The organism is Rhizobium sp. BK316 (genome assembly GCF_014193695.1).
Lineage (GTDB): Bacteria > Pseudomonadota > Alphaproteobacteria > Rhizobiales > Rhizobiaceae > Rhizobium.
On record NZ_JACHZR010000004.1, the window covers coordinates 447,665 to 503,273 of the forward strand.

Here is a 55,609-nt window from a genome sequence, read left to right on the forward strand (position 1 = left end):
AGGAGCCGCCGGGCGAACTCGGCCAGCTCAAGCTGTTGATGAAGCGTGTAGACGAAAAGCGGGAAGAGCTGCGCCAGAAGCGCAAGGACATCGACGAAACGATCACCGAGCTCGACAATATCGAGGAGGCCTGCCTCGGCCGCCTCGCCGAGATCGGCGTTACCACCTGATCATTACATGATCACTGATCATTGCTGCGGCGCCGGTTCGATCTGGGCGCTGCATTGGCCGGCAAGCGCCATAATCCGCTCATCATCCGCTTTGACCTCGCCTGCCTGGAATGGCGTGAAGAGCTGCTGTGCCTGCAGTTGATCGAGCGTGCACTGGCAGAAACTGCGGCAAAGCGCTTCGCCTTGTTCGACCGTGCAGGACGTATTGCACTGGCGCAGATAGGTCGCGACGGAATCAGGCTTCGGCGGCGCGACGATGAAGGTCAGGCCATAGGCGATGGCGATCAGCACCGGCTGGTGGATCAGATAGAAGGCAAGGCTATGGCGGCCGAGGCGCGCAAGCCATGTTCCGCCAGTGCCAAGAGCTGTAAGTCGCTGCGGCAGGTTTGTCCGGAAGGCGAGGCGCGCAAGGCTCATTCCCAGGAAGAAGGGCGTCGCCCAGGGGAAGAGCGGTACATAGTCGTTCGACCGGTCGGGCGTGGCCGCAAAGCCGAGCCAGGCAAGATATCTCGGGTCGAATAGGTGCGAACTCAACACACCGGGCATGACGAAAGTGTCGGTGATCCAGGCGACGAACAGTGCCAGCGTGACGAGCAGCGTCACCGGCAACGGCAGGCGCAGGAAGACCACGCCTATGAGGCTCAGGACCGCGATGGAATGCAAGATGCCGAAATAGATCCACCCGCCGGGCACCAGATACAGCGTGGCCGCTGAGATCACCGCGGCGGCAGCGGCAATCATCCCGAAACGCTTCCAGAAGGACGGCCAGCGGATCTCCGGCCGGCTTGATAGTACAAGGCTGACGCCGACGATGAAGAGGAACGTTGTGGCGATCGCCCGCGCATAGATCTTCAGCCAGCCGGTTTCGGCCGTTCCGGGCGTAAGATAGCCCATGAACTCCAGATCCCAGCTGAAGTGGTAGGAGGCCATGGCAAGCAGTGCTGCACCACGCGCCGTATCCACGAGGCCGATACGCGGTGGTTTTGCGTGAGCCGCCGCTTCCGTTGCCGACACTATCATTCACAATCCCCCGGACAGCTCATCACCGTCACTCGCTGACGGCCTGTCGCGCTGAACAGCAGAAAGGTGGAGATTTGGTGGCGGGTTCGCGTCCATGATGGCGAGGCGCGCTTCCGAGAAGAACTGCCGACGGGTCAGAACGAAGACGACGATCGCCGTCGTACCCATAAAAACATAGGGATTGATGAACCAGCCGAGATAACCGATCGACAGGAAGATCGCCCTGAGCCCCTCGTTGAAATGGCCGCCGGCGATGACGTTCATGCGGATGACCCGCTCTGCCGCTCGCTCGGCGGCGATCATGTCCTTCTCCGAGTCATGCACCATCGGAATGCCGCCGAAGAGAATGGTGCAATAGTTGAAGAGGCGATAAGCCCAGCCGAACTTGAAGAAGGCGTAGCCGAACAAAGCAGCAAGGCCGCCGACCTTCATCTCAAAGACCGCATGCCCGCTATGGAAGACAAAGGGCAGGTCGGCGAAAACCGCATCCACCTTTTCCGTCGCCCCGAGCAGCGCAAAACAACTGCCGACCGCGAAGATGGACGTCGAGGCGAAAAAGGCCGTGCCATTCTGCAGCCCGGCCATGATCTGGGTATCGATCATCTTCAAGTCGCGGCGCAGGGAATTATATATCCATTCACGCCGCCGCTCCACCATGGCATGGGTCAGGCTCGTGCGCCCGAAGAAGGTCTGGCCGCGCAGCAGCCAGGAATAGCCCATCCAGATAAAGATAAAGAAGGCAAGCGCGATGTAGTCCGCCGTCGTCATCATCAGCGAGTCAGTTCCCGTAGAAATGCGGCCACTCTACAGATGCATTCGAATGCTGCAATGACCGGCAAGATGAGAATCACTGGCAAGACGGGCAGCTTCGAATTAGTGTCCAGCCGGATGTCGCACCGGTTCAAGGCGATGTCGGTCCGCCACGCGGATTCCGAACCGAGTTCGCATAGTCTGCATCGTCAAGTTTAAAAGGCGCCTCCATGTTTCTTTCGGTGTTCGATGTGTTCAAGATCGGTGTCGGGCCGTCGAGCTCGCATACGATGGGGCCGATGACGGCTGCCAACCGGTTCCTTGAGCTCATCCTGTCCAACGAATGGCCGCGCCCTTCCACCGGCGCGCAGGTGGCCGCCATCAAGGTCAGCCTGCACGGGTCGCTCGCCCATACGGGTATCGGCCACGGAACGGGCAGGGCGGTCATCCTCGGCCTGATGGGCGAAGCGCCCGACAAGGTCGATCCCGATCGCATGGATGCCATCATCGACGAGGTCGAGAAGAGCGGACGGATCAAGCCTGAGGGACATCCGGCCTATCAGTTCCAGCCGAAGACAGACCTGATCTTCGACAAGAAGCAGCCACTGCCGGGCCACGCCAACGGCATGACCTTCTCCGCCTATGACAAGGACGGCCGGCTTCTCGTCAAGCGCATCTATTATTCCGTCGGCGGCGGCTTCGTCGTCACCGATACGGAGCTGGAGCAGATGCGGGCGCGCAAGAAGGCGTCGCAAGGCACTTACAAGGTGCCTTATCCTTTCGCCAGCGCCAAGCAGATGCTGGAAATGGCCGAACGTTCCGGCCTGTCGATCGCGCAGATGAAGCGCGCCAACGAGGAAAGCCAGCGCAGCCGCGAGGAACTTGATTCCGGTCTCGACCGCATCTGGGAAGCGATGCGCTCCTGTATCGAGCGCGGGCTGAAGGTCGAGGGCATCATGCCCGGCGGCCTCAACGTCAGGCGCCGCGCCAAGCATATTCACGACAAGCTGCAGGAGGAGTGGCGCAGCAACCGCGCCAACCCGCTGCTCGCCAATGACTGGCTGAGCGTCTACGCAATGGCGGTCAACGAGGAGAACGCCGCGGGCGGGCGCATCGTAACCGCGCCGACCAATGGCGCGGCGGGCGTCATTCCCGCGACGATCCGCTACTACGAGCATTTCCACGAGGACTGGGACCGGAAAGGCATCCACGATTATCTGCTGACAGCAGCGGCAATCGGCGGCATCATCAAGCACAATGCGTCGATCTCTGGCGCGGAAGTCGGCTGTCAGGGCGAGGTCGGCTCGGCTGCCGCGATGGCAGCCGCCGGCCTCGCAGCGGTTATGGGCGCCACGCCGGCCCAGATCGAGAATGCCGCGGAAATCGCCCTCGAACATCATCTCGGTATGACCTGCGATCCGATCGCCGGCCTGGTGCAGGTTCCCTGCATCGAGCGCAATGCGCTTGGTGCCGTGAAGGCGGTCACGGCCGCATCCCTCGCAGTGAAGGGCGATGGCCAGCATTTCGTGCCGCTCGATGCCTGTATTGAGACGATGCGCCAGACCGGCTACGACATGAGCGAGAAATACAAGGAAACCTCGACCGGCGGCCTTGCCGTCAACGTCGTCGAATGCTGAGTTTGTGGACGTTTCCCGCTTGTTACTTGACGCTGCCGGTCAAAAGGATTTCAACGGCAGCATGGCACTGAATCTCATCAAACTCTGCGTCGGCTGCGACTCGATCGAAGATCTGCGTGAATGGGTGGCCGAGCGCTCGCTGCGCGCCATTGCCGCCGGTCAAGAGCCACATTCTGTCCATACGACCCGCATGGTGCCCAAACGCGTGGAAGAGCTGCTCGACGGCGGTTCTCTCTATTGGGTGATCAAGGGGCAGGTGCAGGCCCGGCAGAAGATTCTCGACATCCAGACGTTTACGGACGGAGAGGGGATCGGGCGCTGCCACCTGATGCTCGGCCCCGAGGTAATCGAAACCTCGGTGCAGCCGAAGCGCGCCTTCCAGGGCTGGCGTTATTATCCTCATGAGGATGTGCCGCGCGATCTTGACAGCCTCGGCACCGGCATTGCGGAACTGCCCGCGGATCTCCGCCGCGAGCTTTCGGAACTCGGCCTACTCTAACGCACTTCAGCGCAGGCGCAGCACGACGGGCGAGGTGCCATCAGGCGAAGTGATGTGCAGATGGATATGCGCTTCCGGCTGCGAATAGCGCCAGGCGCGCGCGCCGTGGCAAAGCAACAGGTTGATGAGATCACGCGTCTTCGCCGATTTCGCCTTCGGGCGCTGCAGGCCGATTTCGGCGAGGCGGAGCGCTGCCTCGTGCAGCGGATGCAGGCCTGAGCGCCCCTTGTTGACCGCCCGGCGCCCTGCAGGCGCATTTGGAACATTCTCGTTGATCGACATCATCTTCCTCGTACGCAATACAAACCGAACTAGGATCGACTGCCGGCAGCGCGAACACCGCAGCCGGCAGGCAGGGGCGCCGCCAAATCAGTCATAGGCAGCGCCAGATATCTCATTGGGCAGCCGCCCAGCACTTGACGCCAGCCTTCTTGAGAGCCTTGCAGGCGTTGACCGCATCACGCTGGCCGTCGAAGCCGCCGAAGCGGGCGCGATAGACCTGATCGCCGTCATTGGCATAGGCGACAGCGAAGGGCTTTGCAGAACTCAGCGCCTTGCCGCCCTTGGCCTTTGCGCTCTGCAGAAGATCCATCGCCGATTCACGGCTTGCGGAAACACCGATCTGGACAACCCAGCCCGATGGCTGCGGCACTTCCCTGGCGGCAACCTCCTTGGCAGGAGCAGGCTTTGTCGAGGCCGTCGTCAGTTCATCGACCGACGTATCACCCTGTTCCGGCGGCATATAGGCAGGCGCAGGTGTCGGCACGGCAACGGAAGCCTGTTCCTGCTGCTTGATCGCGACGGTCTTGACCTTGGTCGGAGACGGCATCTGCTGCGTTACCAGCGGATTGTCGGTCTTGCGTGTCGAGGTCTCTGCGTAGGCGACCTCTGTGCTTGCCGCCTGATAACGTGCGTCCGGCAGCGGACCCTTGTGCGGCAGGCCGAGATCGGCGACGGCTGCCGTGACCGGCTGCTGATCTGCGGTAATCGTCTTCTTTTTCGCGACCTGGGCAACCTTGGCAGGAGAAACCGGAGCAGGCGTTTCAATCATCTCAGGCATCGGCTTCGACTGGGCGACGAGCGTGCCGCCGCTGGTGGAAGCCTTCGGCATGTAGGTGGCGAGTAGCCTGCGCATCTGCGCGTCGCGGGCAGGAGTGGACGCCCCGCCGAGAACCACACCGACAATCGACTTGCCGTCGACCTGCAGCGAACTGACCAGATTGAAGCCGGCAGCGCGGGTGTAACCGGTCTTGATGCCATCGACGCCGCGGACGGAGCCGACGAGGCGGTTATGGCTGCGGATCACGCGGTTGCCGAACTTGAAGGCGCGCGTATTGAAATAACCGTAATATTGCGGGAAATGCTGACGAAGGGCGATGCCGAGGCGGGCCTGATCGCGGGCCGTCGTCATCTGCGCGGTATTCGGCAGACCATTGGCGTTGCGATAGGTCGTGCGCGTCATGCCGAGCGCATGGGCCTTGGCTGTCATCATCTGGGCGAAACGATCTTCCGAACCGCCGAGCATTTCGCCGAGGGCGGTCGCAGCATCATTGGCAGACAACGTCACGAGGCCGAGGATACCCTGTTCGACAGTGATCGTGCCGCCGGCGCGTACACCAAGCTTGGTCGGCGCCTGGGCGGCAGCGTGAGCAGAGAAGGGGACGGGCGTATCAAGGCGAATGCGACCCTGCTCGAGGGCCTCGAATGTCATGTAGAGCGTCATCATCTTCGTGAGCGACGCCGGATATTGCAGACGGTCGGCATTCTCGCTGTAGAGAACATTTCCCGTCCGGGCATCGACGACGATACCGGCATATTTCGGATTTGCAGCTTCCGCTTCGGCATTGACCGAGTCGACCGCGACGATCGCGATAGCCATCGAAAGGATCGTCAGCACCTTTGCGAGGAAACCGGCAGACCGCGGCGATGATACGGAGGAAATTGACCTTGACACTATTCGACTCTTCGCTTGCATTTCTGATGTTCGGCGGGCCACGCACCCCCTGTTGCGCAACCGGCTGTCTTTGAAAACTACCGGTTCAGCGTTACCAATCCGTTTATGATGAATCGTTTCTTCAGACATCGGTGGGGATTTTAGCGAACTGTTGCAGACTGGCTCACCAGCCGGGTTTGCACAAAAGTCCTGATCGCGGCATCAATATGGCCCCAGTCGGCCAAATGACGGCTTGAGAACCGGTAGAGCACACTCAAGTCCTTGCCGACCTTGATATCGCGCTGGCAATCTCCGCTGGTCGCCGTTTCCACAGACGGGGGCAGAACGCAGCGCACGACATAATCGTCGGCACCTGCGCGCGGCGCAGCCAGCAGAACCTCGCCGCTGTAGCCGGCATCGGCACGCAAGCGGTGCAACGTCAGGCCATGCGCAAAGGCTTCCGGCGCACCGTCCATGAGATGCGAATAGATCGGCTCCAGCCGGCCCGACATGTCCCGCGACATCGTGCCTTGGGTGATTTGCAGGAAAATCAGGCCCGACGATTGGGCGGTATCGTCGAAACGCTGACGTGTGTCCTTGCTGTAACCCTGCATTTCCGGCCAAGTGAGGTAGAGATCGACCCGTTCAGCCGCCCCGTCATGACGTTCACTCGGGAAGCGAATCGTGTTGGCGGGCAGGCCGACCGTATCGCGGCCGATGGTGAGCGTGATCGTGGTGGTGCTTTCCGTATTGCCGGCAAGAGAAATGTGACGGCCGAACCATCGACCGGCAACGCTGATCGCAACCGTCAGCAGCGCCAGGACCGCAATCGTTGCAGTGACACGAACCAGGAAGCGGGTCGAAAGAAGGGGCTGCTCGGCAAGATGGCCCGCGGCGGAATGGCTCATCGTCGTCCTCGGATATCGGGCCGCCGCAGGAAAAACGCGAGTCGTCGGTGCCGGTGTAGAATCTCTGTTGAGGATGATGAGATGGCGGAGTTAATGGGCCGTTAACTCTGTTTTGTGGGAGCGCTACAAAAGAAGCGAGCCGTTCCCGGGACAGCGGGAACGGCTCTGGGCGCCGGTCGGGACGGGGATGCGGGGACTGACCGGGGCCGGTATGCCTGTTACTTCACGCTACCGACAGCGACGGCGCGACCGTCCTGCAGCTTCGTCCAGCGAGCCGGATCGTCAGCGGACTGGCGCTTGAGGTAGGTGTATTCGGTATCCGACCACAGCAGCACCTTGTTGCGCATGTTGTCGAGAACGAAGTCGCCATGGTCGGTGCGGACCGTCAGCACGGCGTGGCCTTCGCCGTTCGGCTGCAGCACGACAGTCATCAGGGTGTCTGAGGGAGAAAAGCCAGCATCGATCAGCATCTTGCGCTTCAGCAACGCGAAATCCTCGCAGTCGCCGACGGTGCGCGGATAGGCCCAGCGCTCCTCGACACCGTAGATCTCTTTGTCCGTCATCGGCTGGATGGTGGAGTTGACCGTGTAGTTGACCTTGAGAATTTCCTTCCAGCGATCCTCGGTCAGGATCGCCGGGCCGGCATCGCCACCGGCATAGGCACATTCGCTCGGATTGGCCTGACAGAATTCATAATGTCCGATCGGCGGGCTCGCATTGCCTGCAAGCGTCATGCTGGCGGGTGATGCCTGTCCTGCGCCCGCCATTGCCGCTGTCATTGCAGCGGTCAGAAGGCCGCCTTTCAGAAGATTTCCAATTGCCATTATCGTCTCCCCGTTATGAGGATGACAATGACACGGACGTTTTTATCTCACGCAAAATTACGCAATAAAATTAAGAGCTTACTTTATTCAAACACGCAACGAACTTGATTCAAATCCATATCGAATACGCCTAAAATTAAGAGCGTATTCGTGTCGAATTCGATTAAAATTGAAGGATTGGGGAAAAGGTTTCCGAGCCGGAAATGGCAGGAAACCGGACAGGCCGTTAACGAATTTCGATATGCCGGGTAAATTTCTGCAATGGGCCTCGGCGGGGACGGCAGCCGGCGGATGCCTGATCGAAGCCCACAAACAGGCGGAATCGCCGCTCCAAAAGCCGATTTCGCCTCACGTCTTAAATTCCAGCCAAAAAATAATTTCGTCAGAAATCGCGAAATCTGTTCGTCGCAGCGACAATCGCGGCGGCGATATCGGCATTTGCTGTAGAATGCGCCGCCTTCGGCAGCACGATGAGTTCAGCGCCGGGCCATGCGCGGGCAAGTTCCCAGGCGGTGACAAGCGGCGCTTCGATATCGAAACGTCCGTGGATGAGGATTCCGGGAATGCCCGCGAGGCGACCGGCATTCTCCAAGAGGATGCCGTCTTCCAGCCATGCACCCTCGCGGAAATAATGGGTGATGATGCGGGCGCGCGTCAGAAGATAACGCGGATCGGACCAGCGGCGCGGCAGGCCGGCGGGATCGGCGAGAAGAATGGTGGCCGCTTCCCATTCATGCCAATCGCGCGCCGCCTTCAGCCGCACCTGCTCTTCGGGATCGTGGAGCAGTCGATGATAGGCGCTCACCCGGTCGAGGTCGCGGAGTTCGGGCGGCAGCGCCTCACCGAAACGGTGCCATTCCTCGGGAAAGAGCGGCGCTATGCCGCGATAGAGCCAGTCGATCTCGGAACGCCGTGTCGTGGTGACGCCAGCAATCACGATGCCGCTGACATGGTCCGGATGGGATTGCGCATAGGCGAGCGCCAGCGTCGAGCCCCAGGAATTGCCGAAGATCGCCCACTTTTTCACGCCAAAGAGGGCGCGCAGCCTCTCCATATCCTCGATGAGATGCACGGTCGTGTTACGGGAGAGGTCGGTTGCGGCGTCTGCGGCATTCGGCAGGCTGCGCCCGCAATTGCGCTGATCGAAGAGGATGATGCGATAGGTGGACGGATCGAAATAGCGCCGCGCCGCCGTGGAGCAACCCGACCCCGGCCCGCCATGCAGCACGAGTGCCGGCTTGCCGACGGGATTGCCGCAGGTTTCCCAATAGACGAGGTTGCCATCGCCTGTATCGAGCAGGCCGTGTTGATTGGGTTCGATTTCGGGAAACAGGACTGACATGACCGCGCCATTCGTTCAGGCGCGCTGTATCCTTCAAGTCTGTGACGGATAAATGACGGAAGCGGATTCTGTGGCGTTTGCCGCATAGGCCCGAAAACCGAACGCAGAACGGCGGCGCACCTTTGCCAGAATTAGAGGAATTCGCGCAGCGTCTCGCGCGACTGGACCGACAGGAACTCGATCGCAACACCTTCCGAGAAGTGGCGAACGACACGGCCGCGCATGTTGCCAAGACGAACAGGCGTGCCGAGCGGCGGACGCACTTCGCAATCGACGGCGGCGCCCGAGAGCGAAAGGTCCATGATGCGGCAGATATAGCGTGTGCCGTCCTCGAGGGTGAGTTCGGTCTTAGTCTCGCGCGGGGTCAGACGATCATGACGACGATCTTCCGGCAGGCCGAGCTCGTGTTTGTTGGCAAGCCAGGTGAGCTGGGCCGCGAGCTTCTCGCGCTTGCGATCGGTGGCGTTGATCGACATGGTGAAACCGCGCATATCAACCGTCTGCACATGGCCTTCGACGCGGCCGAGATGGTCGATGTAAGCGACAACACGTTCATTGGCGCGCGGGCGGCCGGCGCAGGTGACATACATGTCGCCGGGCGACATATCGATCACCACGCACTCGAATTCCTCGTAATTCGCAAGCATCAGGCGGCCCTGCATATTGATGGGCACGCGCTGGAATACTCCCTGTTCAGGGCGCGGCGCAGGTCTGTGCGTCTGAGCGGACTGGAACGAGTGCATCAAAGGGCTTCTTCATGAAATTGCTAGGCCCAATCCTTACCCCCAATCCATTAACAGAAGGTTGTGGGACCAGCCGCTCTATAACCCTAAAGTACTATGGGCGGCGATCCAAAATCGGACAGTCAGCGAGCAGTTGCCCCATGCAGGAAATGCGACATGACGCGCAGCACGGCCTGGCCGAACGTGGCGTGTTTTTCGGCCGCCACTTCGACGGGGCGACGGGGTTCGACCTGGGCCGCGCGACCGAACTTGTCGTGCAGCAGGCGGCTGCGGTCAAGGGCAAGAAGCTCCAGCGGCACGATCTCCAGCCAGCTTGCGGCAACGGCAGGCGCAATGGCGCCCAGCAGACGGTCGCAGCCACCTTCGGGCGAACGCAGCGGCATCATGATGATCTCGAAGGCCGCGTGATGGCCGGCGGTGCTATAGCCAGTTGCGTTGAAAAGCGTCGGGATGGCGTGATCCATGACGCCTTTGGCGGTTTTCTCGATATCTTCGTTCTGACCGTTGGCCCAGAGAGCGGAAAAGCGTTCGCCGCGCAGGTCGTGGCCGAAGAGATCGCAGATCTTCGCGCCGGCAAGGCGGAAGCGGATCTGCCGGTCTGCCTCGGTCTCCAGAATGAAGAGGCTCGACAGGAGGTGAGGGATCGCGCCGGGCTCGATCTGCGATTTCAGCGGGGCATCCTGCTCACCGCGCAGAGCATTCCAGTAGTCGAAGATATCGGTCGTGATCTGAAGGCGCATGACGCTGTCTCATTTCGGTTCATTGGCGGGCGGTTTTCGCCCCTTCACCTTCTACCTTGCGGATTTCATGCCAAATCCGGGGAGTTAAGGTTAATAGATGGTTTCGCTTGAGTGCAGTGGGCTGTCGTGAGACCGTTTCTTCATCACTTCGAACAGTGAAGTTCTGCACAAGACTTGCCGGGGCAGGGGTCATCCACAGAGCGCCATTCGCCCATTCGGGCGAACAAAGGACGCTCTACTCTTTGAGTACGCATCAGGCTTTCCGACAATCGATTTCGATTTTCGCGCCGATGCTTGGGCAAGCCGTCCGGCCATACCGGACGGCTTTTTTTTTGAAGCCGGCTCCTGTATGGCTGAGGCCTCAAAACGAGGCGACACAAGCATGAATGAACAGACGTCCGGGCCTGACGAGGCATTCCAGCCTTCACAGCCCGAACCGCCGGCCCGCCCGCCGCGCCAGCCGGTTTTCAATCTTCCGCCGGCATTGCTCGCGACGCTGCTGCTTCTGATCCTGATCTATGCCGTGCAATCGCTGCTGCCGGTCTATTGGTCTAGGTGGTTCCTGTTCAGCTTCGGCTTCATTCCGCTGCGTTATGCCGTCTCGCTCGCGGAGCAGGGACCGCAGCTCTACTGGACGCCGGTCACCTATTCGCTGCTGCATGGAAGCGTCGAGCATATCGTCTTCAACGGGCTATGGCTGATGGCCTTCGGCGCGCCGGTCGTACGCCGCATCGGCACGGCCCGATACATCATCTTTTGGGTTCTTTCTTCTGCCGCCTCGGCTGCGCTGCACGCGGCGCTGAACTGGGGCAGCGAAGGGCTGCTCATCGGCGCCTCCGGCGTTGTCTCGGGGCTGATGGGCGCGGCCTGCCGCTTTGCCTTCCCCCCCGGGCGGCAGATGTTCGGCCCGGCGCATCTCAATCCACGCCTGTCCGTCACGCAGGCGGTTCAGAGCCGCACCGTGATCATGTTCATGCTTTTCTGGCTGGTCGGCAACGCGCTGATCGCCGTCGGCATTCCGCTTGTCGGCGACGGCAGCCAGGAAATTGCATGGGACGCGCATATCGGCGGTTTCGTCTTCGGCTTTTTCCTCTTTGCGCTGTTCGACCGAAAACTGCCGCCGGAACCCGTGCCGACCCCTGACGATGAGTTGCAATCCTGAGCCAAGCAGTGCACCATTGACCGATCCGCGATGGGGGGAGAGACCGCCGCGGAGCCTGTGTTCCCGACAAGTGTTTCGCTTCGCCATAGGAGGTCCGAATGGCCAGTTCCGTCAAAGCAATACTCGATCTGAAGGGTCGTGACGTCGTCACAACGGGGCCGAACACCACGGTTTCGGAGGCGGCTGCTATCCTCAGCAAGAAGAAGATCGGCGCGATCGTCGTCCTCGGCATGGAGAACAAGATTTCCGGCATGTTCACCGAGCGCGATCTCGTGCATATCGTCGCCAAGGCCGGCAAGAACGGGCTCGACCAGACGCTGTCTTCCGTCATGACCTCGAAGGTATTCCGCTGCAACGAGCAGACCTCGGTCAACGAGCTCATGGAGTTGATGACCAGCAAGCGCTTCCGCCACATTCCGGTCGAGGCTAACGGCAAGCTCGCCGGCATCATCTCGATCGGCGACGTCGTGAAGTCGCGCATCGCCGAGGTCGAGCGCGAGGCCGAAGAGATCAAGGCCTATATTGCGAGCTAATTGGAGATCGCTGAGTCAGGGATGCCTCGCGTAGAGTTCCTGCATGCGCTGCAGCTCGGGCAGCCTTGCCCGAGCTTCCTCATAGCCACGTTCGATGGCTTCCCCCGCACGATGGAATTCCGACAGGCCGATGTCCGACAGGCGCGGCTGCAATGAAATGTCGGGCGGGTCGCCGGCAAGGCGGGCGCGGGCGATACGATCCTGAATGATGTTGAAGGCCTGCACCATGACGCCGGTCATGCCGAGCCGCGCGGCATAGGGCGCGTTCTTCTGCTGCTGAACTTCGGCTGGCGAGAGACTGGCATTGTGGCGGACAACGGCGGAACGGCCATAGAGATCGTAGTTGAGGTTGACGGCGACGACGAGCGGCTGCTCATAGCTGCGGCAGACGGAAACCGGCACGGGATTGACGAGCGCGCCATCGACAAGTGTGCGGTTATTGCTGCGGATCGGTTCGAAAATGCCAGGCAGGGCATAGGATGCGCGGATGGCCGTGATCAGCGAGCCGTTGGCGATCCAGACCTCGTGCCCGGTATTGACTTCGGCCGCGACGGCGACGAAGGGCCGGTCGAGATCTTCTATCGTCAGGCCTTCCAGATGTTCCTGCATGCGCTTGGTCAGCCGCATGCCGCCAAAGAGGCCGGAACCGCCGATCGTCAGATCGAGAAGGCTTGCGATGCGGCGCATGGTGAGCGAGCGGGCAAAGTTTTCCAGCTCGTCCAGCTTGCCGGCCAGGTAGCAGCCGCCGACGAGCGCGCCGATCGAGGTGCCGGCGATCATGCCGATCTCGATGCCTGCCTCATCGAGCGCGCGCAGCACGCCGATATGCGCCCAGCCGCGAGCGGCTCCGCCGCCGAGCGCGAGAGCAAGCTTTGCTCTCTCTTCGGATGCGGGTTGAACGGGGGGAACTGCCATATCCTGAAGCGCTGCCGTGCCGGAACTGCTGCCCTCGGCGCTTTGACGATGCATATTCCAGCCCAGCATGGCGTCCCTCCCTCCCGGCAGAACACTTGGATTGCTAATTAGTCGCCCCGAACCCTTACCAAATTGTACATAGAGGCGATTTGCGTCGCAATAAGGGGCAGGCGACCGGGATCTGGGCTATTTCCCGTAAATGTCCTTCGGATCGAAGTGCAGATCGTCATCGACGATGGTCAGAACAGGCTTTCCATCTTCGAGAGTGACGGTACGGTAGAAGCAGGAGCGGCGGCCCGTGTGACAGGTGGCGTCGTGGCCGGCAACCTCGACCTTCAGCCAGATGGCGTCCTGATCGCAATCCGTGCGGATTTCCTTGACGGTCTGGAGATTGCCGGAGGTTTCGCCCTTCTTCCAGATCTTGCCGCGCGAGCGGCTGAAATAGTGGGCGATGCCGGTCTGGATGGTCAGCGCCAGGGCCTGCGCATTCATATGGGCGACCATCAGGAGTTCGCCGTCACCGGCATCGGTGACGATAGCCGTGATCAAGCCGCGATCGTCGAAGCGCGGCGTGAAATCGCCAGCATCCTCCAGCTCGGATTTATCGTCCGACGGCTGATTGAAAATCATCTCACGCATCGCGGCCCTCCTGAGGGAGCCGGTATCAGCGGCCCCTTACCATTGTCATGAATCGGACCTGATCGGCCGGTTCAGTCTTGAACGTTCCTGTAAAGGTTGTCGTCAATGTGGTCGAGCCCTGCTTCTGAACGCCGCGCATAGCCATGCACATGTGTTCGGCCTCGATCATGACGGCGACGCCGCGTGGACGCAGCGTTTCGTCGATGGCTTTGGCGATCTGCGAGGTCATCGTTTCCTGCGTCTGCAGGCGGCGACCGTAGATTTCAACGACGCGGGCAATCTTGGAGAGGCCGAGAACCCGTCCGTCCGGCATATAGGCGACATGCGCCTTGCCGATGATCGGCACCATGTGATGTTCGCAATGGGAGAAGAAGGGAATGTCCTTCACCAGCACCATGTCATCGTAGCCGGCAACCTCTTCGAAGGTCCGGCCGAGCACATCTTCGGGGCTCATCTCGTAACCGGCGAAGAGCTCGCGATAGGCCTTGGCGACGCGGGCAGGCGTATCCATCAGGCCTTCGCGCGACGGATCGTCGCCGGCCCAGCGCAACAGGACGCGGACGGCGTCTTCTGCCTCCTGCTGGGAGGGGCGGTCGGATTCACGGGCGGTCTGCGGAAAATTCTTGACGATGGCGTCCATATTCAATGGTCTCCTGGCCCGCAACGCGGACCGTATTCGGACTAGCCACTGGTACCCCAAGCGGGAATTCTTGCACCTTTGGCAGGCTCCGGGGCTTTCCAGGCTCGCTTTCTCGAACCCTTCCGGCACGGTTTCCCAATCAAACTTCTTCGAGGCCATTGCATTTCGATGGCCCTCGAACGACATACATATAGGAAGACGACCCGGCTATGTAAGTATTCTGTCGTGAGACTGTGTGTTTTTTGTTTACACGACAATCACATAGGAATTAGCGTCGGTTTCAGGCGTTTTGGGAGCCAAATCCGTCATGGATGACATCTATAACAGCAAAATCCTCGAATTTGCCGGCAATATTCCGCTGACTGGAACGCTTGAAGACGCGGATGCGAGCGCACAGGCACACTCCCGTCTCTGCGGCTCGAAAGTGCGCATCTGGCTGAAAATGGACGGCGATACGATCAGCGCCTTTTCACATGACGTGAAGGCCTGCGCGCTCGGACAGGCTTCATCCTCGATCATGGCCCGCCATGTCGTCGGCGCGACATCAGGCGAAGTGCGCAAGGCGCGCGAAGACATGCTCGCTATGCTGAAAGCAGATGGTGAGGGGCCGGATGGACGATTTGCCGACATGCGCTATCTACTTCCCGTCCGTGATTACAAGGCACGTCACGCCTCCACCATGCTGACCTTCGACGCCGTCGTCGACGCCATCAGCCAGATCGAGGCTCGCCGCGCCGAATTCGTCGAGGCGTGAACCATGTGCGAATTCTGCTTGCTGCGTGAAGAGGAAGATGAGGGTGGGGCGGCGGCCCCAAAGCCTCGTCCCACGCCGCCGCAGAAATTTTCCCGCAATTACCGCGGCCCCTTCCGCAAGACGCCGGACCGCCTTTTCGGCATGGGGCTGATCCGCCTCTATCAGCTGACGCTTTCCGGCTTCGTCGGCAATTCCTGCCGGCATATCCCAACCTGTTCCGAATATGGCTATGAGGCCATCGGCCGCCATGGGCTCTGGGCCGGCGGCTGGATGACGCTCTTCCGCGTCGGCCGCTGCGGGCCGGGCGGAACCAGCGGTCTCGACCCGGTGCCGGAATATCTCGAATCCCGTTTCCGCTGGTTTACGCCCTGGCGCTATTTCATGCTTGGGCGGAAGGAGGCTTGAGGTGTGTACCTTCATCGCACTTCTGCACAGCATCGTCCTGACCTCGGAGCGGCGCGTGATCATGGAGGATTTGCGCGCGCTTGCCAAAGAACTCGGCTATCGCGAACCGCGCACGCTGGTCTCCACTGGCAACCTCGTCTTCGAGGCGGACGATATGCGACCGCATGAAGTCGAAGAGCAATTGGAAGAGGCCTTCGAGGAAAAATTCGGCAAGCATGTCGATATCATCGTGCGCAGCGATTGCACCTGGATGGCGCTTTGCAGCGCCAATCCCTTCAAGGACGGCAAAGGCGATCAGGTAATCGTGCGCGTCAGCCGGCTGCCGATCGATCCGGATAAGGTCGAAGCGTTAAAGCCGCTGCTTTCCGAAGGGCAACGGATGGAACTGGTCGGCTGCGATCTCTGGATCGATTTCCACGGCAAGCCGAGCGAATCGAAACTGCTTTCGGCGCTGACGACCAAGCGCATGGGTGTGGGTACGCTGCGCAACTGGAACACCGTGCGCGGCCTTTTCAACATGGTCGTGTAGGCAGGCTTTTCCTTTACTCAGACAGCAAATATCAGTATCAGGCGGCAGCGCATCCCGAGTAGATGACGCTTCCGTTTCAACCACCCGCATTCGTTGGCGGGACTGGACAAGGAGAATTTCGATGTCCCAATCCGTTTCCCTGACATTTCCCGATGGTTCGGTGCGCAGCTTCCCGGCTGGCGCGACCGGCAAGGATGTTGCCGAATCCATTTCCAAGTCGCTCGCCAAGAGCGCCGTCGCCATTGCGATCGACGGTACCGTACAAGACCTTTCCGATGCCGTGACCGACGGCAAGATCGAGATCATCACGCGCAAGGATCAGCGCGCGCTGGAACTCATCCGGCATGACGCCGCACACGTAATGGCCGAAGCCGTGCAGGAACTGTGGCCCGGCACGCAGGTAACGATCGGCCCCGTCATCGAGAACGGCTTCTATTACGACTTCGCCAAGAACGAGCCTTTCACACCCGACGATCTGCCCAAGATCGAAAAGAAGATGAAGGAGATCATTGCCCGCAACGCGCCCTTCACCAAGCAGATCTGGTCGCGCGAGAAGGCCAAAGAAGTCTTTGCCGCCAAGGGCGAACAGTACAAGGTCGAGCTCGTCGATGCGATTCCTGAAGGACAGGATCTGAAGATCTACAATCAGGGCGAATGGTTCGACCTTTGCCGCGGCCCGCATATGGCTTCCACCGGCCAGATCGGCTCCGCCTTCAAGCTGATGAAGGTCGCCGGCGCCTATTGGCGGGGCGACAGCAACAACGCCATGCTGTCACGCATCTATGGCACGGCATGGGCTGAGCAGGCCGATCTCGACAATTACCTGCACATGCTGGCGGAAGCCGAAAAGCGCGACCACCGCAAGCTCGGCCGCGAAATGGACCTGTTCCATTTCCAGGAAGAAGGGCCGGGCGTCGTTTTCTGGCATGGCAAGGGCTGGCGCATCTTCCAGTCGCTCGTCTCCTACATGCGCCGGCGGCTTGAGATCGACTATCAGGAAGTCAACGCGCCGCAGGTGCTCGACACTGCGCTCTGGGAAACCTCGGGTCACTGGGGCTGGTACCAGGAGAACATGTTCGCCGTGAAATCGGCGCATGCGATGACGCATCCGGAAGACAAGGAAGCGGATAACCGCGTCTTTGCGCTGAAGCCGATGAACTGCCCCGGCCATGTGCAGATCTTCAAGCATGGGCTCAAGTCCTATCGCGAGCTGCCGATCCGTCTCGCCGAATTTGGCCTGGTGCATCGCTACGAGCCTTCGGGCGCGCTGCACGGGCTGATGCGCGTGCGCGGCTTCACGCAGGACGACGCGCACATCTTCTGCACCGACGAGCAGATGGCGGCCGAATGCCTGAAGATCAACGACCTGATCCTGTCGGTCTATGAAGACTTCGGCTTCAAGGAAATTGTCGTCAAGCTTTCCACCCGTCCGGACAAGCGCGTCGGCACCGATGCGCTCTGGGATCGGGCGGAAGCCGTCATGACCGATGTCTTGAAGACGATCGAGGCTCAGTCCGAGGGCCGCATCAAAACCGGCATCCTGCCGGGCGAGGGCGCTTTCTACGGGCCGAAGTTCGAATATACGCTGAAGGACGCGATCGGCCGCGAATGGCAGTGCGGCACGACGCAGGTCGACTTCAACCTGCCGGAACGCTTCGGCGCCTTCTATATCGACAGCAATTCGGAGAAGACGCAGCCCGTGATGATCCATCGCGCCATCTGCGGCTCGATGGAACGCTTCCTCGGCATCCTGATCGAAAACTTCGCCGGTCATCTGCCGCTGTGGGTTTCACCGCTGCAGGTCGTCGTCGCGACGATCACCTCGGAAGCCGACGGTTACGGCCAGGAAGTGGCGGACGCGCTGCGCGACGCCGGGCTGCATGTCGAGACCGACTTCCGTAACGAGAAGATCAATTACAAGATCCGCGAACATTCCGTTACGAAAGTTCCCGTCATCATCGTCTGTGGCAAGAAGGAAGCGGAAGAGCGCACGGTCAATATCCGCCGCCTCGGCAGCCAGGAGCAGACATCGATGTCGCTGGATTCGGCGATCGAAAGCCTTGCCCTGGAGGCGACTGCGCCCGATATCCGTCGCAAGCTCGAGGCAAAGAAGGCGAAAGCCGCCTGAAAATTGCTTTTGGATAAGGACAGCGCCCGGCATTGATCTGCTCGGCGCTGTCAGAAATCTGACATGCAGCAGTAATATAGCCGCCACAAACAGGGGACGGGTCTCATCCCGGCAGGCATTTCAGTGCGCTTCAAAGAGCTTTCCTACGCAAACGAAAGAGACCCGCGCTTCAAGCGCTGGCTCATCCGCTCCATCGAGGGGCTTTCGGGCCGCGACCGTTATGTGCGGCTCTATGACATCTGGCGCAGCGATATCGTTGGCAAGAGCGACCGCGTCTTCGGCAAGATGCTCGATCTCATCGATGTGGAGGTCGATGTGAAGGGCAACTGGCCGCTCGAACCGGTGCCGGACGAACCGATCGTCATCGTTGCCAACCATCCTTTCGGTATCGGCGACGGCATTGCGGTGCTGGCGCTTGCCGAACAGTTCGGCCGTCCGTTCCGGGTGCTGATCCACAACGATCTTCTCAAGGTGCCGGAAATGGCGCCCTATTCGCTGCCGATCTCCTTCGACGAGACCAAGGAAGCGATGGCGATGAACATGAAGAGCCGTCACGAGGCAGTTCGCCTGCTGAAGGAAGGCACGACGATCGTGGTTTTCCCGGCTGGCGGCGTGGCCACCGCCAAGAAGGGCTTCGGCCGCGCCGAGGACCTGCCGTGGAAGATGTTCCCGGCCAAGCTCATCCAGGCGGCGCGCGCCAGCGTGCTGCCGATTTATTTCGAGGGCCAGAACGGCCGGCTCTTCCATCTTGCCAGCCGGGTGTCGATGACGCTGCGGCTGTCGCTGCTCATCCGCGAGTTCCGCCGCCTTTCAGGCAGCACGATAACAGCGCATGTGGGCAGGGTCCTGTCCTTTGAAGAATTGAGCAGCGGCAGCAACCGCAAGGATCTGCTCGCTCGCCTCTTTGAGGCCGTCTTCTCGATGGCGCCGAAGAAGAAGGCCTTCCTCAAGCGCGCAAGCTGAAAATTTCCTGATATTCGGGATGCGACGTCAGTCGAGGCTGGCGCCGTCGCCGCTTTGAAGATCTTCATAGGACGGCAAGGGCGGCTGTGGCGGGATCTCGCCGCCCGGCTGAGGCACCCCCTTTGGCCCGGCCGCGGCCTGGCCACCCGGCGCTACGGCCGTGGCGGCCGGTGCGATCGGCTGCTGGGCCTGCTGGTCCTTCATCAGGACTTCGACATCGGTATTGACGCCCGCAGCGACGGTAAAGTCGCGCTGGAAGATCTTGTCCTTGTTGCGGGCGACCGCGGTATATTCACCTTCCGACAGAACCATGGTCGGGAAAGCGCTGACGCTTTCGCCGACACTGTCGCCGGCCGCCGTCAGGATCGACCAAGCGGTATCGGCTATCGCTTCGCCGCCGGCTTCCGACACGAGCTTGAAATTGATCTGTGCCGCTCTGTGCTGGATCGTCGCTTCGGTGAGCTTGCCGGCCTCGACCTGGATATCGGCGCGGATGCTGGCGTTGACGTTGCCGTATTCTGAAACGATGTGATAGGTGCCGGCATTGAGGCGCACGACCGTATTCGGCGGCACGTCGGCCATGACAAGGCCGCGCTCGCCGTCGTCGCGAACTTCCGCGGAATAGATCGAAAAGCTCAGCTGGTCGGGACGGATGCGGACATCGGAGCCGGAGACGGCATTGAGCAACAGGCCGCCGGCATCGAGCACCATGACCTGCTTGTCGACTTCGCCCTCATCCGGCACCGTCAGTTTCTTGGTGACACCGGCGCGGCCGAAGGAGACGTTGACGAAATAATCGCCGGCAGCGAGCTGGAATGCCGCGGTGCCGCCCCGAGAACTTGCAATCAGCGGCAGCTTGCCGTCGGTTCCGGCAACCGGGCTGAATACATACCAGGAAAGACCATCTTCCACCGGCGCCCCATCGGCCGTCAGCTTCGCTTCCAGCGAAACGTCACGCAGGTGCATGCCTTCCTGTGCCGTTCCCGGCGCAATGAACGCGTTGAGCTTTGGCATTTTCGGCGTCGATTCGAGCTGCTTGAATTCCTTGAAGGCATCCTGGGCAGCAGCGCCAAACGGCGTCAGCATGACAAGGGCAAGAGCAAGGCCGATCCGTGCAAAAGGCAAAATGCCAAACATCCTGTTCGTGAACCGATTGACTTCTGAAATCGCAGAGTCCACTTCAAGACCAATGCCATGGCAAATTCAAGACCTCTGGCCATCCTCTGCATACAAATGAGAGTTTCTCCCGTATGAAATCCGATATCAAGCTGATCGACTATCTCTCTGTGCGTCGTTCCATCCCGGCTTTCCAGATGTGCGAACCGGGGCCGGAAAAGGCCGAAATCGAGGAGATCCTGCGTCTCGCGTCGCGCGTTCCCGACCACGGCAAGATCGCGCCCTGGCGCTTCATCGTCTATCGTGGCGAGGAGCGCGTGCGGCTTGGCGAAGAGCTGCTGAAGCTCGCGCTGGAAGCCAAGCCCGACCTTTCGGACGAGATGATCCAGGTCGAGCGCACCCGCTTTACCCGCGCACCCGTCGTCATCGGCGTGGTCAGCAAGGCCGCTCCGCATTTCAAAATCCCGGAATGGGAGCAGATCATGTCGGTGGGCGCGCTATGCTTCAATGTCATTTTGGCTGCCAATGCGCATGGCTATGTCGCCAACTGGCTGACGGAATGGTTCGCCTTCGACGAGCGTGCCTATCCGCTGCTTGGCGTCCAGCCGGGCGAGAAAATTGCCGGCTTTATCCATATCGGCTCGACCACGTTCCCGGCCGTCGAGCGTCCGCGCCCTGAACTCACCGAGACCGTCACCTGGGTCGGCGGGGAAGGCTGATGTTCTATACGACGGATACCAACCGGCACGGGCTGGCGCACGATCCCTTCAAGGCGATCGTCGCGCCGCGCCCGATCGGCTGGATCGGCAGCAAGGGCAGGGATGGGTCGATCAATCTCGCGCCCTATTCCTTCTTCAACGCGGTTGCCGACAAGCCGAAGCTGGTGATGTTTTCGTCGAGCGGGCACAAACACAGCCAGCGAAATGCCAGGGAGACCGGTGTCTTCACCTGTAATTTCGTCAGCCGCAATCTTGCGGAGAAGATGAACTTCACTTCGGCAGCGGTGCCTTACGGAACGAGCGAATTCGAGTATGCAGGATTGACGCCGAAGCAGGCCGAGTTGATCGATGCACCCTATGTGGCCGAGGCTTTCGCCGTGCTGGAATGCAAGGTGACCGAGATCATCGAGCCGAAGACGCTGTCCGGCGAGCCGACCGAGAACGTCTTCGTTTTCGGGCAGGTCGTCGGCATCCATATCGATGAGGCCATCCTCAGCGACGGGCGGCTCGATATGGCGCTGGCGCGGCCGGTCGCGCGCATGGGCTATATGGATTATTGCGAGGGCAGTGAAGTCTTCGAAATGTTCAGGCCGAAGGTCTGACGGCTGCCGCGTAAGGCCGGACAAATCCTAACGAATATGGTGAACCAATCATAAACTTTTTCCGGCTACCGTCCCTGTATTGAATGAGGCGCGAAGGAATCGCGTTCAGTGCTGGGGCGTGCTCGTGATCATTGAGGCATTTCTTCGTTGGGTCGAAACGGCCAAGACGGCTGACAGGGCGGCCGCTGCAAGTGCCCTCGGACGCGTCTATCTGAAATCCGAAATGTCGGACGAACGGCGCGACGCTGCTGAAAAGGCGATGACCTATCTGCTCGACGATCCGTCGCCGCGTGTACGGCTTGCGCTCGCCGAAGCGATCGCCTGGGCGCCGCATGCGCCGCGCAACATCATTCTTTCGCTCGCCGAGGACCAGCCGGAAATTGCCTGCCACGCGGTGACCTGCTCGCCGCTGTTGACGGATGCCGATCTCGTCGACCTCGCAGCACGCGGCAGCGGCACAACGCGGATGCTGATTGCCGCGCGTGCCCATGTGACCCGCCCGGTTTCCGCAGCGCTCGCCGAGGTCGGCGACGAGGACGAAGTTCTCTGCCTCCTGGAAAATGACGGCGCCTCGATTTCCACCCAATCCCTGAAGCGGATTGCCGAGCGGCTCGGCGATGTCAGCGACATTAGAAACCTGCTTCTCGACCGCATCGACTTGCCGGCCGACGCCCGCCAGCTCCTGACACAGCATGTCAGCAATGCGCTGGTCGACTTGCCGCTGGCGCTGGCCGCGATTGGCCTGCAGAGGCTGCAGCGCATCAGCCGCGAGGCGACGGAAGCGGCAATCGTTTCCATTGCCGGCGATATCGCGCCGATCGAAGTGCCTGACCTCGTCGAGCATCTTCGCCTGAACGACCGTCTGACGCCGTCCTTCCTTATGCATGCGCTCTGCTGCGGCAAGGTGGAATTCTTCGCCTGCGCCATCGTCAACCTGTCTGATTGCAGCGACCGGCGTGTGCGGGCAATCCTCGCCACGGGCCGCATGCATGCCGTGCGCGCGCTCTATGAATCGGCAGGCCTGCCGCGCGATATCAGCATCATTTTCGTGGAAGCGACGTTCCTGTGGCGTGAGGCTTCGCGCAAGACGTCGGCCTCGCTTCTCGGCAGCATCTGCGGACGCCTGCTTCAAAAGTTCCACAATCGGGTCGGGCAGCATGACGCCGTCGGCGAGTTGCTCGACATGGTGGAGAAGCTGCATGTGGCCGAACAGCGCCGCTCGGCTCGTGCCTATGCGTCGCTTGCGGCGGCTTAATCGCCAAAACGCGCCGCCGCCCAGGAATAGCTCGCGGAGACGAAATGCAACGGCTTTGCCAGGGTGTGTTTCACATCCTGGCCCGAGGGCAGGCTGGCGCGAACGCGCCCGGCAATATTATCCACAAAACCGCCAAGACCATCCCGCTGTTCGACCACCTCAGGTCTCGCTGGCTGAACAGGCGCCGGCTTGGCCGGTTCAGCAGCAAGCGATTTCGGCGCCTCGCAGACGGCAATGACCGTCGGATAGCTAGCATTGGCATAATTTTTCAGCCGCTGTTCAGCCTCGGCATCGCAGGCGACGACGGTTTCCCAGTGCTTGTCGACCGTAGCCACGTAATTGCATTGGCTGACCGAATCGTCGCAACCGAGGATCGTCATGGCGATGAGGACGGCTTGCATATTTTGCCTCCATGGCTATTGAGCGTGTCACCATCTTCGACAACACAATTCCAACGGAATGAAGGCAGCGATATTAACTCCCCGTCATCCGGGAAAATTCGCGCCGTTGGTCGCAATAGGAAAGAAAATGCCCGTCACCATCGCTCTGGAACCGCCGCGTCAGGATGGCGTGATCCGTCTTCTGGAACTCTCCGACGCCTATGCCCAGTCGCTCTATCCGCCGGAGAGCAACCACCTCGTCGATATTTCAACGCTGGAAAAGCCGGCGGTGAGCTTCCTCGTGGCGCGCAACGGCGGCGAGATCGTCGGCTGCTGCGCACTGGTCGAGGCGGGTGATGGCACGGCCGAGATCAAGCGCATGTTCGTCGATCCCGAGGCGAGGGGCCTGAAGGTCGCGAGCCGACTGATGGACAGGCTTGAAGAACTCGGCAGGGACAAGGGGCTCGTGGCGATCCGTCTGGAGACAGGCATCTACCAGCCGGAGGCGATCGGCCTTTACAGGAAATATGGATTCCTCGAAATCGAGCCTTTCGGCTCCTACCTGCCGGACCCACTCAGCCTTTTCATGGAAAAGCGCCTGGCCTGATTTAGGCAAAGCGTCTCGCCGGACTTAGCCCTCGGCAACACGCTGCACCGGCGGCGCCTGTTCATCGAGGATGATCTGTGGACTCGTATCGGCGCTACGGACTTCGTGTATCCATTCCCGCCAGATCGCGACCAGCAGCGCCATCAGCACCGGGCCGATGAAGAGGCCGAGGAAGCCCATCGTCTTCACGCCACCGACAAGGCCGAAAAAGGTCGGTAGGAAGGGCAGCTTGATCGGTCCGCCGACGAGTTTCGGACGCAGCGTCTTGTCGACGATGAAGAGTTCGACCGTGCCCCAGACGAAGAGGCCGATGCCGGCGACATGCGAGCCGCTGGCCAGCAGATAGACGGATACCAGCGTGAAGGAGAGCGGCGCTCCGCCGGGGACCAGCGCCATGACACCCGTCAGCACACCGAGGGTGACAGGCGATGGGACGCCGGCGATCCAATAGGCCACGCCGAGTACGATGCCTTCGCCGATCGCAATCAGCGTCATGCCCATGACGGTTGAGCTGATGGTGGCGGGCACGACGCGGGAAATGCGCTCCCAGCGGTTCGGCAGGATACGCTCGCCGAGCATGTCGATCTGCTTGGTGAAGGAAAAGCCGTCGCGATAGACGAAAAACAGCGCGATCAGCATAAAGAGCAGCGTCAGCAACAAATGGAAGACGCCGCCGCCGGCCGCCAGGACCGCGCGATAGATGTTGCCGATATTGGCGCCGCTGACGGCCTGGATGAGCTCACCCATGGCACCCGGGCTGCCGATATATTTCGTCCAGAGTTCGTCGAGATAGGGGCCGGCGAGCGGCAGGGCGACGATCCATTGCGGCGTCTCCGCGCCAAAGCGGTTGGCGTGGATTGCCCATGCGACCCATGTACGCACTTCACCGGTCGTATAGGCAACCGCAAGGCTGATCGGAATGACGAGGAACGTGACGATGAGGACGATCGCGATCGTCGCGGCGATCGTCGTATTGCCGCCGACGCGGGCAACCAGTTTGCGGTAAAGCGGCCAGCTCGCAAAGCCGATGACGAGGGCTGCGAGCACCGGCACCACGAAGCCGTAGAAGAAATAAACGCCGGCTGCGGCGACGAGTACGAGCAGCCAGCGCGCAGCCGAAATGGAGGGTATCAGCGGCGTACGTATCGTCGCCGACGGCCCCAGCCATCGCGGCTCCGTATTGGTTTTCTGACGATCAAACACACCCACGCGCGCCTCTTTTTATTGTTGCTCTAGTTTATGGGCCATGAACCGGGCGGTTTCAAGGTACGCCCGGATAAAGCGTGGTTATTTGGTCGCTGAATCCTTGAGATATTATTGCGGGCGGCGGTTGACCTTAAAGGCGTAGAACTGCGTCTTCTGGCCGGTCGAGAAATTATTGTCCGAACCGAGGATCAGGACATCGGTGCCATCCTTCGCCTTGCCGATTGCCATGGCCTCGATATTGTCGGGCGTCAGGCCGATGGCACGCAGGTCGAGCACCTGGCTCTTGCGCACTGATACGACGTGCTGGTCATTCTTGGCGAGCGAAGCGATACCGGAAACATCGGTTGCGCCATCGAGATCCATCATGAAGAGCTTGACGTTGTTGCCGAAACCCTGCGCGTAGCTGCGCTCGACAGCGAGCAGGCGATGATCGTCAAGTGCGATCATTTCCGACACGCCGTTATCATTGCCGCCATCGGGTTTGGTGGCAGCCTGAGGGATCGGTGAAACGGGGTATACGTACTGAGCCTTCGGTTCGCCGCTCGCGCCGTCATACCGGATGATGCGCGACAAGCTGCCGGTCGTCAGATTGGGGTTCGGGCCGTCCTGATAGAGGGCTGCTTCGACGCCGATGAATACGTCACCGGACGGGGACATAGCCAAATCCTCGAAAGCGAGGTTGTCGCGAATACCGGTCGATTTGTCGGCGGTCGGGGCAAAACCGTCCGGTAGCTTGAACTCGCGAACGAAGGCGCCGTCCGGCGAGGTGACGCGGACGAAGGGGGCGATCAGCGCCTTGGCATCGCCCTCGCTGCCCCAGTAAATCCCGTCCTTGCCGAAGCGGATGGATTCTGGATCGACGGTGCGGATGGCAAAGGGCTGGCCGTTCTTGTCCTGGAAAGTGGTATGCTTGACGATGGTGACGCTCTTCAGGCCGCTCGCGCTGACATCGATATCGAGATCATAGAAGCGCACCGAGGCCTTTTCGGAACGGTCGTCGCTGATGGCGATATAGCGGCCGGTGGCGGCATCGAAATCGAGGCCGGAAATGCCGCCGAATTCGACGCCATTTTCCATCTGGCCGGTTGGGATGACGAATTCACCGAGATAGGAAAGAGAGATCGCCGCCGCGCAATCGCCGAAGGGGCAGGCGGTCTCCACGGTCGCGCCGATATCGGTGGCATAGACGGAGGCGGTGCTGGACAGGAGAACGAAAGCGGCAGTCGCAAGAAAACGCTTGGTCATGGCAAGTATCCGGCAAAGGGTTGAGACAAAACGGCCGGCGCTGCAGTGCCCTCGCGGGAGGACAGAGCGCCGGCCGTTCTATTGCGCCGGTAATTTGACGGAAGCGTAACGGTTCCTCGTCAGTTCGATGAATTCGTTGCGGCTTAAATATCCAAATCTTCAGCGAAAGCGGCACGCTCCTGGATGAAGCGGAAGCGGGCTTCGGCCTTGGTTCCCATCAGGTCGTCAACGGCGTTGCGCGTTCCCTCGAAATCCACCTCGTCGATCAGCACCCGCAGCAGCGTGCGCTTGGACGGATCCATGGTGGTTTCCTTGAGCTGGGCGGGCAGCATTTCGCCGAGACCTTTGAAGCGGCTGATCTCGATCTTGGCCTTGCCCTTGAACTCCGTCTCCATCAGCTCGGCGCGGTGATCGTCGTCGCGGGCATAGGCGGATTTTGCCCCTTGGGTGATCTTGTAGAGCGGCGGCACGGCGAGGAAGAGGTGGCCGCCCCGGACCAGCTCCGGCATTTCCTGATAGAAGAAGGTGATGAGCAGCGAGGCAATGTGCGCACCGTCCACGTCGGCATCGGTCATGACGATGACGCGTTCGTAGCGCAGATCCTCTTCGCGGTATTTCGAGCGTGTGCCGCAGCCGAGCGCCTGAACGAGGTCGGAGATCTGCTGGTTGGCGCCGAGCTTTTCGCGGCCGGCGCTGGCGACGTTGAGGATCTTGCCGCGCAGCGGCAGGATCGCCTGGTTGGCGCGGTTGCGCGCCTGCTTGGCGGAGCCACCTGCCGAGTCACCCTCGACCAGGAAGAGTTCGGCGCCTTCGGCGGTGTTCTGTGAGCAGTCGGCGAGCTTGCCGGGCAGGCGCAGCTTGCGAACGGCCGTTTTGCGGTTGACTTCCTTCTCCTTGCGGCGGCGCAGCCGCTCCTCGGCGCGCTCGATCACCCAGTCGAGAAGCTTCTCGGCCTCATTGGGATTGTCGGCGAGATAGTGGTCGAAAGGATCGCGCAGCGCGTTTTCGACGAGGCGCTGGGCTTCGACGGTCGCCAGACGATCCTTGGTCTGGCCAACGAATTCCGGCTCGCGGATGAAGACCGAAAGCATGCCGACGGCAGAGATCATCACGTCGTCGGTGGTGATCTGCGCAGCGCGCTTGTTCTGCGTCAGTTCGGCGTAGCTTTTCAGGCCCTTGGTCAGCGCGATGCGCAGACCCGCCTCATGCGTGCCGCCTTCGGGCGTCGGGATGGTGTTACAATAGGAATGAACCTGCGGATCGCCGCCATACCAGGTGATGGCCCATTCCAGCGCTCCGTGACCTGCGGCCTTCTCGGTCTTGCCGGCGAAGATTTCGCGGGTAACGGTGAACTCCTTGCCCATCGTCGCCTGCAGGTAATCCTTAAGGCCGCCGGGGAAGTGGAAGACTGCCTTGTCGGGCACGTCGGAACCTTCAGGCAGCACGCCGGGATCGCAGCTCCAGCGGATTTCGACGCCGCCGAAGAGATAGGCCTTGGAGCGGGCCATGCGGAAAACACGCGCTGCATCGAACTTCGCATGATCCCCGAAAATCTGCGGGTCGGGGTGAAAGCGAACCTTGGTGCCGCGGCGGTTATGCACATCGCCGAGCTCTTCGAGCCCGCCCTGCGGCAGGCCGCGCGAGAAGCGCTGGCGATAGAGCTTGCGGTTGCGAGCAACCTCGACTTCGAGAACGTCTGACAGAGCGTTGACGACGGACACGCCGACACCGTGCAGACCGCCGGAGGTTTCGTAAGCCTTGCCGTCGAATTTACCGCCAGCATGCAGCTTGGTCATGATGACTTCAAGTGTCGACTTGCCGGGAACCTGCGGATGGTTCTCGACCGGAATACCGCGGCCGTTATCGGTAACGGTGAGATAGCCCTCAACATCGAGATGCACATCGATGAAATCGGCATGGCCGGCCACTGCTTCGTCCATCGAGTTGTCGATGACTTCGGCAAAGAGGTGGTGCAGGGCCTTCTCGTCGGTGCCGCCGATATACATGCCCGGGCGCATGCGCACCGGTTCCAGGCCTTCCAGAACGCGGATCGAGGATGCGCCGTAATCGTCGCCGTTCGACGTCGCCGGGGCAGGGCGGGAGGCGGCGGGTGCTGCAGCCGCAGCGGGCTTTGCAGCCGGCGCGGCAGACTTTGCAGCCTCCTCCTGCTTCTGCGGGTCCTGCTTTGACGACAGGGGCATTCCGGAAAAAAGGTCGTTGCTGTCTTCCATGGAACCGTTCAGATCTTATTCTCGTGACGGGCCGCCGCTGGCCCACAATAGTCGCGTTCGGCATCGCGTTTGCGAATCAGGGGAATTCTGACAGAAAGCGCCCCGATACGCGACGCGCTCCGGAATTGCGGAGCTTTTCAAGATGTGATTTGCGTTGCCGGGCGTCGAATGGCAAGTCGCGGCAGCTCTTTGGGAACCATCTGCATGCCGATGTCCACAAGTCATTGCACCATAATCACTGCAATTGCGGCCTTTTTCCTGTCCGCAGCGGTCGGGACCGCCGCAGCCGATGCCCTGCCGCCTTACAAGGACGACCTGTTTTCGAAGCAGATCGTGCTTCAGACAGGCGATGACGGCGCGTTCGAGGTGATCGAATACGACGAGATGCGCGACATCAACGGGCGCGACCAGATACCGGAAAAGCGTGTGCAGCAGAAATATGTCTCGCTTGGCGTGAAGAAGCTGCAGGCGGATGAAACGCTGTCGCTCGACGGTATCAGGCTGGATGTCACCAGGGTGGGACCGGCACAGAATCCCGCCTTCGCGGTTATCTTCATCCACGGCCGCGATGGTGACCGGCGGCTCGGCGCCAACGACTATACGTTCGGCGGCAACTTCAACCGGCTGAAGAACCTCGCTGCCGGCAATGGCGGCGTCTATTATTCTCCGACAGTGCGGACGTTCGACGCCAATGGCGTGACGGCGATCGCTGGCCTGATCCGCTATGCGAGCGCACAGTCTCCCGGCCGACCAATCATCCTGAGCTGCGCCTCTATGGGCAGCCAGATCTGCTGGGGGATCGCGCGCGATGCCGAAAGTGTCAAACGGCTGAAGGGAATGCTGATCATGAGCGGCGTCTCGGACCCGGATTTTGCAAAGAGCCCTTTCTACAAGGCGAAGCTGCCGCTCTGGTTTGCCCATGGCAGCCGCGATCCCGTCTATGCTGCAGCCGACCAGCAAGCGCTGTTCGAAAAGCTCGACAAGGCAAAATACCCGACGCATTTCACATTGTTTGAGAGCGGCAATCACGGCACGCCGATCCGCATGATCGACTGGCGCAGGGTGCTGAACTGGATACTGGCGTCCTGAAAAGGCGGATTTCACCCCACGTAAGACCGATATTGCCCCAACGTCACCTGGAGCGCTTTCCTTTGCTGCCGGCTTTTGCTAAGGCCGCCGAATAGGCGGATTTTGGGAGGAGCAACATGACACCTGACGTACGCCCGCTCGTGGCGGGGAACTGGAAGATGAACGGCACGCGTGCCTCATTGGACCAGATCAAGGCGATTGCTCAAGGCGTCAGTACTCCCTTGTCGGAGAAAGTCGAAGCCCTGATTTGCCCGCCGGCAACGCTGCTCTACGTGGCGACGGCGCTCGCCACCGACAGCCCGCTTGCGATCGGCGCACAGGATTGCCACCAGACGCAGAGCGGCGCCCATACCGGCGATGTATCTGCGGAAATGATTGCCGATTGCTACGGCACCTATGTGATCGTCGGCCATTCGGAACGACGCATCAACCATGCCGAAACCGATCATCTGGTGCGCGCCAAGGCCCAGGCTGCCTATCAGGCCGATATCATCGCGATCATTTGTGTCGGAGAAACCGCCGATGAGCGCGACGCCTACCAGACGCTCGATATCCTCAAGCGCCAGCTTTCGGGATCGCTGCCGGACGAGGCGACGGCCGAAAATACCGTTATCGCCTATGAGCCGGTCTGGGCGATCGGTACCGGGCTGACGCCGACCGCACAGGATGTGGAAATCGTCCATGCCTTCATCCGCGACGAACTTGTCTTGCGGTTCGGCAAAGAGGGCAGGGGCATGCGCATCCTCTATGGCGGTTCGGTCAAGCCCTCGAATGCCAGCGAGCTGCTCGCCGTCGACAATGTGGACGGCGCGCTGATCGGCGGTGCGAGCTTGAAAGCCACTGACTTCCTCGCCATCTACGGCGCATATGAAACGCTGCTTGCCTGAGGCGATTGCATATTCCTGGCCGAAGGGCTTGGAATAGCAGATGACCTCATGTAAAGAGCCGCCAGATTTTTACTTTATGTCCGTCCTCAGACGGGCAGGACTGGACCCATGCAGACAGTATTGATTGTCATCCATCTCATGATCGTGCTCGCGCTCGTCGGCGTCGTGCTCATCCAGCGCTCCGAAGGCGGCGGCCTCGGCATCGGCGGCGGATCGGGCTTCATGTCGGCCCGCGGTACGGCCAATGCGCTGACGCGCACGACGGCGATCCTGGCGACGCTGTTTTTCCTGACCTCGCTCGGCCTCGGAATCCTGACCCGTTACGAAGGCCGACCGACCGACATTCTCAACCGTATTCCGGCAACGAGCGGCCAGGGCAACGGCATTCTCGATTCGCTCGGCGGCAATGCCCCGGCTCCGGCTCAACCTGCCGACAACAGCGGCATTCCGAACAGCGGCGCTGCCGCTCCGGCACCGGCTGCCCCGGCAATGCCGGCTCCTGCAGCGCAAGCACCCGCAAATCCGGCTCCGGCTGCAAGCGCCCCTGCGGCGACCGCTCCGGCAGCTCCGACGACAACGGCTCCGGCCCAGCCTGAGGCTCCGGCCGCTACCGCGCCGGCACAGCCTTCCGGCGTCCCCACGGGACAATAAGCCGGTCCTGAAAATAAACCGCCGGCAGGCCCTCGGGTCTGCCGGTTTTCTTTTGTTCAGATTCCTGCGCCACGCACCAAAAGTTCCGGAAAAGAATTTTTGGGCTGGTGGAATCGTTTTTGAAAAGGTATCCGGTGACTCCCATGGCGCGATACGTATTCATCACTGGCGGCGTGGTTTCTTCCCTCGGAAAAGGAATTGCGGCCGCGGCTCTCGGAGCGTTGCTGCAGGCCCGTGGTTATCGGGTGCGGCTTCGCAAACTCGACCCCTATCTGAACGTGGATCCGGGCACTATGAGCCCGACCCAGCACGGCGAAGTCTTCGTCACTGACGACGGCGCGGAAACCGACCTCGATCTCGGCCACTATGAACGTTTCACGGGACGTTCGGCGACCAAGACCGACAACATCACCACTGGCCGCATCTACAAGAACATCATCGACAAGGAACGCCGCGGCGACTATCTCGGCGCGACCGTTCAGGTCATTCCCCACGTCACCAACGAGATCAAGGATTTCGTCGTCGAGGGCAATGACGACTACGATTTCGTCATCTGCGAAATCGGCGGCACGGTCGGCGATATCGAGGCGATGCCCTTCATGGAAGCGATCCGCCAGCTCGGCAATGATCTGCCGCGCGGCACCGCTGTTTACGTCCACCTGACGCTGATGCCGTACATTCCTGCAGCGGGCGAACTGAAGACCAAACCGACGCAGCATTCGGTCAAGGAACTGCAGGCGCTCGGCATCCATCCCGACATCCTTCTGGTGCGCGCCGACCGGGAAATCCCGGAAGCCGAACGCCGCAAGCTGTCGCTGTTCTGCAACGTGCGTCCGTCCGCCGTCATCCAGGCGCTCGACGTTGCCAATATCTACGACGTGCCGATGGCCTATCACAAGGAAGGCCTCGACGACGAAGTGCTCGCCGCCTTCGGCATCGAGCCGGCTCCGAAGCCGCGTCTCGACCAGTGGGAAGAGGTCTGCAACCGTATCCGCACGCCGGAAGGCGAGGTCACGATTGCGATCGTCGGCAAGTATACCGGTCTCAAGGATGCCTATAAGTCGCTGATCGAAGCGCTGCATCACGGAGGGATCGCCAACCGCGTCAAGGTCAAGCTCGAGTGGATCGAGTCCGAAGTCTTCGAAAAGGAAGATCCAGCTCCGTATCTGGAGAAGGTCCACGGTATTCTGGTACCGGGCGGCTTCGGCGAGCGTGGTTCGGAAGGCAAGATCCATGCGGCACGTTTTGCCCGCGAGCGCAAGGTGCCTTATTTCGGCATCTGCTTCGGCATGCAGATGGCCGTTATCGAAGCTGCCCGCAATCTCGCCGATGTTCCAAACGCCTCATCGACCGAATTCGGCCCGACGCCGGAGCCGGTCGTCGGCCTGATGACCGAATGGGTGAAGGGCAACGAGTTGCAGAAGCGCACGGCCGCCGGCGATCTCGGCGGCACGATGCGTCTCGGCGCCTACAAGGCAGCGCTGAAGAAGGGTACGAAGATTTCGGATATCTACGGCTCGACCGACATTTCCGAGCGTCATCGCCACCGCTACGAAGTCAATATCGACTACAAGGATCGGCTGGAGAATTGCGGCCTGGTCTTCTCGGGCATGTCGCCGGACGGCGTGTTGCCGGAGACGATCGAATACCCTGATCATCCTTGGTTCATCGGCGTTCAGTACCACCCGGAACTGAAGTCCCGCCCGCTTGACCCGCATCCGCTTTTTGCAAGCTTCATCGAAGCGGCAACCGAGCAGAGCCGATTGGTCTAAAACTCCGCCGCTCCCTCCAAGACGAGGGAGCGGCTTTTTCTTGATGTCACGCCGCTTCCGGCAGAGGTCCGACATAGACCGAGCGCGGGCGGATGAGACGGCCTTCCAGCGCCTGTTCGCGAGCATGGGCGATCCAGCCGACGGTGCGGCCGATGGCGAAGACGCCAGTGAAGGCTTCGCGGGGGAAGCCGAGGCTTTCCAAAAGCAGCGCGGTATAGAATTCCACATTCACATCCAGCGACCGGCCCGGCTTGCGTTCCCTAAGGATCGCGAGGGCTGCCTGTTCCACTGCTTCAGCAAGCGCAATTCTGCTGTTATTGACCTGGCCGCTGGCAACGAGCGGCTTCAACGCATTTTTCAGGGCATCGGCACGCGGATCGCGCACCCGGTAGACACGGTGGCCAAAGCCCATCAGCCGCTCACCGCGATCGAGTGCGGAGCGAAGCCAAGGGCCGGCACTGGCCTCGTTTCCGATCCCATCGAGCATATCGAGCACCGGTCCGGGCGCGCCGCCATGCAGTGGTCCCTTCAGCGCGCTGATCGCCGCCAGCACCGAGGAGGTAAGGCCCGCGCGGGTTGAGGCGATGACACGCGACGCGAAAGTCGAGGCGTTCAAGCCATGATCCGAGATCGTCACGAGATAGGTGTCGAGGGCTGCGGTTTTCTCGGCGCTCGGCACCGTGCCCGAGAGCATGCGCAGGGTATCGGCTGATTGCGATAGACCCGCATCGGGCTTTACCGGCTTTTCGCCTCGCTGCAGACTCAGAACCGCCGGTAGGAAGACGGCGGGTGCGGCAAGCAGACGAAGTGCGGTATCTATATCCTCGCCATCAGGTAGGCGGGCAACAAGAGCACGCATAGCATCGACCGGTGGCAGCGCCAGTAGGCGAGTATCGACAGTTTCGACTTCGGCGAAAACTTTCGTTCGCGCCTGGCCGAGCCGGCGGCGCAATTCGCTCGCGTCGAGGTGCGGCTCGATCAGGCCGTCCAGCAGCAGGGCGGCCACATCCTCATAGGTGCTGCTTCCTGCCAGATGATCCAGCGATACGCCGCGGATGATCAGCCGGCCGGCTTCGCCGTCGACATCCGAGAGCTGGGTTTCAGCAGCGATGACATTTTCCAAACCATCTTTCATAGGTCTTTCTCCTTTACCGGATGAAAGATCGGATCTACTTTAGTTGACGTCAATCTTGATGCAATTGATCAATGTGAGGCTGACATGAGCTGGCTGACAGCGGAGGAAGCGCTAGCCGAACTCGGCACCAAGCCGCAGACGCTTTATGCCAATGTCAGCCGTGGGCGGATCCGCGCCAAGGCCGACCCCACCGATCCACGCCGCAGCCTCTATCAGGAAAGCGATGTCAAGCGGCTTGCCGAGCGCCACGCCGGCAGGCGCAAGAGCGAGACGGTCGCCGCCGAAGCGATCCGCTGGGGCGATCCGGTACTGACATCGTCAATCTCGACCATCGCCGCAGGACGATTGCTCTATCGGGGGCAGGATGCGGCGGAGCTTTCAGCCCATGCGACGTTGGAGGAGGCGGCGCTGCTACTGTGGAATGCGGAGAGTTTCGCTTGCGTACCGGCCTCTGCCTCCGGGCCGGCATCGCCTTCCATTCAAGCCGCGCTGCTGGCGCTGGCGGGGCGGGTGAGCGCCGATCTACCGTCTCTCGGACGTGCACGCCCGGCCTTGCAGATGGAAGCATGCAGCGTGCTTTCAACCGTCGCCGATGCGCTAACGCCGGGATCGGCGGATCATCCCCTGCATCGCCGTCTCGCCGCATGCTGGCGCAGGCCGGAAGCTGCCGATTGCCTGCGGCGGGCGCTTGTCATGCTTGCCGATCACGAGCTCAACGCCTCCACCTTCGCCGTCCGCGTCACGGTTTCGACGGGGGCAGCACTTTCTGCCGCCGTGCTCTCGGGCCTGGCGACTCTGACCGGGCCGCTGCATGGTTCGGCGTGGCGAAGCGTCGATGCTCTTGCCGAGGCCGCATCCACCGCCGGCGCGGAGCAGGCGATCCGCCGGCTTCTGCTGCGGGGCAGCATGCCGACGGCGTTCGGGCATCAGCTTTACCCCGACGGCGATATACGGGCGAGCGTGCTGCTCTCCTCTTTCGACGTGCCGCCGGTCTTTCGCGATGTGCAGCGGGCCGGCGAAGAGATGGTGGGCGAGAAGGTCAATGTCGATTTCGCGCTTGCCGCCATGACGGCAGCCTTCGATCTGCCGCAGGAGGCACCGATCATCATATTCGCGCTGGCTCGGACGGCGGGGTGGCTGGCGCATGCAATGGAGCAGATCGAAAGCGGCCATCTGATCCGCCCGCGTGCCCGCTATGTAGGGCCTTCGCCGGGCGAACGCTGAGTGTTTCCGAATGGCTTGCGCAGGTTCACGTTTTTGCATAGGGAAACCGACGAATTCAGCTAGTATGGGCGGACCCGCGCAATCGAAGACGCGCCGGCGGCTCACGAGGGGCGGATCATGAAAGCCATGTCAGCAATCTCCCGCAGCCTGTTTTCCGCTATGCTGATCATCGGCCTCCTGCCTGATGGTGCAGCTTATGCCCAGTCTGCCGGCTGCGCGATTTCGCGTGCGGCAAACGGCAACCAGATTTTCCGTTGTCCGGGCGGCGTCAACATCACCACCGAACGTGGAGCATCCTTCAGACTTACCGACCGCAATCGCGACGGCAGCCCGGATTCGCTGTCGCTGCGCAGCAAGGCCGCCCTTGTCGACGTGGACAGCAGCCAGCACCGCGGCGGTTTCCAGGTCGTGACGCCACAGGCGATCGCGGCCGTCCGCGGTACGCAATGGGCCGTCGATGTCAAAGGCGGCACGACCTCCGTGCTGGTCACACGCGGCCGCGTCGGTGTGCGCCGTCCAGCCGGGCCGGCGGTCACACTTGGACCGGGCGAGGGTGTGGATGTCACGCGCGGAACCGCTGCGCTCACCGTTCGCACGTGGCCGGCGCCGCGCGTCGCTGCCCTTCTTTCACGCCTCGGTCAATAAGTCGTCTCATGAACCATCGCCTCCAGACCGTGATCGCGCTGCTGCTCGCCGGTCTGTGGGGCGCGGTACTCGGCTATTTTCATCTGCAGTCGGACTCCAGCCTCATGGAGCGGATGGAGGCCACGCTTGCCGATCTGCGCAGCACGATCGTCGGCGTCCGGCCTCCGCCCGGTCTCGTTTCCATTATCGCGATCGATGACCGTACCGCCGCAGCACATGGCTATCCGCTCAAGCGGGAGATGCTTGCGCAGCTCGTCACGTCCATCGGAGCGTTGAACCCGAGAGCACTGGCGCTCGATATCCTGCTTGTCGATCCCGGTACGGAGGAGGGCGATGCCGCACTTGAAACGGCGCTCAAAGCGACGCCCAGTATCATCGCCGGTGCTGCAACCTTTCCGCAAAGTCTCCAGGCGGTGACGGAAGATGCAGAGGATCCGCTGGCGGCGGTTCCCGAAGCACAGCAGCTTCTGCTGCCGCAGCCACGCTTCGCAGAGGCTGCAACACTCGGCATCGTCAATGTGGCGACGGACCAGAGTGGCGTGCCGCGATTCATTCCGCTGTTTTCTCGCGCCGCCGACCGTCTGGATGCGGCCTTTCCACTCCGGGTCGCCTCGATTGCGCTCAGTGCGGAACCATTGATCGAAAAGGATGGTATCCGGCTCGGCGCCCAGCGCATTCCAACGGATACGGGCCAGCGCCTGCCGCTGACTTTCTATGGTCCTGCAGGCAGTATCCGCACCTTCAGCGCTGCCGATGCGCTCGATGGCAAGCTGCCGGCGGATGCCATCACCGACAAGGTGGTGGTAATCGGCGCGACGGTCACCGGCGGCGGCGATGTCTTTCCCACACCGTTCGATCCCATCCTGCCGGGTGTCGAAGTGATGTCGACGGCGATCACGCATCTGATCGCGGGCGACGGCATGGTGCGCGACAGCAGGACACGGCAGGCGGATGCCGGCATTGCGATAGCCTTGCCTGTTCTTCTCGTCGCACTGGTCGCATGGCGCCGCAGTGCCCTCGGCTTCGTCATCATCAGCCTAGCGGTCATTGTCTGGGCGATGCTCAACCTTGCAGCCTTTGCGAACGGCTACTGGCTGAGTGCTGCATTGCCGATTGCGGCCGCCCTCCCACCCGCAGTTATTTTCGGTGCCGCAGAACTCTGGCGCGACCGCGGCCGTGCGCGGCACTTCGCCGATCAGTCCGAGCGGCTGCAACGCATCGAAGCGCCGGGCCTGGGCGAGTGGTTGGCGCGCGACCCGGCGTTCCTGGCCGAGCCGGTGCGGCAGAATGCTTCCGTCGTCTTCATCGACCTTTCGGGTTTCACCGGCCTCAGCGAAGCCGTCGGACCGGCCGCAGTGCGGGAAATCCTCAGCAGCTTCTTCGAACTCATCGACGAGGAAGTGCGGCTGCTTGGCGGGGCGATCACCAGCTTCATGGGCGACGGCGCCATGATTCTCTTCGGGCTGCCGGAACCGGCAGCCGACGATGCGGCGCGGGCGGCGGCCTGCGCCGTGCGCCTTGCCGGTCGCACCCGCAGCTTCCTTGCAGGCCATCAGGAGCTTCGCCGCAGAAAGATGGGCTTCAAGGTCGGTGCCCATTGCGGCCCGATCGTCGCATCTCGTCTCGGCAGCGGCGACCGTCAGCAGATCACCGCAACGGGCGATACCGTCAATGTCGCCCAGCGGCTCATGGAAGTGGCCGCAAGCCGTGGGGCAGAGCTTGCACTCAGCGCCAGCCTGCTCGACGCCGCTGGTCCGGATGCCGTTCCGTCTCAGGCGGGGCAGTTGACCGGACCGTTCGAGACGAAGCTGCGCGGGCGCTCCGGCAGTATCGCCATCTACACATGGCGTGGCGAGACACTTTGACATTCGCAGCCGGAGCGAGTAGGAACGGCCCAACTCTTCGGCCGGACGATTCCGGCTACGGCGCGTTACGCGCCTGACAGCTCCGAAAGATCGAACACATGACTGACTATAACGGCGTCTCTCCGGCGATCGCCAAGGCGTTGCAGAAGCGCGGCTATACCGAGCTCACCCCCGTCCAGAAGGCGATGCTCGATCCGGCGCTCGCCGCATCGGACGCGCTCGTTTCCGCGCAGACCGGCTCGGGCAAGACCGTGGCCTTCGGGCTGGCGCTTGCGCCGACGCTTCTTGAAGGCTCCGAGCGCTTCGCGCCGGCAGCCGCACCCCTTGCCCTCGTGATTGCGCCGACGCGCGAACTGGCATTGCAGGTCAAGCGTGAGCTGGAATGGCTTTACGAAATGACAGGCGCCGTGATCGCGAGCTGTGTCGGCGGCATGGATATCCGCAGCGAGCGCCGTGCGTTGGAGCGTGGCGCACATATCGTCGTCGGCACACCGGGACGTCTCTGCGACCACATCCGCCGCAACGCTCTGGATATGAGCGAACTCAAGGCGGCGGTGCTGGATGAGGCGGACGAGATGCTCGATCTAGGCTTCCGCGAAGATCTGGAATTCATCCTTGAATCGGCACCGGACGAGCGCCGCACGCTGATGTTCTCCGCGACCGTGCCCGCTGCCATCGCCAAGCTCGCGAAGAGCTATCAGCGCGACGCAGTGCGCATCAGCACGCAGGCGGAAGAAAAGCAGCATATCGATATCGAATATCGCGCGCTCGTCGTTTCGCCTGCTGACCGCGAAAACGCTATCATCAACGTGCTGCGGTACTACGAGGCGCGCAATGCGATCGTCTTCTGTTCGACGCGTGCGGCCGTCAATCACCTGACGGCCCGGTTTCACAACCGCAATTTCAATGTCGTGGCGCTCTCGGGCGAACTGACGCAGAACGAGCGCAGCCATGCGCTGCAGGCGATGCGCGACGGACGCGCACGCGTCTGCATCGCGACCGACGTCGCAGCCCGCGGCATCGACTTGCCGGGCCTCGACCTCGTCGTGCATGCCGATCTGCCGACCAACCCGGAAACGCTTCTTCACCGCAGCGGCCGTACGGGCCGCGCGGGACGCAAGGGCGTCAGCGCGCTCATCGTGCCGCTCAACGTGCGCCGCAAGGCCGAACGGTTGCTCGACAATGCCGGTATCGCCGCCACCTGGGCACGGCCGCCCTCCGTCGAGGAAGTAACGGAGCGTGACGACGAGCGGCTGCTCGCCGATCCGATCTTCGCCGACAAGCCGCAGGACGAAGAGCAGGGACTGGTGCAGAAACTCATCGAAAGCCATGGCGCCGAGGCACTTGCCGCCGCTTTCGTGCGTCTCTATCGCGCCAACCAGTCGGCACCGGAAGACCTGATCGAGGTTTCGGTACAGGACGACCGCGCCCGCAAGCGCCGCGACAATGGCGAGGTGCGCGAATTCGCGCCGGCGCAGAAGGGACCGCGTGACGATTTCGGCCCAAGCGTCTGGTTCTCCGTCTCCGTCGGCCGCAAGCAGAATGCCGAGCCGCGCTGGCTGATCCCGATGCTCTGCCGCAACGGCAATCTCACCAAGCGCGAGATCGGCGCGATCAAGATGCAGCCGGACGAGACCTTCGTGGAAATCGCCGCCGACAGCGCCGACAGTTTCCTCGGCACCCTCGGCCCGAACAAGACGATGGAGCGCGGCATTCGCGTCGTCAGGCTGAACGGCACGCCCGACTTCAGCAAGCCGGCCAAGCCCGCCTATGCGAAGAAGTCTTTCGAAGAGCGTGGCGACGATCGGTTCCGTGGCGACAAGCCGAAGGGCAAGTTCGGCAAGGACAGACCCGCCGGTACGGAACGTCAGGACGACAAGCTCTGGACGAAGAAACCGGGTAAGCCGAAATTCGAAGGCGGCAAGAACAAGTTCGAAGGCGGCAGGGGCAAGTTCGCCAAGAAGAAAGACCGCTGAGGCGGTCGCCGACCGCACCGGTAAGTCGATGCGGCCGGTAGGCAGCGAAAGTCTCAGCTATGTTCGCTGGAACCGGCTGCTGCGAGGATGAGATTGGCGACGGCGTGCGGCTGGGAAATCAGCGAAACGTGGCTGGCGTCGAGTTCGATCGTCGTCGCGTTCATGCGCTTTGCCATGAAGCGTTCGAGATCGGGATTGATGGTGCGGTCATTCTTCGAAACCGCGTACCAGGATGGCTTGGAGCGCCAGGCAGCGACCGTTGTCTTGGCAGTGAACAGCGTATCGGAAATGCGGCCCTGCACGGCATAGAGCGCCTTGGCGCGGGCAACCGGCAGATCGCCGGCGAAGTCTCTGACGAAAGCTTCTTCACTCAACTGGGCGTAACCGCCGCTGTGAACGAGCCCCGCACTGGCAGGCGGCGTCGGATACTGCTTGGCGAGAGCCGTATAATCCTCGCCGGCGTCAGGCGCGCGGGCAGCGATATAGACGAGTGCCGTCACCTTCGGGTCGACACCGGCTTCGGTGACGAGCATGCCGGAATAGGAGTGGCCGACAAGCACGGTCGGGCCATCCATCAGCGCCAGGATACGCTTGGTGGCTTCGACATCGTCAGCAAAGGAAGTGAGGGGGTTCTGCACGGCCATCACATTCAGGTCGGCGGCCTGGAGATGAGGGATGACATCCAGCCAGCAGGATGCATCGGCATAGGCGCCATGGACGAGAACGACGTTCTTTGCCTTGGCGATGGTGGCAGCCCAGCCGGCGGCCGGGAACATGCTGAGTGCGGCCCCTGCAACGAGAGCGGCCGAGAATGAACGTCTGGTGATCGGTTGCATAACGAGTCCTCCGGCTTGTGGGAAATCTGGGGCGATACCCTCAAGGGATCGCTGCAGAAACGTTACGCCGAGACGCAGAGCTCCATAACTATACAAAGGTCCAGCGAGGTATTATGCCCTGCCTCAAGGCCAGGTGGCCTGTCGCAACGAGGACAATCGATACCAGATGAGACCGGCTTCCCCAGATGATCGTCCTGAGCTGACGGCCTTCATCGAAGCTAACCTGCCGCTTGCGGGCGTGCCTTCGATACCTGACGTAAGGCTGCATATGGCGACACCGAGGAGCGGCCTCTATCGCCTTGCAATGGCTGACGATTCCGATATGGCGCCGCCTTATTGGGCCTACCCTTGGGCGGGTGGGGCGGTGCTCGCACGCTATCTTTTCGACCATCCCGAAGAGATGGCGGGCAAACATGTCGTCGATCTCGGCACCGGCTCCGGCCTTGTTGCCATCGTGGCCATGAAATGCGGTGCCGCCCATGTGCTGGCAATCGATATCGATGCAAAGGCGATCGCTGCGGCGCGGCTGAATGCCGAGGCGAACGATGTCGAGATCGAGACGCGGCTCGGCGACATTATCAGCGACGCACCACCTTACGCCGACATGATTCTGGCCGGTGATGTCTTCTATGACGAGGTCCTGGCGGAGCGTATGCTGCCTTTCCTTGAACGTTGCAGCGCTGCCGGCATCGACGTGCTCATCGGCGATCCGGGGAGGGCGCCTCTGCCCGCAGGTTCTCTGGAAAAAATTGCAGAATATCCGGTGCCGGATTTCGGCGGGGGTGCGCAAGGTACGGCCGCCGATAGCGCGGTTTTCCGCTTGAGATAAGCGCGATTGCGTGGCTCGCGCTCGGGCATCGGCGGCGATCCAGGCCTTGCGGCGGCGACCGTCATTCTCGGAGCGAGCGTGCTGGCGCAGCTCTGCTTCTGGATTGCCGTCGCTTCCGGAAGTGTCACGCGAGAAGATCTGGCCGCAGAAGCATGACCGGGCAGGTGGCCCCTGCCGGCAGTTCCGGCGCATGCGGCGGGCGGATGATGAGACAATCCGAACGGGCAAAGGTTTTCATCATCGATGAATCCTGCTTGTCGAAGGGTTCGACCAGCCAATTGCCGGCAGCGGATTTCGAAAGCCTGGCGCGGACATAGTCCTGCCGTTGGTCATTGGCACGCAGGGTAACCGCTGCTTCCACCGTTGCCTCGCGCTGCACCGGCGGCAGGGAGGCGAGCTTGCGGATCAACGGCTCAAGGAAGAGCAGCGAGCAGACGAGGCTCGATACCGGATTGCCGGGCAGGCCGAGCACGTGGGTCTCGCCGAAACTGCCGACCATCAGCGGCTTGCCGGGGCGCATGGCGATGCGCCAGAAATCGAGCTGCATGCCGGCCTCGATCAACGTGGCCTGCACCAGATCGTGGTCGCCGACCGAAGCTCCGCCGAGCGTGACGATGACGTCGACCTTCGCGCCCCGCGCCCTGTCGATCGCCGCGGTAATTTCAGCCTTGTCATCGGGCACGATGCCGAGATCGAGCACGTCGGCGCCGGCCCTGCGGGCAAGGGCTGCAACACCGAACGTGTTGGACGCAATGATCTGCGAAGGGCCGGGCGCGCTTCCCGGCGGCAGAAGCTCGTCGCCGGTTGCGAGGATTGCGATCAGCGGGCGGCGCAGCACCTCGACAGTTGGCCGGTTCATGCCGGCAGCAACCGTCAGCCGCGAGAAATCGAGCACGGTGCCGGCGGGAAGCACGGCTTCGCCTTCGGCAAAATCCTGGCCGCGGGGGCGCACATGCTGGCCCTGCCGTACGGGGAAATTGGTTCTGATGCCGCCCTCGATCTTCTCCGCATCCTCCTGCAGCAGCACGCTGTCGGCGCCAGATGGGAGGGGCGCACCGGTGAAGATCCTGATAGCCTCTCCCTGACCGACGCTTCCCTCGAAGCCGTGGCCGGCGGAGGACATGCCGATGACTTTCAGCACGGCGCCTGGCTCCGGCGCATCTTCGCGGCGCAGTGCATAGCCATCCATGGCGGATGCGTTGAAGGGCGGCTGTGTCAGGTCAGCTGTCAGATCAATGGCCAGGACGCGGCCTTCGGCCTCGGCGAGCGGCAACGTTTCGCACGCCGTAACGGGCTTGGCGCCGGAGAGTAGGCGGCTCTGGGCCTCGGCGACGGGTAGAAGGTTCATCTTGCCTCCGGATGGCGAAAATCGCCGGATTTGCCGCCGGATTTTTCGAGCAGCCTGACGCCTCCGATTTCCATTGCCTTGTCGGCCGCCTTGGCCATGTCGTAGATCGTGAGACAAGCGACCGAGACGGCGGTCAGCGCTTCCATCTCCACACCGGTCCTGCCGGTGAGTTTGGCGGTTGCGGTGACGCGCAGGCCGGGCAGGGCGGTATCTTCCTCTATCTCGACTGTAACCTTCGTCAGCATCAGCGGATGGCAGAGCGGGATGAGATCGGCGGTGCGTTTGGCGGCCATGATGCCGGCAAGGCGGGCGGTGCCGATGACGTCACCCTTCTTGGCATTGCCTTCGCGAATGAGCGCAAGCGTTTCCGGCGCCATCTTCACATGGCCCTCGGCAGTGGCGATGCGCACGGTCTCGGCCTTGTCGGAGACATCGACCATATGCGCCTCGCCGGAGGCGCCGATATGCGTGAGGCCGAGCTTTTCGCCGCTCATATCATTCAGCCGCGATGGCGGCTTCACCAAACAGCAGGGCGCGGGTGGCTGCCGTCACGTCCTCCTTGCGCATCAGGCTTTCGCCGACGAGGAAGGTATTGATGTCAACGGCCTGCAGGCGCTTGCAATCCTTATTGGTGAAGATGCCGCTTTCGCCGACCAGAAGCCGGTCATCAGGAACCATTGATGCCAGCGTCTCGCTGACCGTGAGACTGACTTCGAACGTGCGGAGATTGCGGTTGTTGATACCGACGAGCGGCGAAGACAGCTTCAAAGCGCGTTCCATTTCGGGCGCGTCGTGAACTTCGACCAGCACATCCATGCCGAGCAAGAAGGCCTCATCCTGCAGGCGCTCTGCATCGTCGTCCGTCAGCGACGCCATGATGAGCAGAATGCAATCAGCACCCCAGGCGCGGGCCTCATGCACCTGATAGGTCTCGAACATGAAATCCTTGCGCAGCGCGGGCAGGGCGCAGGCGGCACGCGCTGCCGTCAGGAATTCCGGTGCGCCCTGAAAACTCGGCGTATCCGTCAGCACCGACAGGCAGGCAGCGCCACCGGCTTCGTAAGCCTTTGCCAGCACCGGCGGATCGAAGTCCGGACGGATAAGGCCCTTGGACGGGCTAGCCTTCTTGATCTCGGCAATCAGGCCGATCTGGCCGGCATCGCGCTTGGCGACAAGCGCCTTGTGGAAACCACGCGGCGCGGACTGCCCGGCCTGCATAGCCTTCAGATCAGCAAGCGAGGTTTTCGCCTTGGCGGCAGAGATTTCCTCGCGCTTGTAGGCTTCGATCTTCTTCAGGATATCAGTCATGAGACGATCCTAGTCGATATCGTTGGAAACGGCGATCAGTTTGTCGAGCGCAGATGCCGTTGCGCCGCTATCGAGCGATTCCGTTGCGAGCTTCATACCGTCACGGATCGTCTCTGCCTTACCCGCGATGACGAGCGAGGCGGCGGCATTGGCGAGCGCGATATCGCGGTAAGCGTTCTTGGTGCCGCCGAGCACCTCGCGCAGCGCTGCGGCATTGACGGTGCCGTCGCCGCCCTTGATATCGGCGAGCACGCAGGGCGCCACACCGAAATCGGCCGGCGACAGCTCGAAAGTACGGATCTGGCCATTCTCAAGCGCGGCAACGCTGGTCTTGCCGGTAGTGGTGATTTCATCGAGGCCGTCGCCATGGACGACCCACACACTTTCGGAGCCAAGATCGCGCATGACCTCGGCAAGCGGCACGACCCATTGCGGGGCGAAGACGCCGAGAAGCTGACGCTTGACGCCAGCCGGATTGGAGAGGGGACCAAGCAGGTTGAAGATCGTGCGCGTGCCGAGTTCGACGCGCGTCGGGCCGACGTGTCGCATGGCGGAATGATGCTGCTGCGCGAACATGAAGCCGACACCGGCTTCGGCGATGCAGCGGGAGATCATCTCCGGGGTGACCTCGAGATTGACGCCAAGCGCCGCAAGACTGTCGGCGGCACCAGATTTCGAGCTCAACGCCCTATTACCATGCTTGGCGACCGGAACGCCGGCGCCGGCGACGATGAGCGCCGCCAGCGTCGAGATGTTGTAGGTACCGCTGGCATCGCCGCCGGTGCCGACGATATCGATCGCGTCGGCGGGTGCTTTCACCCGCAGCATCTTGGAGCGCATCGTGGTGACGGCGCCGACGATCTCGTCGACCGTCTCGCCGCGGACGCGGAGCGCCATCAGGAAGCCGCCGATCTGCGAAGGCGTTGCCTGACCGGACATCAGGATATCGAAGGCCTGACGGGCCTCGTCACGGGTCAGGGGCTCGCGGCTTGCTGCCTTGGCCAGAAGCGGCTTCAGATCGGTCATGCGTCGCTTCTCCCTAGCGGACGGTTGCCTGTTCGGCGAGGGGCCGGTTGACCTCTGTACCATACTGGCTCTGCAACAGGTTGACCATCTGATCGAGAATGTCGTCACCAGCCTGATTTGCGATGGTGGCGATCTGCTGGTCGCGGTTGTTCAAAGCATCGGTCGTCGGCTCTTCGTTGACGTCAGTCACCTTCAGCAGGATCTGCGTGCTCGGATCGGCGCCGACAGCCGTTGCGACAGTATCTACAGGACCGGAGAAGGCGGCGTTGATGCCGGCGCGGCCGAGAACCGGATCGTCGGTCGAGCGGGTAAAGCCGCTCTTGCTTTCGACGGCGATACCAAGTGGGGTGGCGATATCGGCAAGTGCAGTGCCCTTCTGCGCCTCGGCCTTCAGTTCGCCGGCCTTTTTGGCAAGTTCGGCCTTCTGCTGCTCGGCGGTCCAGTCCTGAACGGCCTTGTCACGCACTTCGGCAAGCGGGCGGTCACGTTCCGGCATGACGTCGCGCACGTCGAACCAGACATAGCCGTCATTGCCGACGGAAATGGCGACCGCATCGGCGCCGACATCGGTCTTGAAGGCTTCCGGCAGAAGCTGCTGCTGGGCCGGAATATCCTTGACCGGATTGCCGTCCTTGTCTGCACCCGTCATATCGATAGCGTCAATGACGACAGCCTTCAGCTTGAGCTGGTTGGCGATCTCTTCGAGAGACGTACCGCCTGCGCGCATATCCTCGATGCGGTCGTGAACGTTGATGACCTCCTGCGAGGCGTTGGCAACCGAAAGCTGTTTGCGGAGCTCTTCCTTGACCTCATCGAAGCTCTTGGTGGTCTCCGGCTTGATATTGGTCACACGCAGGATGACAGGACCAAAGGTGCCGTCGACGACAGGTGTGGTGCCGCCATCGGTCTTCACCGCGAAAGCGGCTTCGGCCACGGCCTGGTCCGGAACCTTGTCCTTGGCGAATTCGCCCAGCAGCACATCGCTTGCAGTCTTGCCCTGGTCGGTGACAAGCTGATCGAAGCTCGTGCCGCTCTTCAGCGCGGTTTCAGCCGCATTGGCGAGATCCTTGCTGGCGAAGGTGAGCTGCTCCAGCGTGCGGCTTTCCGGCGTCGTGTAGGCAGCCTTGGCCTTGTCGAAGGCTTCCTTGATCTGATCGTCGGTGACCGTGTTGGGATCGGCGATATCATCAGGCTGAAGCTTCAGATAGGCGATCTTGCGATATTCCGGCGCGCGATAGCGCTGCTTGACGTCTTCGAACCACTTGGCGAGCACGTCATCGGCCGGCGCCTTGATCGGTTCGATATTGGCGTTGGTGAGCAGCAGGTAATCGACGCTGCGGCTCTCGTTGCCGTAGAGTTTCAGCGCGTTGACGAGAGTCGCAGGCGCCTGGAAGCCGTTGGAGACGGCTTCGATGATCTGGCTGCGGATAGCCTGCTTGCTGCGATCCTTGATATAGTCGTCTTCCCGGATGCCGGCATTGCGCAGACGAGAGGTGAAAAGCGAGCGGTCGAACTGGCCGTTGAGCGCCTTGAAAGCCGGATCGTCACCGATCAGCTGGGCAAGGCGGTCTTCGGAAAGGCCGAGGCCCATGTCATCGGCAAGCTGGTCCAGCGAGGCACCTGCCACGAGCTGGGCAAGCACCTGCTCTTCAACGCCGAAAGCACGGGCCTGCTCCGGCGTCAGGCGCACACCGTATTGCTGCCCGAGTTGGGCAACCTGGCGCTGGTAGGCGAGGCGGAATTCATTGACGTCCACATGCTGGTCGCCGACGGTGACCACCGTCGTGCTGTTGCCGCCGCTTATCAGTTCACGCGACACGCCCCAGATGCCGAAGGACGCGACGAGCAGGAGCAGGAGCAGCTTGGCAACCCAGGTCTGAGCAGCTCTTCTCAGAAGATGGAACATGGAAACGCAAACCTCGCATTATCATTGGCCCAGAAGGGCAGACATTCGTCGTTCCATAAAACAAAGCTGCGAGGAAATGAAGGCTTGTCGCACGAAAAGCTTGCGGCGCTTGCACCCGCTTTCGCCAACCCGCGGCGAGCGACAAAAGATGTACCGCTGCGGAACCTTTCCAGTCTTCATTTCGTTGAAGCCGCATTCCATCAAACAGGAGCAGACCATGGCCGAACTGAAAACCGCTTCCGCCGAATCCACCGCTGCGCGCGTCAAGGCCGAAGTTGCCGCCGACGATCTGTCCGCGCAGGTTGCTGCGTTACGCGAGGATCTGGCCCGCCTTTCGGAGAGCGTGATCGCATTGGGGCAGGGCGCAAAGACCGCGGTGGCCGACGAAGCCTCCGTCATGACCGAGCGTGTCCGCGACAAGGTGCGTGAAGAGCCGCTGACCGCAATCGCCATTACGGCAGGCGTCGCCTATCTCTTCGGTCTCCTCAGCCGTCGATAGACGAAAAAAGCCGGACGCATGACGTCCGGCCTTCAGTCTTTTCCGTGTCAGGTCAGCGGCGGATGACGCGTCCGATCGCAATCAGAATGCATGCGCCGACAAAGCCCGTGATCAGATATCCGAGCCAGCCGCCGAGTGGCTGGATATGAAGGATACCGAGAATCCAGTTGGCGACGATCGCGCCTATGATACCGAGCAATATGTTCATGAACACGCCCATATTGCTGTTCATGAACTTCTCCGCCAGCCATCCGGCGAAGCCGCCGATAATGATAGCTGCAATCCAACCTACACTTTCGTTTTCCATGGCAATCTCCCCTCCTAGGCAAAACGTGAGATAAAACGCGCACAATCGAAAAAAGTTCCGCCGTGGCAGCGGCTTAGCGCTGTCAGGGACGAAGCAATATCACCGGCGTGGAAAATGCGTGAGCCGCGATCTGAAACATCGGTCCGGAAAAGGCCAGCGCGACGAAACCTGCCGGCATCAGCAAACTCTTCGTGAACATCAAATCCTCCCTTGATCGGAAGCAAGCATAGTTCATCGCCTCAACTGCACAAGTCGCCTATTAATAAGCAGTTCAGCGTGAAATTTAAGTAAAATTGTCGCGACGCAACATGCACTACAACTAATATTAGCTCATTTGGAACCAGGCTCGCGATGGAGACTTCTATCGCAAAGTCGGGTACGATAAGATTTGCATGAATTCCGAAACAGTAGAAGCGAGGCCGCTGGCAGGCATTGCGCTCGCTTGCCTGGGAGTGCCATGGTGAGCTCGGCCGAAGGAAGCGCGCGGCCTACTGAGACAACTATACCGGATGGCTGAGTGGCTGCCGATCAGGCGGGTTCTGCAAAGCGCTTTGTCTCACCGGCAAGTCGCGCCACCTTCTGCCCGATGGCCAGCGAGGCGGTCAGGCCGGGACTTTCAATTCCATAGAGCGCTATATAGGCGGGGTGACCGGTTTTCTCCGGCCCCTGGATCACGAAGTCACCGCCACCCGCAGCCGGGCCGGCGATTTTCGGACGGATGCCCGAATAGGCGGGCTGCAGCGCACCGTCCACCAGATCGGGCCAATAGCGGCGGATTGCGGAATAGAATTTATCCGCGCGGCGCGGATCCACATCATAGTCGATTGCCTCGACCCACTCGACGTCCGGACCGAAGCGGGCCTGGCCCGCGAGATCGAGCGTCAGGTGCACACCGAGACCGCCGGGTTCGGGAACCGGATAAATCAGCTGCTTTGCGGGCGCGCGGCCTGTCAGCGCGAAATAGCATCCCTTGGCGTAATGACGTGGCGGGATGGTGCTTGCGTCCAGGCCCAGCAACCTTTCAGAAAGCGTCCAGGCATTCAGACCAGCCGCATTCACCACGAGGCGCGCTTCAATTCTGACCGGATCGCGACCGCCGACCGACAAGCGAATTTTATCCGCAGCCAATTCGCCTTCGATGACGGGCGAATTGCAGACGATGGCTCCGCCATTGGACTCTATATCCGTGATGTATGCCTGCATCAGGCTGTGGCTATCGATGATGCCGGTCGATGGCGAGACAAGCGCCGCAAAGCCTCTGATCCGGGGTTCCCTGCGGAAGAGTTCCGCTGCATCGATCAGATAGCAGTCCTCCACTCCATTTGCATGAGCCTGGCTGGACAGCTTTTCGAGGTAGCCTAGCTCCTCCTCGCTCGAGGCGACGACGAGTTTGCCACAAGCCTTATGCGGGACGTTTCGCTCCCGGCAATAGTCGTAGAGCTTGTGTTTTCCGGCGACGCACAGCTCTGCCTTCAAACTGCCGGTGGCATAGTAGAGCCCGGCATGGATGACCTCGCTGTTGCGGGCCGACGTGATGCTGCCGGTCATTGGCTCCGCTTCGAGAAGAACCACCTCCCGGCCAGACATGGCAAGTTGGCGCGCCACCGCAAGCCCCACGACGCCTCCACCGACGACGACGCAGTCGAGGTCCAGTATCTCTACCATGCAACTCCCCTCTCATCGTCCGACTGCGGTGAGGCGGCCTCTCCGATCGAATTTTGGCCTCTCAGACCGCAGTCCGGCGCCTGTTATCGCTGGTAAAAGCTATCCCAAAAATGGGAATATGACGAAACAGGATTCGAGGACCAGCACGTCATGCATTGTCATGAGAGCCAATACTCTTTGGATGTAGGGCTACCAGATTGGCGATGGTTGATCGACGTGGTGCTCGTGCCGGGAGCGAAGGAGCGGTTCGACATCAAGGCGGAAGGGAATCAAATGAGGGCTCCCACTCAATACTCGGCGAGCCCCCGCATCGGGTTCGGTCATAGTAATCCTACTACCGCCGCATACCCACTTTCGTGGCGTAGCTGCCGATTCGCAATTCATCCAAAAGGGCTAGGCGCGAAGTGGACCCTGAACCGAGGTAAAGCAATTGGAATGTCGGGATTAAATCATTTTTGCAGACACAAAAGGCCACAGAAAGCTCGCCTGGATGGCAACCATTTCGTCCTTGTGCATCACCGTATATCAAGGCCCGAGACTAAGAATAACATCAAGTGAAAACGGTAACTTATAATGACAATGGCGGGCCATGCCCGGATGAACATGAGAATTATGTCTGCGGCATACCCCTCTAAATCCCTCCAAAATGCTCGCTCTGGGATGGGGCCTGAGCAGACATGTTCATATTTTGCCATACGCGATATCTATCTGGCGAGCGCTCCTGATCTACGGTTGGCATCGCGAATGGGATGGCCGCATCAGGGCCTGTCACCGAAGCCTAAGACGGTCGGCCCAAGATGCTATGGCTTCCGCAATCGCCTGGGGCTGATCTTCCGGGCAGACATGAGCGGCCGGTCCGCAGGACTTTATCTCGAGAGACGACATGTTCTCCCGTGCCCAACCGATCATTTTCGGCCCGATCATAAGGGTCTCCTCTGAACCTTCGAAAGTCAGCAGCAATTTCGGGATATCCGGCGACAAGCTGAGCCAGGCATTATAGTCTTCGATGCGCTTGACCGTATCGACGGGCTGACCCTCGATCGGCATTTCTCTCGGCCAGGCAAGCAGTGGACGCCTGCTCTCGCGAGTCGGATAGGGTTGCCGGTAGATGTCGTGTTCTTCCTGGCTCAGGCCCGATTGCACGGTGACCTTGAGCGCCTGCTCAATGAAGAAATTCTCGTCGAGGATTTTGGCTTCGCCGCTTCCGGGTGCGCGCAAGGTCTCATATCTTGTGCGCTGCCCTCCCGGAAAATCATCCCACGTCATTGGCCGCAGGATTGTTTCCATGACAACGAGGCCACGGACGCGGCCGGGATGACGTGCGGCCCAATCCATGGCGAGCCCGCCGCCCCAATCGTGACCGATCAGCACGACTTGATCGAGGGCCAGCTCGTCGAATCAGGCATCGAGATATCGCGCATGGTCCGCAAAGCGGTAGGCGATGTCGGGTCGTAAGGCCGAAGATATATCAGCTTTTGCCAAGCCCCTGGCGGCGACCAAGCGGCTAGAGTCGGTGACCGGGCAGCTACATCGCAGGATATCGCGCCGTGGCGGACACGACGGAGATGGCGGAAGAGGTGGGATTCGAACCCACGGTACGGTTTCCCGCACGCCGGTTTTCAAGACCGGTTCCTTAAACCACTCGGACACTCTTCCATCCAACTGATCTGGCTGGTCTTTGCCGGAAAGAAATCGTTCTTGACGAAGACTGCTTCCGTCGACAACCAAATCGCGGTTTGGCAGGCTTTATAGCGGTTCGAACTTCAGCGTCAACTTACTCTGGCATATCGAGCAGCAATCAGGAAGAAATGCCCCATTGCGGGGCGGGTGACAGCTCCACCCGGAACGGTTCTGTCACGAAGCGAAACCATCCGGTGCGGGGGATAAATGCCACTATTCCATTCCCGCACGGGTTAAATTCAACCAAACATTAACCATAACTATTAGAATTTGGCCTATCGTCGCGAAATCGTTCGCAAATTCGCCACGATATCCACAAGATTAAAGTCTCGTTAGGCAGGCGGGGAATAAGGCAGCTCCAACTCATTCACGAGTGAGTTCCTTAACCATAAAACGGTCTTGAGTGGCGTGGGGCATATGAAACTGAATTACGGGGCGGCGTCTTTCGCAACGACGGCACGGTGGCTGGCAATATCGGCCATGTGCGCAACAGTGGCGGCCTGCGGCACGACACAGGCGGTTCCCAAGAAAAAATCCCACGGCAAGGAATATTTCTCCGAAAGCGAATATGGCGTCAAAGCCAGCCCGCGCGTTGCCAACGGCAGCAATATCCCGAAGGGCGGCGGCCGCTACATGGTGGGCAACCCCTATGTGGTGAAGGGCAAGATGTACTACCCCAAGGAGGATTACTCCTATAACAAGGTAGGTATCGCTTCCTGGTATGGGTCTGCTTTCCACGGACGCCTGACGGCGAATGGCGAAGTCTACGACCAGATGCATCTTTCCGCCGCGCACCCGACCTTTCCGCTGCCGAGCTACGCACGTGTGACCAATACGGAAAACGGTTCGTCGGTGATCGTGCGCGTCAACGACCGCGGCCCGTACCATGAAGGCCGCATCATCGACCTTTCCAACAAGACGGCGTCCATGCTCGACCTGCAGCACAGCGGCACAGGCAATGTTCGCGTGCAGTATGTCGGGAGAGCGCCGCTCGACGGCCACGATATGCCATATCTAATGGCATCCTATGTTCCGAAGGGTAGCCGTATTCCGGGCGTCTATCCGGGCGGGGGCCAGATCGCGACAGGCGTGATGGTTGCCTCCAACAGCAAGAAGATCACCGGCGACCAGTTGCAGAGCCTTGGCGACTATTCCAGTCCTTCGCCTGCCAGCGTACCGGTACCATTCTCCTCGACAGCCTATGCAGGCTCCACGCCGAGCGCCAAATATCCGGGCGCCAAGTATCCGGGCTCTATACAGAGCGCCAAGTATAATGCAGCTCCGGCTCCGCAACTGGCCCCCGTGCCGATGCAGGCGCCGGCAGGCGGTCATTTCCTGACGCCGCCAGCCTTCGCCAATGGCGGACAGGCGATGCAGCAGATGGTGGTTCTGCCGGATATCGGTCCCATTCCCTATGAGCGCCCGAATGGCTGGTCAAAGGGCACGTCGCTTGCCATGAACTATCAGGAGGCAGTCGTCGTGAACGTTCCGCTCGCCTTCGACGCCGTGATGGTGCGCAATGACGGGCTGACGCAGGAATCGATCCTCGCGTCCTTCAAGCGACAGAATGGCGGCGCTGCAAAGGCGCGATAAAAACGCACAAGAAAGTGTAATTGCATCGGCTTCCGGCTCGCTTTACCCTCCTGAAACAACCCGCACGATCAATGGGATTAGCGATGTTGAAGCCGCTGCTTCGCCTCCTTGCATGCCTGCTTTTGCCTGCGTCTGCAGCCGTTGCCGCAGAAGGCACCGAGGCCGGATTCGTCACCAAGGCCGCTCAGGCCTATATGATCGAAGCTTCGACCGGAACGGTGCTTCTCGCCAAGAACGAGAATCAGGTCTTCGCGCCCGCTTCGCTTGCCAAGCTGATGACGATGGACCTCGTTTTCAGTGCCGTCAGCAAGGGTCAGATTTCGCTCGATACCGAATACCCCGTCTCCGAATATGCCTGGCGCACGGGCGGCGCGCCTTCGCGGGCGGCCACGATGTTTGCGGCGCTGAAATCGAAGGTCCGTGTCGAAGATCTGATCAAGGGCGTTGCGATCCAGGGCGCCAATGACGGCTGCATTATCCTCGCCGAGGGCATGGCCGGCAGCGAGGACCAGTTTGCGGCATCGATGACCCGGCGCGCCCGCGATCTCGGCATGGAAAAAGCCATCTTCGGCAATTCCACCGGGATTCCCGACGGCAAGAGCAAAGTGACGGCCAGGGAATTGGTGACGCTCGCCGTCGACCTGCAAGCTTCCTATCCCAATCTCTATCCCTATTTTGCCCAGCCGGATTTCGAGTGGAACAAGATCTTCCAGCGTAACCGCAATCCGCTGCTCGGCATGGATCTCGGCGCTGACGGGCTGGCGACGGGCTTTACGGAAGGCGAGGGCTATTCGATCGTCGCCTCGGTGCAGCGCGACGGACGGCGGCTCTTCGTGGCACTTGCGGGCATCGCCTCCGACAAGGAGCGCACGGAAGAAGCCAAGCGGGTGCTGGAATGGGGGCTGACGGCCTTCGAGAGCCACCAGGTCTTTGCCGACAAGGAAGTGATCGGTGCTGCAAGCGTCTATGGCGGCACGGCGCGCACGGTCGATCTCGTCGCCAAGGCACCGGTCAGCGTCTATGTTCCGATCAACAATCCGGACCGGCTCGCGGCCCGTATCGTCTATCACTGGCCGCTGATGGCGCCTGTGAAGGCCGACACGGAGGTCGGCACGCTTCGCATCGTTTCCGGCAACAGGATGCTGCGTGAGGTGCCGCTCTATACGGTGCAATCCGTCGAGGTGGGATCACTCAGCAGCCGGGCGATAGACGCACTCCTGGAGCTTGGCGAATCGCTGTTCTTCTCCTGGCTCTGGGACACGTCCGAGCAGAGCTGAAACCCGTATTGCGGGCGAATTTTTCGGCAATTTGCCGGGGAAGGTGAATATGTCGCCGCGGCAAAAGGTTTCGTTCCGCACTATCTTCGGATAGATAGAGGAAGAGTGCGGCGCTCAGAATGCGGGAAAGTATCATTGTCGTCCGGTACGGGATTGTTCGTTACGTTTGAAGGCGGAGAGGGCGCTGGGAAGTCCACGCAGATCCGCCGCCTTGCCGAAGCCCTGAAGGCCGAAGGCCATGACGTGCTGCTGACCCGTGAACCCGGCGGCTCACCGGGAGCCGAAGCGGTGCGCCATGTGCTGCTTTCAGGTGCTGCGGAAGCTTTCGGCACCCGCATGGAGGCGATCCTCTTTGCTGCGGCCCGTAACGACCACGTGGAAGAAGTCATCCGGCCGGCGCTTTACAAGGGCAAGATCGTGCTTTGCGACCGCTTCATGGATTCCTCACGCGTCTATCAGGGTGTCACCGGCAATCTGGAGGCGGAATTCATCGAGACGCTGCAGCGCATCGCCATCAACGGTGTCATGCCCGACTGTACGCTGATCCTCGATATTCCCGCCAAGCTGGGGCTTGAGCGCGTTATCAAGCGAAACGCCGGTGGTCCTGACCGTTTCGAGAAGGAAACGCTCGAAACGCATGAGAAGCGACGCGAAGCCTATCTCGATATCGCCGCGCGCGAGCCGGAGCGCTGCCATGTCGTCAACGCCACGCAGCCCGAGGAAGCAATCGCTGCCGAGATCCTCACAATCGTCAGACAGCTGCTGAGACCTGCCGCCGAAGGGCAACGGATGCCGGAAGCCGCGCATCATGAGTGACGACAGGCCCGGACTTCTTGACGGCGCCATATGGCCGGCCGAGAACACGAAGCTCTTCGGCCATGAAGAGGCCGAGGATTTCCTGGCGCAGTTCTATCGCTCCGGCAAGGGACATCATGCGATCCTGATCGAAGGACCCGAGGGCATCGGCAAGGCAACGCTCGCCTTCCGCTTCGCCAACCATGTGCTGTCGCATCCCGATCCGGCGAGCGCGCCGCTGCGGATTGGCGATCCGGATCTCAACTCAGCGGTCAGCCGGCAGATTACCGCGGGCGCGTCGCACAATCTCCTGCATCTGTCGCGGCCGGTCGATGAGAAGACCGGGAAGGTGAAATCGGCGATCACCGTCGACGAGGTGCGCCGGGCCGGCAAGTTCTTCTCGCAGACCTCGGGCACCGGCAACTGGCGTATCGTCATCATCGACCCCGCCGACGATATGAACCGGAACGCTGCAAACGCCATCCTGAAGATCCTCGAAGAGCCGCCGAAGCGGGCGATGTTCCTTGTTCTGTCGCATGCGCCGGGAAAGCTGCTGCCGACGATCCGCTCGCGCTGCCTGCCGCTGAAGCTTGCGCCGCTCGACGATGAAGCGCTGATTTCCGCACTTGCCCATCTCGGTATTCAGGGGGAGGGGCAGGCTCTGCTCTCTGCTGCAAAGGGCAGCGTGGGCGAGGCGCTAA

The 55,609-nt window shown here is 61.2% G+C and carries 55 protein-coding genes, 1 tRNA gene and 1 pseudogene (2 of these 57 cut by a window edge); 29 read left to right on the forward strand and 28 right to left on the reverse strand.

All coding sequences use genetic code 11. From position 1 onward, the window contains the following. A protein-coding gene (locus FHT87_RS21045; RefSeq protein ID WP_183735014.1) for a MerR family DNA-binding transcriptional regulator crosses the window boundary here: on the forward strand, nucleotides 1-170 show its 3' portion. It extends 223 nt beyond the left edge of the window; the window shows 170 of its 393 coding nt (coding positions 224-393); its start codon lies beyond the left edge, outside the window; the stop codon is at nucleotides 168-170. 18 nt (nucleotides 171-188) lie between these two features. On the opposite strand, the gene FHT87_RS21050 is transcribed toward FHT87_RS21045, so the two are convergent. Together FHT87_RS21050 and FHT87_RS21055 are read right to left on the reverse strand one after the other, a co-directional pair. After that, nucleotides 189-1,190: a heparan-alpha-glucosaminide N-acetyltransferase gene (locus tag FHT87_RS21050; protein WP_183804717.1), complete on the reverse strand. Its 1,002-nt coding sequence runs from the start codon at nucleotides 1,188-1,190 to the stop codon at nucleotides 189-191. Further along, nucleotides 1,191-1,958, reverse strand: a complete 768-nt coding sequence (locus FHT87_RS21055; RefSeq protein WP_183735108.1) for a DUF599 domain-containing protein — start codon at nucleotides 1,956-1,958, stop codon at nucleotides 1,191-1,193. Between the two features lie 212 nt (nucleotides 1,959-2,170). Here FHT87_RS21055 and FHT87_RS21060 point away from each other — a divergent pair, with 212 nt between their 5' ends. Together FHT87_RS21060 and FHT87_RS21065 are read left to right on the forward strand one after the other, a co-directional pair. Beyond that, a complete protein-coding gene (locus FHT87_RS21060) occupies nucleotides 2,171-3,577 on the forward strand; it encodes an L-serine ammonia-lyase (RefSeq protein WP_183804719.1) in 1,407 nt (468 codons plus the stop codon). Nucleotides 3,578-3,638: 61 nt separating this feature from the next. Next, complete coding sequence (locus FHT87_RS21065; RefSeq protein WP_183804721.1) at nucleotides 3,639-4,076, forward strand: DUF1489 family protein; 438 nt, start codon at nucleotides 3,639-3,641, stop codon at nucleotides 4,074-4,076. A gap of 6 nt (nucleotides 4,077-4,082) precedes the next feature. Here the strand turns inward: FHT87_RS21065 and FHT87_RS21070 are convergent, their stop codons facing one another. The 7 genes from FHT87_RS21070 to FHT87_RS21100 all read right to left on the reverse strand — a co-directional run bounded on the left by FHT87_RS21070 (nucleotide 4,083) and on the right by FHT87_RS21100 (nucleotide 10,566). After that, nucleotides 4,083-4,358 carry a hypothetical protein gene (locus FHT87_RS21070; protein ID WP_183805080.1) on the reverse strand — a complete coding sequence of 92 codons (276 nt, stop codon included), beginning with the start codon at nucleotides 4,356-4,358 and terminating at the stop codon, nucleotides 4,083-4,085. Between the two features lie 112 nt (nucleotides 4,359-4,470). After that, nucleotides 4,471-6,051 (reverse strand): serine hydrolase, encoded by a 1,581-nt coding sequence (locus FHT87_RS21075; protein WP_183735018.1) that lies wholly within the window; start codon nucleotides 6,049-6,051, stop codon nucleotides 4,471-4,473. A gap of 119 nt (nucleotides 6,052-6,170) precedes the next feature. Next, nucleotides 6,171-6,917 carry a hypothetical protein gene (locus FHT87_RS21080; protein WP_183735019.1) on the reverse strand — a complete coding sequence of 249 codons (747 nt, stop codon included), beginning with the start codon at nucleotides 6,915-6,917 and terminating at the stop codon, nucleotides 6,171-6,173. Nucleotides 6,918-7,135: 218 nt separating this feature from the next. Continuing rightward, nucleotides 7,136-7,741, reverse strand: a complete 606-nt coding sequence (locus FHT87_RS21085) for a transglutaminase-like cysteine peptidase (RefSeq protein ID WP_183804723.1) — start codon at nucleotides 7,739-7,741, stop codon at nucleotides 7,136-7,138. Between the two features lie 382 nt (nucleotides 7,742-8,123). Next, nucleotides 8,124-9,083, reverse strand: coding sequence for a prolyl aminopeptidase (pip, locus tag FHT87_RS21090; RefSeq protein ID WP_183804725.1), 960 nt, complete (start codon nucleotides 9,081-9,083; stop codon nucleotides 8,124-8,126). Between the two features lie 131 nt (nucleotides 9,084-9,214). After that, a complete protein-coding gene (locus FHT87_RS21095; RefSeq protein ID WP_183735022.1) occupies nucleotides 9,215-9,826 on the reverse strand; it encodes a PilZ domain-containing protein in 612 nt (203 codons plus the stop codon). A gap of 122 nt (nucleotides 9,827-9,948) precedes the next feature. Next, entirely contained in the window at nucleotides 9,949-10,566 is a 618-nt protein-coding gene (locus FHT87_RS21100; RefSeq protein ID WP_183804727.1) for a PAS domain-containing protein, read from the reverse strand. A gap of 382 nt (nucleotides 10,567-10,948) precedes the next feature. Between FHT87_RS21100 and FHT87_RS21105 the strand changes: the two genes are divergently transcribed. Both FHT87_RS21105 and FHT87_RS21110 read left to right on the forward strand, forming a co-directional pair. Further along, nucleotides 10,949-11,728, forward strand: a complete 780-nt coding sequence (locus FHT87_RS21105; protein ID WP_183804729.1) for a rhomboid family intramembrane serine protease — start codon at nucleotides 10,949-10,951, stop codon at nucleotides 11,726-11,728. Nucleotides 11,729-11,826: 98 nt separating this feature from the next. After that, the gene (locus FHT87_RS21110) at nucleotides 11,827-12,261 is read left to right on the forward strand and encodes a CBS domain-containing protein (protein WP_183804731.1); all 435 of its coding nucleotides are present in this window, start codon (nucleotides 11,827-11,829) and stop codon (nucleotides 12,259-12,261) included. Between the two features lie 15 nt (nucleotides 12,262-12,276). Here FHT87_RS21110 and FHT87_RS21115 read toward each other — a convergent pair whose 3' ends face one another. The 3 genes from FHT87_RS21115 to folE form a co-directional block, all read right to left on the reverse strand. Further along, nucleotides 12,277-13,245: a patatin-like phospholipase family protein gene (locus FHT87_RS21115; RefSeq protein ID WP_183735026.1), complete on the reverse strand. Its 969-nt coding sequence runs from the start codon at nucleotides 13,243-13,245 to the stop codon at nucleotides 12,277-12,279. Nucleotides 13,246-13,362: 117 nt separating this feature from the next. Beyond that, the gene (gene hisI / locus FHT87_RS21120) at nucleotides 13,363-13,815 is read right to left on the reverse strand and encodes a phosphoribosyl-AMP cyclohydrolase (protein ID WP_183735027.1); all 453 of its coding nucleotides are present in this window, start codon (nucleotides 13,813-13,815) and stop codon (nucleotides 13,363-13,365) included. 25 nt (nucleotides 13,816-13,840) lie between these two features. Further along, nucleotides 13,841-14,455 (reverse strand): GTP cyclohydrolase I FolE, encoded by a 615-nt coding sequence (gene folE, locus FHT87_RS21125; protein WP_183735028.1) that lies wholly within the window; start codon nucleotides 14,453-14,455, stop codon nucleotides 13,841-13,843. Between the two features lie 307 nt (nucleotides 14,456-14,762). On the opposite strand from folE, the gene FHT87_RS21130 reads away from it, so the two are divergent. The 5 genes from FHT87_RS21130 to FHT87_RS21150 all read left to right on the forward strand — a co-directional run bounded on the left by FHT87_RS21130 (nucleotide 14,763) and on the right by FHT87_RS21150 (nucleotide 19,234). Beyond that, the gene (locus tag FHT87_RS21130; RefSeq protein ID WP_183735029.1) at nucleotides 14,763-15,209 is read left to right on the forward strand and encodes an iron-sulfur cluster assembly scaffold protein; all 447 of its coding nucleotides are present in this window, start codon (nucleotides 14,763-14,765) and stop codon (nucleotides 15,207-15,209) included. A 3-nt stretch (nucleotides 15,210-15,212) separates the two neighbouring features. After that, nucleotides 15,213-15,614: a membrane protein insertion efficiency factor YidD gene (gene yidD, locus FHT87_RS21135; protein ID WP_183735030.1), complete on the forward strand. Its 402-nt coding sequence runs from the start codon at nucleotides 15,213-15,215 to the stop codon at nucleotides 15,612-15,614. Between the two features lies 1 nt (nucleotide 15,615). Further along, nucleotides 15,616-16,143 (forward strand): DUF1697 domain-containing protein, encoded by a 528-nt coding sequence (locus FHT87_RS21140; RefSeq protein WP_183735031.1) that lies wholly within the window; start codon nucleotides 15,616-15,618, stop codon nucleotides 16,141-16,143. Between the two features lie 121 nt (nucleotides 16,144-16,264). Continuing rightward, nucleotides 16,265-18,271 (forward strand): threonine--tRNA ligase, encoded by a 2,007-nt coding sequence (gene thrS, locus FHT87_RS21145; RefSeq protein ID WP_183735032.1) that lies wholly within the window; start codon nucleotides 16,265-16,267, stop codon nucleotides 18,269-18,271. Between the two features lie 123 nt (nucleotides 18,272-18,394). Then, nucleotides 18,395-19,234 (forward strand): lysophospholipid acyltransferase family protein, encoded by an 840-nt coding sequence (locus FHT87_RS21150; RefSeq protein WP_183804733.1) that lies wholly within the window; start codon nucleotides 18,395-18,397, stop codon nucleotides 19,232-19,234. 27 nt (nucleotides 19,235-19,261) lie between these two features. Here the strand turns inward: FHT87_RS21150 and FHT87_RS21155 are convergent, their stop codons facing one another. After that, on the reverse strand, nucleotides 19,262-20,371 hold the full coding sequence (locus tag FHT87_RS21155) for a hypothetical protein (RefSeq protein WP_183804735.1): 1,110 nt from the start codon (nucleotides 20,369-20,371) through the stop codon (nucleotides 19,262-19,264). 113 nt (nucleotides 20,372-20,484) lie between these two features. Between FHT87_RS21155 and FHT87_RS21160 the strand changes: the two genes are divergently transcribed. From FHT87_RS21160 to FHT87_RS21170, 3 genes are all read left to right on the forward strand, one after another. Continuing rightward, nucleotides 20,485-21,069 carry a nitroreductase gene (locus FHT87_RS21160; protein ID WP_183804737.1) on the forward strand — a complete coding sequence of 195 codons (585 nt, stop codon included), beginning with the start codon at nucleotides 20,485-20,487 and terminating at the stop codon, nucleotides 21,067-21,069. Beyond that, nucleotides 21,069-21,671, forward strand: a complete 603-nt coding sequence (locus FHT87_RS21165; RefSeq protein ID WP_183804739.1) for a flavin reductase family protein — start codon at nucleotides 21,069-21,071, stop codon at nucleotides 21,669-21,671. The genes FHT87_RS21160 and FHT87_RS21165 overlap by 1 nt, the downstream gene beginning before the upstream one ends. 124 nt (nucleotides 21,672-21,795) lie before the next feature. Then, entirely contained in the window at nucleotides 21,796-22,926 is a 1,131-nt protein-coding gene (locus FHT87_RS21170) for a DUF2336 domain-containing protein (protein WP_183804741.1), read from the forward strand. On the opposite strand, the gene FHT87_RS21175 is transcribed toward FHT87_RS21170, so the two are convergent. Further along, nucleotides 22,923-23,327: a hypothetical protein gene (locus FHT87_RS21175; protein ID WP_183735038.1), complete on the reverse strand. Its 405-nt coding sequence runs from the start codon at nucleotides 23,325-23,327 to the stop codon at nucleotides 22,923-22,925. The two genes, FHT87_RS21170 and FHT87_RS21175, sit on opposite strands and share 4 nt — an antisense overlap. Nucleotides 23,328-23,454: 127 nt before the next feature. On the opposite strand from FHT87_RS21175, the gene FHT87_RS21180 reads away from it, so the two are divergent. Further along, nucleotides 23,455-23,913 (forward strand): GNAT family N-acetyltransferase, encoded by a 459-nt coding sequence (locus FHT87_RS21180; protein WP_183735039.1) that lies wholly within the window; start codon nucleotides 23,455-23,457, stop codon nucleotides 23,911-23,913. Between the two features lie 24 nt (nucleotides 23,914-23,937). On the opposite strand, the gene FHT87_RS21185 is transcribed toward FHT87_RS21180, so the two are convergent. The 3 genes from FHT87_RS21185 to parE all read right to left on the reverse strand — a co-directional run bounded on the left by FHT87_RS21185 (nucleotide 23,938) and on the right by parE (nucleotide 28,595). Next, on the reverse strand, nucleotides 23,938-25,122 hold the full coding sequence (locus tag FHT87_RS21185; protein WP_183735040.1) for an AI-2E family transporter: 1,185 nt from the start codon (nucleotides 25,120-25,122) through the stop codon (nucleotides 23,938-23,940). A 105-nt stretch (nucleotides 25,123-25,227) separates the two neighbouring features. After that, complete coding sequence (locus FHT87_RS21190) at nucleotides 25,228-26,364, reverse strand: esterase-like activity of phytase family protein (RefSeq protein WP_183804743.1); 1,137 nt, start codon at nucleotides 26,362-26,364, stop codon at nucleotides 25,228-25,230. Between the two features lie 143 nt (nucleotides 26,365-26,507). Continuing rightward, the gene (gene parE, locus FHT87_RS21195; protein ID WP_183804745.1) at nucleotides 26,508-28,595 is read right to left on the reverse strand and encodes a DNA topoisomerase IV subunit B; all 2,088 of its coding nucleotides are present in this window, start codon (nucleotides 28,593-28,595) and stop codon (nucleotides 26,508-26,510) included. Between the two features lie 204 nt (nucleotides 28,596-28,799). Here parE and FHT87_RS21200 point away from each other — a divergent pair, with 204 nt between their 5' ends. From FHT87_RS21200 to FHT87_RS21215, 4 genes are all read left to right on the forward strand, one after another. Then, nucleotides 28,800-29,684 (forward strand): alpha/beta hydrolase, encoded by an 885-nt coding sequence (locus FHT87_RS21200; protein WP_183804747.1) that lies wholly within the window; start codon nucleotides 28,800-28,802, stop codon nucleotides 29,682-29,684. Nucleotides 29,685-29,800: 116 nt separating this feature from the next. Next, nucleotides 29,801-30,571 carry a triose-phosphate isomerase gene (gene tpiA, locus FHT87_RS21205; RefSeq protein WP_183735044.1) on the forward strand — a complete coding sequence of 257 codons (771 nt, stop codon included), beginning with the start codon at nucleotides 29,801-29,803 and terminating at the stop codon, nucleotides 30,569-30,571. A 108-nt stretch (nucleotides 30,572-30,679) separates the two neighbouring features. Next, nucleotides 30,680-31,222, forward strand: a complete 543-nt coding sequence (gene secG / locus FHT87_RS21210) for a preprotein translocase subunit SecG (RefSeq protein ID WP_183735045.1) — start codon at nucleotides 30,680-30,682, stop codon at nucleotides 31,220-31,222. A gap of 143 nt (nucleotides 31,223-31,365) precedes the next feature. Continuing rightward, nucleotides 31,366-32,994: a CTP synthase gene (locus FHT87_RS21215; protein WP_183735046.1), complete on the forward strand. Its 1,629-nt coding sequence runs from the start codon at nucleotides 31,366-31,368 to the stop codon at nucleotides 32,992-32,994. 46 nt (nucleotides 32,995-33,040) lie between these two features. On the opposite strand, the gene FHT87_RS21220 is transcribed toward FHT87_RS21215, so the two are convergent. Further along, entirely contained in the window at nucleotides 33,041-34,129 is a 1,089-nt protein-coding gene (locus FHT87_RS21220; protein ID WP_183735047.1) for a citrate synthase/methylcitrate synthase, read from the reverse strand. 84 nt (nucleotides 34,130-34,213) lie between these two features. Between FHT87_RS21220 and FHT87_RS21225 the strand changes: the two genes are divergently transcribed. The 4 genes from FHT87_RS21225 to FHT87_RS21240 all read left to right on the forward strand — a co-directional run bounded on the left by FHT87_RS21225 (nucleotide 34,214) and on the right by FHT87_RS21240 (nucleotide 39,839). Continuing rightward, entirely contained in the window at nucleotides 34,214-35,353 is a 1,140-nt protein-coding gene (locus FHT87_RS21225) for a citrate synthase (protein WP_183735048.1), read from the forward strand. Nucleotides 35,354-35,479: 126 nt separating this feature from the next. Next, nucleotides 35,480-35,998, forward strand: coding sequence for a FecR domain-containing protein (locus FHT87_RS21230; protein WP_183735110.1), 519 nt, complete (start codon nucleotides 35,480-35,482; stop codon nucleotides 35,996-35,998). A gap of 8 nt (nucleotides 35,999-36,006) precedes the next feature. Next, a complete protein-coding gene (locus FHT87_RS21235) occupies nucleotides 36,007-37,863 on the forward strand; it encodes an adenylate/guanylate cyclase domain-containing protein (RefSeq protein ID WP_183735049.1) in 1,857 nt (618 codons plus the stop codon). Between the two features lie 98 nt (nucleotides 37,864-37,961). Further along, nucleotides 37,962-39,839, forward strand: coding sequence for a DEAD/DEAH box helicase (locus FHT87_RS21240; RefSeq protein WP_183735050.1), 1,878 nt, complete (start codon nucleotides 37,962-37,964; stop codon nucleotides 39,837-39,839). 53 nt (nucleotides 39,840-39,892) lie between these two features. Here FHT87_RS21240 and FHT87_RS21245 read toward each other — a convergent pair whose 3' ends face one another. Continuing rightward, complete coding sequence (locus FHT87_RS21245; protein ID WP_183804749.1) at nucleotides 39,893-40,675, reverse strand: alpha/beta hydrolase; 783 nt, start codon at nucleotides 40,673-40,675, stop codon at nucleotides 39,893-39,895. 166 nt (nucleotides 40,676-40,841) lie between these two features. Here FHT87_RS21245 and FHT87_RS21250 point away from each other — a divergent pair, with 166 nt between their 5' ends. Continuing rightward, complete coding sequence (locus tag FHT87_RS21250) at nucleotides 40,842-41,504, forward strand: 50S ribosomal protein L11 methyltransferase (protein WP_183735052.1); 663 nt, start codon at nucleotides 40,842-40,844, stop codon at nucleotides 41,502-41,504. 6 nt (nucleotides 41,505-41,510) lie between these two features. Then, nucleotides 41,511-41,660 (forward strand): hypothetical protein, encoded by a 150-nt coding sequence (locus FHT87_RS21255; protein ID WP_183735053.1) that lies wholly within the window; start codon nucleotides 41,511-41,513, stop codon nucleotides 41,658-41,660. Here the strand turns inward: FHT87_RS21255 and glp are convergent. Genes glp through FHT87_RS21280 form a run of 5 tightly spaced genes read right to left on the reverse strand, consistent with a single transcriptional unit; the run spans nucleotide 41,629 to nucleotide 47,092 of the window. Next, entirely contained in the window at nucleotides 41,629-42,852 is a 1,224-nt protein-coding gene (gene glp, locus FHT87_RS21260) for a gephyrin-like molybdotransferase Glp (RefSeq protein WP_183735054.1), read from the reverse strand. The two genes, FHT87_RS21255 and glp, sit on opposite strands and share 32 nt — an antisense overlap. Next, on the reverse strand, nucleotides 42,849-43,346 hold the full coding sequence (moaC, locus tag FHT87_RS21265) for a cyclic pyranopterin monophosphate synthase MoaC (protein WP_183735055.1): 498 nt from the start codon (nucleotides 43,344-43,346) through the stop codon (nucleotides 42,849-42,851). The genes glp and moaC overlap by 4 nt, the downstream gene beginning before the upstream one ends. 1 nt (nucleotide 43,347) lies before the next feature. Further along, nucleotides 43,348-44,160, reverse strand: a complete 813-nt coding sequence (gene trpC / locus FHT87_RS21270) for an indole-3-glycerol phosphate synthase TrpC (protein ID WP_183735056.1) — start codon at nucleotides 44,158-44,160, stop codon at nucleotides 43,348-43,350. Between the two features lie 9 nt (nucleotides 44,161-44,169). Next, nucleotides 44,170-45,186, reverse strand: a complete 1,017-nt coding sequence (trpD, locus tag FHT87_RS21275; protein WP_183735057.1) for an anthranilate phosphoribosyltransferase — start codon at nucleotides 45,184-45,186, stop codon at nucleotides 44,170-44,172. Between the two features lie 13 nt (nucleotides 45,187-45,199). Beyond that, nucleotides 45,200-47,092, reverse strand: coding sequence for a SurA N-terminal domain-containing protein (locus FHT87_RS21280; RefSeq protein ID WP_183735058.1), 1,893 nt, complete (start codon nucleotides 47,090-47,092; stop codon nucleotides 45,200-45,202). Between the two features lie 217 nt (nucleotides 47,093-47,309). On the opposite strand from FHT87_RS21280, the gene FHT87_RS21285 reads away from it, so the two are divergent. After that, entirely contained in the window at nucleotides 47,310-47,591 is a 282-nt protein-coding gene (locus FHT87_RS21285) for a hypothetical protein (RefSeq protein WP_183735059.1), read from the forward strand. A 52-nt stretch (nucleotides 47,592-47,643) separates the two neighbouring features. Here the strand turns inward: FHT87_RS21285 and FHT87_RS21290 are convergent, their stop codons facing one another. The 4 genes and pseudogenes from FHT87_RS21290 to FHT87_RS21305 all read right to left on the reverse strand — a co-directional run bounded on the left by FHT87_RS21290 (nucleotide 47,644) and on the right by FHT87_RS21305 (nucleotide 51,219). Beyond that, nucleotides 47,644-47,898 (reverse strand): GlsB/YeaQ/YmgE family stress response membrane protein, encoded by a 255-nt coding sequence (locus FHT87_RS21290; protein ID WP_183735060.1) that lies wholly within the window; start codon nucleotides 47,896-47,898, stop codon nucleotides 47,644-47,646. Between the two features lie 528 nt (nucleotides 47,899-48,426). Beyond that, the gene (locus FHT87_RS21295; RefSeq protein ID WP_183804751.1) at nucleotides 48,427-49,563 is read right to left on the reverse strand and encodes an NAD(P)/FAD-dependent oxidoreductase; all 1,137 of its coding nucleotides are present in this window, start codon (nucleotides 49,561-49,563) and stop codon (nucleotides 48,427-48,429) included. A 768-nt stretch (nucleotides 49,564-50,331) separates the two neighbouring features. Continuing rightward, nucleotides 50,332-51,015: pseudogene (locus FHT87_RS21300) on the reverse strand (haloalkane dehalogenase); the annotation flags it as partial. Nucleotides 51,016-51,129: 114 nt separating this feature from the next. Beyond that, nucleotides 51,130-51,219: transfer RNA gene (locus FHT87_RS21305), tRNA-Ser, on the reverse strand. A 441-nt stretch (nucleotides 51,220-51,660) separates the two neighbouring features. On the opposite strand from FHT87_RS21305, the gene FHT87_RS21310 reads away from it, so the two are divergent. From FHT87_RS21310 to FHT87_RS21325, 4 genes are all read left to right on the forward strand, one after another. Beyond that, on the forward strand, nucleotides 51,661-52,836 hold the full coding sequence (locus FHT87_RS21310; RefSeq protein WP_183804753.1) for a septal ring lytic transglycosylase RlpA family protein: 1,176 nt from the start codon (nucleotides 51,661-51,663) through the stop codon (nucleotides 52,834-52,836). Between the two features lie 83 nt (nucleotides 52,837-52,919). Further along, on the forward strand, nucleotides 52,920-54,113 hold the full coding sequence (locus FHT87_RS21315; RefSeq protein WP_183804755.1) for a D-alanyl-D-alanine carboxypeptidase family protein: 1,194 nt from the start codon (nucleotides 52,920-52,922) through the stop codon (nucleotides 54,111-54,113). A gap of 135 nt (nucleotides 54,114-54,248) precedes the next feature. After that, nucleotides 54,249-54,929, forward strand: coding sequence for a dTMP kinase (gene tmk, locus FHT87_RS21320; RefSeq protein WP_183804757.1), 681 nt, complete (start codon nucleotides 54,249-54,251; stop codon nucleotides 54,927-54,929). Then, nucleotides 54,922-55,609, forward strand: the 5' portion of a protein-coding gene (locus FHT87_RS21325; RefSeq protein WP_183735067.1) for a DNA polymerase III subunit delta'. Its footprint extends 338 nt past the window's final position; the window shows 688 of its 1,026 coding nt (coding positions 1-688); its start codon is at nucleotides 54,922-54,924; its stop codon lies beyond the right edge, outside the window. The genes tmk and FHT87_RS21325 overlap by 8 nt, the downstream gene beginning before the upstream one ends.

Bases quoted from the DNA above. Each gene is read 5' to 3' on its own strand.
- FHT87_RS21050 (WP_183804717.1), bottom strand. From the start codon at position 1,190: ATGATAGTGTCGGCAACGGAAGCGGCGGCTCACGCAAAACCACCGCGT.
- FHT87_RS21055 (WP_183735108.1), bottom strand. From the start codon at position 1,958: ATGACGACGGCGGACTACATCGCGCTTGCCTTCTTTATCTTTATCTGG.
- FHT87_RS21060 (WP_183804719.1), top strand. From the start codon at position 2,171: ATGTTTCTTTCGGTGTTCGATGTGTTCAAGATCGGTGTCGGGCCGTCG.
- FHT87_RS21065 (WP_183804721.1), top strand. From the start codon at position 3,639: ATGGCACTGAATCTCATCAAACTCTGCGTCGGCTGCGACTCGATCGAA.
- FHT87_RS21070 (WP_183805080.1), bottom strand. From the start codon at position 4,358: ATGTCGATCAACGAGAATGTTCCAAATGCGCCTGCAGGGCGCCGGGCG.
- FHT87_RS21075 (WP_183735018.1), bottom strand. From the start codon at position 6,051: ATGCAAGCGAAGAGTCGAATAGTGTCAAGGTCAATTTCCTCCGTATCA.
- FHT87_RS21080 (WP_183735019.1), bottom strand. From the start codon at position 6,917: ATGAGCCATTCCGCCGCGGGCCATCTTGCCGAGCAGCCCCTTCTTTCG.
- FHT87_RS21085 (WP_183804723.1), bottom strand. From the start codon at position 7,741: ATGGCAATTGGAAATCTTCTGAAAGGCGGCCTTCTGACCGCTGCAATG.
- pip (WP_183804725.1), bottom strand. From the start codon at position 9,083: ATGTCAGTCCTGTTTCCCGAAATCGAACCCAATCAACACGGCCTGCTC.
- FHT87_RS21095 (WP_183735022.1), bottom strand. From the start codon at position 9,826: ATGCACTCGTTCCAGTCCGCTCAGACGCACAGACCTGCGCCGCGCCCT.
- FHT87_RS21100 (WP_183804727.1), bottom strand. From the start codon at position 10,566: ATGCGCCTTCAGATCACGACCGATATCTTCGACTACTGGAATGCTCTG.
- FHT87_RS21105 (WP_183804729.1), top strand. From the start codon at position 10,949: ATGAATGAACAGACGTCCGGGCCTGACGAGGCATTCCAGCCTTCACAG.
- FHT87_RS21110 (WP_183804731.1), top strand. From the start codon at position 11,827: ATGGCCAGTTCCGTCAAAGCAATACTCGATCTGAAGGGTCGTGACGTC.
- FHT87_RS21115 (WP_183735026.1), bottom strand. From the start codon at position 13,245: ATGCTGGGCTGGAATATGCATCGTCAAAGCGCCGAGGGCAGCAGTTCC.
- hisI (WP_183735027.1), bottom strand. From the start codon at position 13,815: ATGCGTGAGATGATTTTCAATCAGCCGTCGGACGATAAATCCGAGCTG.
- folE (WP_183735028.1), bottom strand. From the start codon at position 14,455: ATGGACGCCATCGTCAAGAATTTTCCGCAGACCGCCCGTGAATCCGAC.
- FHT87_RS21130 (WP_183735029.1), top strand. From the start codon at position 14,763: ATGGATGACATCTATAACAGCAAAATCCTCGAATTTGCCGGCAATATT.
- yidD (WP_183735030.1), top strand. From the start codon at position 15,213: ATGTGCGAATTCTGCTTGCTGCGTGAAGAGGAAGATGAGGGTGGGGCG.
- thrS (WP_183735032.1), top strand. From the start codon at position 16,265: ATGTCCCAATCCGTTTCCCTGACATTTCCCGATGGTTCGGTGCGCAGC.
- FHT87_RS21155 (WP_183804735.1), bottom strand. From the start codon at position 20,371: ATGTTTGGCATTTTGCCTTTTGCACGGATCGGCCTTGCTCTTGCCCTT.
- FHT87_RS21160 (WP_183804737.1), top strand. From the start codon at position 20,485: ATGAAATCCGATATCAAGCTGATCGACTATCTCTCTGTGCGTCGTTCC.
- FHT87_RS21165 (WP_183804739.1), top strand. From the start codon at position 21,069: ATGTTCTATACGACGGATACCAACCGGCACGGGCTGGCGCACGATCCC.
- FHT87_RS21175 (WP_183735038.1), bottom strand. From the start codon at position 23,327: ATGCAAGCCGTCCTCATCGCCATGACGATCCTCGGTTGCGACGATTCG.
- FHT87_RS21180 (WP_183735039.1), top strand. From the start codon at position 23,455: ATGCCCGTCACCATCGCTCTGGAACCGCCGCGTCAGGATGGCGTGATC.
- FHT87_RS21190 (WP_183804743.1), bottom strand. From the start codon at position 26,364: ATGACCAAGCGTTTTCTTGCGACTGCCGCTTTCGTTCTCCTGTCCAGC.
- parE (WP_183804745.1), bottom strand. From the start codon at position 28,595: ATGGAAGACAGCAACGACCTTTTTTCCGGAATGCCCCTGTCGTCAAAG.
- FHT87_RS21200 (WP_183804747.1), top strand. From the start codon at position 28,800: ATGCCGATGTCCACAAGTCATTGCACCATAATCACTGCAATTGCGGCC.
- tpiA (WP_183735044.1), top strand. From the start codon at position 29,801: ATGACACCTGACGTACGCCCGCTCGTGGCGGGGAACTGGAAGATGAAC.
- secG (WP_183735045.1), top strand. From the start codon at position 30,680: ATGCAGACAGTATTGATTGTCATCCATCTCATGATCGTGCTCGCGCTC.
- FHT87_RS21215 (WP_183735046.1), top strand. From the start codon at position 31,366: ATGGCGCGATACGTATTCATCACTGGCGGCGTGGTTTCTTCCCTCGGA.
- FHT87_RS21220 (WP_183735047.1), bottom strand. From the start codon at position 34,129: ATGAAAGATGGTTTGGAAAATGTCATCGCTGCTGAAACCCAGCTCTCG.
- FHT87_RS21225 (WP_183735048.1), top strand. From the start codon at position 34,214: ATGAGCTGGCTGACAGCGGAGGAAGCGCTAGCCGAACTCGGCACCAAG.
- FHT87_RS21230 (WP_183735110.1), top strand. From the start codon at position 35,480: ATGTCAGCAATCTCCCGCAGCCTGTTTTCCGCTATGCTGATCATCGGC.
- FHT87_RS21235 (WP_183735049.1), top strand. From the start codon at position 36,007: ATGAACCATCGCCTCCAGACCGTGATCGCGCTGCTGCTCGCCGGTCTG.
- FHT87_RS21240 (WP_183735050.1), top strand. From the start codon at position 37,962: ATGACTGACTATAACGGCGTCTCTCCGGCGATCGCCAAGGCGTTGCAG.
- FHT87_RS21245 (WP_183804749.1), bottom strand. From the start codon at position 40,675: ATGCAACCGATCACCAGACGTTCATTCTCGGCCGCTCTCGTTGCAGGG.
- FHT87_RS21250 (WP_183735052.1), top strand. From the start codon at position 40,842: ATGAGACCGGCTTCCCCAGATGATCGTCCTGAGCTGACGGCCTTCATC.
- glp (WP_183735054.1), bottom strand. From the start codon at position 42,852: ATGAACCTTCTACCCGTCGCCGAGGCCCAGAGCCGCCTACTCTCCGGC.
- moaC (WP_183735055.1), bottom strand. From the start codon at position 43,346: ATGAGCGGCGAAAAGCTCGGCCTCACGCATATCGGCGCCTCCGGCGAG.
- trpC (WP_183735056.1), bottom strand. From the start codon at position 44,160: ATGACTGATATCCTGAAGAAGATCGAAGCCTACAAGCGCGAGGAAATC.
- trpD (WP_183735057.1), bottom strand. From the start codon at position 45,186: ATGACCGATCTGAAGCCGCTTCTGGCCAAGGCAGCAAGCCGCGAGCCC.
- FHT87_RS21280 (WP_183735058.1), bottom strand. From the start codon at position 47,092: ATGTTCCATCTTCTGAGAAGAGCTGCTCAGACCTGGGTTGCCAAGCTG.
- FHT87_RS21285 (WP_183735059.1), top strand. From the start codon at position 47,310: ATGGCCGAACTGAAAACCGCTTCCGCCGAATCCACCGCTGCGCGCGTC.
- FHT87_RS21290 (WP_183735060.1), bottom strand. From the start codon at position 47,898: ATGGAAAACGAAAGTGTAGGTTGGATTGCAGCTATCATTATCGGCGGC.
- FHT87_RS21295 (WP_183804751.1), bottom strand. From the start codon at position 49,563: ATGGTAGAGATACTGGACCTCGACTGCGTCGTCGTCGGTGGAGGCGTC.
- FHT87_RS21310 (WP_183804753.1), top strand. From the start codon at position 51,661: ATGAAACTGAATTACGGGGCGGCGTCTTTCGCAACGACGGCACGGTGG.
- FHT87_RS21315 (WP_183804755.1), top strand. From the start codon at position 52,920: ATGTTGAAGCCGCTGCTTCGCCTCCTTGCATGCCTGCTTTTGCCTGCG.